General features: G+C 70.4%; 50 protein-coding genes. 33 read left to right on the forward strand and 17 right to left on the reverse strand.

Annotated features, from left to right (window positions below; all coding sequences use genetic code 11):
• The first annotated feature begins 212 nt into the window (after positions 1-212).
• From ACYVGQ_RS11920 to ACYVGQ_RS11940, 5 genes are all read left to right on the forward strand, one after another.
• Entirely contained in the window at positions 213-1049 is an 837-nt protein-coding gene (locus tag ACYVGQ_RS11920) for an aldo/keto reductase (RefSeq protein ID WP_460784858.1), read from the forward strand.
• 95 nt (positions 1050-1144) lie between these two features.
• Positions 1145-2659: an L-serine ammonia-lyase, iron-sulfur-dependent, subunit alpha gene (locus tag ACYVGQ_RS11925; RefSeq protein ID WP_460784859.1), complete on the forward strand. Its 1515-nt coding sequence runs from the start codon at positions 1145-1147 to the stop codon at positions 2657-2659.
• Entirely contained in the window at positions 2659-3411 is a 753-nt protein-coding gene (locus tag ACYVGQ_RS11930; protein WP_460784860.1) for an AAA family ATPase, read from the forward strand. Before ACYVGQ_RS11925 ends, ACYVGQ_RS11930 begins: the two co-directional genes overlap by 1 nt.
• Positions 3412-3442: 31 nt before the next feature.
• Entirely contained in the window at positions 3443-4165 is a 723-nt protein-coding gene (locus ACYVGQ_RS11935; RefSeq protein ID WP_460784861.1) for an ABC transporter ATP-binding protein, read from the forward strand.
• Positions 4162-4890 carry an ABC transporter permease gene (locus ACYVGQ_RS11940; RefSeq protein ID WP_460784862.1) on the forward strand — a complete coding sequence of 243 codons (729 nt, stop codon included), beginning with the start codon at positions 4162-4164 and terminating at the stop codon, positions 4888-4890. Before ACYVGQ_RS11935 ends, ACYVGQ_RS11940 begins: the two co-directional genes overlap by 4 nt.
• On the opposite strand, the gene hrpB is transcribed toward ACYVGQ_RS11940, so the two are convergent.
• The 4 genes from hrpB to ACYVGQ_RS11960 form a co-directional block, all read right to left on the reverse strand.
• Positions 4887-7439: an ATP-dependent helicase HrpB gene (hrpB, locus tag ACYVGQ_RS11945; protein ID WP_460784863.1), complete on the reverse strand. Its 2553-nt coding sequence runs from the start codon at positions 7437-7439 to the stop codon at positions 4887-4889. The genes ACYVGQ_RS11940 and hrpB overlap by 4 nt on opposite strands.
• Before the next feature lie 7 nt (positions 7440-7446).
• Positions 7447-9030: an SPFH domain-containing protein gene (locus tag ACYVGQ_RS11950; RefSeq protein WP_460784864.1), complete on the reverse strand. Its 1584-nt coding sequence runs from the start codon at positions 9028-9030 to the stop codon at positions 7447-7449.
• A 103-nt stretch (positions 9031-9133) separates the two neighbouring features.
• Complete coding sequence (locus tag ACYVGQ_RS11955; RefSeq protein WP_460784865.1) at positions 9134-10480, reverse strand: HNH endonuclease; 1347 nt, start codon at positions 10478-10480, stop codon at positions 9134-9136.
• Between the two features lie 71 nt (positions 10481-10551).
• On the reverse strand, positions 10552-10986 hold the full coding sequence (locus ACYVGQ_RS11960; protein WP_460784866.1) for a MarR family winged helix-turn-helix transcriptional regulator: 435 nt from the start codon (positions 10984-10986) through the stop codon (positions 10552-10554).
• A gap of 286 nt (positions 10987-11272) precedes the next feature.
• Between ACYVGQ_RS11960 and ACYVGQ_RS11965 the strand changes: the two genes are divergently transcribed.
• The 9 genes from ACYVGQ_RS11965 (at position 11273) to ACYVGQ_RS12005 (ending at position 20153) form a co-directional block, all read left to right on the forward strand.
• On the forward strand, positions 11273-12304 hold the full coding sequence (locus ACYVGQ_RS11965) for an NADPH:quinone reductase (RefSeq protein WP_460784867.1): 1032 nt from the start codon (positions 11273-11275) through the stop codon (positions 12302-12304).
• 394 nt (positions 12305-12698) lie between these two features.
• A complete protein-coding gene (locus ACYVGQ_RS11970) occupies positions 12699-13433 on the forward strand; it encodes an isochorismatase family protein (protein ID WP_460784868.1) in 735 nt (244 codons plus the stop codon).
• A gap of 3 nt (positions 13434-13436) precedes the next feature.
• Positions 13437-14255, forward strand: a complete 819-nt coding sequence (locus tag ACYVGQ_RS11975) for a dienelactone hydrolase family protein (RefSeq protein WP_460784869.1) — start codon at positions 13437-13439, stop codon at positions 14253-14255.
• Between the two features lie 42 nt (positions 14256-14297).
• A complete protein-coding gene (locus ACYVGQ_RS11980) occupies positions 14298-15173 on the forward strand; it encodes an ABC transporter permease (RefSeq protein WP_460784870.1) in 876 nt (291 codons plus the stop codon).
• A 43-nt stretch (positions 15174-15216) separates the two neighbouring features.
• Complete coding sequence (locus ACYVGQ_RS11985; RefSeq protein WP_460784871.1) at positions 15217-16032, forward strand: ABC transporter ATP-binding protein; 816 nt, start codon at positions 15217-15219, stop codon at positions 16030-16032.
• On the forward strand, positions 16029-17240 hold the full coding sequence (locus ACYVGQ_RS11990) for an MFS transporter (RefSeq protein ID WP_460784872.1): 1212 nt from the start codon (positions 16029-16031) through the stop codon (positions 17238-17240). Before ACYVGQ_RS11985 ends, ACYVGQ_RS11990 begins: the two co-directional genes overlap by 4 nt.
• A complete protein-coding gene (locus tag ACYVGQ_RS11995; RefSeq protein ID WP_460784873.1) occupies positions 17237-18112 on the forward strand; it encodes a GntR family transcriptional regulator in 876 nt (291 codons plus the stop codon). Before ACYVGQ_RS11990 ends, ACYVGQ_RS11995 begins: the two co-directional genes overlap by 4 nt.
• Positions 18109-19152 (forward strand): ABC transporter substrate-binding protein, encoded by a 1044-nt coding sequence (locus ACYVGQ_RS12000; RefSeq protein ID WP_460784874.1) that lies wholly within the window; start codon positions 18109-18111, stop codon positions 19150-19152. Before ACYVGQ_RS11995 ends, ACYVGQ_RS12000 begins: the two co-directional genes overlap by 4 nt.
• Positions 19149-20153, forward strand: coding sequence for a formylglycine-generating enzyme family protein (locus ACYVGQ_RS12005; RefSeq protein WP_460784875.1), 1005 nt, complete (start codon positions 19149-19151; stop codon positions 20151-20153). Before ACYVGQ_RS12000 ends, ACYVGQ_RS12005 begins: the two co-directional genes overlap by 4 nt.
• Positions 20154-20214: 61 nt before the next feature.
• Here the strand turns inward: ACYVGQ_RS12005 and ACYVGQ_RS12010 are convergent, their stop codons facing one another.
• Positions 20215-21207, reverse strand: coding sequence for a LacI family DNA-binding transcriptional regulator (locus tag ACYVGQ_RS12010; RefSeq protein WP_460784876.1), 993 nt, complete (start codon positions 21205-21207; stop codon positions 20215-20217).
• 127 nt (positions 21208-21334) lie between these two features.
• Between ACYVGQ_RS12010 and ACYVGQ_RS12015 the strand changes: the two genes are divergently transcribed.
• The 5 genes from ACYVGQ_RS12015 (at position 21335) to ACYVGQ_RS12035 (ending at position 27013) form a co-directional block, all read left to right on the forward strand.
• Positions 21335-23185, forward strand: a complete 1851-nt coding sequence (locus ACYVGQ_RS12015; protein WP_460784877.1) for a glycoside hydrolase family 2 protein — start codon at positions 21335-21337, stop codon at positions 23183-23185.
• Between the two features lie 78 nt (positions 23186-23263).
• Positions 23264-24562 carry an ABC transporter substrate-binding protein gene (locus ACYVGQ_RS12020; protein WP_460784878.1) on the forward strand — a complete coding sequence of 433 codons (1299 nt, stop codon included), beginning with the start codon at positions 23264-23266 and terminating at the stop codon, positions 24560-24562.
• Complete coding sequence (locus ACYVGQ_RS12025) at positions 24562-25497, forward strand: carbohydrate ABC transporter permease (protein ID WP_460784879.1); 936 nt, start codon at positions 24562-24564, stop codon at positions 25495-25497. The genes ACYVGQ_RS12020 and ACYVGQ_RS12025 overlap by 1 nt, the downstream gene beginning before the upstream one ends.
• Positions 25494-26408 (forward strand): carbohydrate ABC transporter permease, encoded by a 915-nt coding sequence (locus tag ACYVGQ_RS12030; protein WP_460784880.1) that lies wholly within the window; start codon positions 25494-25496, stop codon positions 26406-26408. Before ACYVGQ_RS12025 ends, ACYVGQ_RS12030 begins: the two co-directional genes overlap by 4 nt.
• Complete coding sequence (locus ACYVGQ_RS12035; RefSeq protein ID WP_460784881.1) at positions 26405-27013, forward strand: hypothetical protein; 609 nt, start codon at positions 26405-26407, stop codon at positions 27011-27013. Before ACYVGQ_RS12030 ends, ACYVGQ_RS12035 begins: the two co-directional genes overlap by 4 nt.
• A gap of 26 nt (positions 27014-27039) precedes the next feature.
• Here the strand turns inward: ACYVGQ_RS12035 and ACYVGQ_RS12040 are convergent, their stop codons facing one another.
• Complete coding sequence (locus ACYVGQ_RS12040; RefSeq protein WP_460784882.1) at positions 27040-27981, reverse strand: SDR family oxidoreductase; 942 nt, start codon at positions 27979-27981, stop codon at positions 27040-27042.
• Between the two features lie 107 nt (positions 27982-28088).
• On the opposite strand from ACYVGQ_RS12040, the gene ACYVGQ_RS12045 reads away from it, so the two are divergent.
• The 4 genes from ACYVGQ_RS12045 to ACYVGQ_RS12060 all read left to right on the forward strand — a co-directional run bounded on the left by ACYVGQ_RS12045 (position 28089) and on the right by ACYVGQ_RS12060 (position 31498).
• Positions 28089-28925, forward strand: a complete 837-nt coding sequence (locus ACYVGQ_RS12045) for a helix-turn-helix transcriptional regulator (RefSeq protein WP_460784883.1) — start codon at positions 28089-28091, stop codon at positions 28923-28925.
• 43 nt (positions 28926-28968) lie between these two features.
• Entirely contained in the window at positions 28969-29457 is a 489-nt protein-coding gene (locus tag ACYVGQ_RS12050) for a methylated-DNA--[protein]-cysteine S-methyltransferase (protein ID WP_460784884.1), read from the forward strand.
• 153 nt (positions 29458-29610) lie between these two features.
• Entirely contained in the window at positions 29611-31014 is a 1404-nt protein-coding gene (gene thrC, locus ACYVGQ_RS12055; RefSeq protein ID WP_460784885.1) for a threonine synthase, read from the forward strand.
• Between the two features lie 97 nt (positions 31015-31111).
• Positions 31112-31498 (forward strand): hypothetical protein, encoded by a 387-nt coding sequence (locus ACYVGQ_RS12060; RefSeq protein WP_460784886.1) that lies wholly within the window; start codon positions 31112-31114, stop codon positions 31496-31498.
• A 166-nt stretch (positions 31499-31664) separates the two neighbouring features.
• Here the strand turns inward: ACYVGQ_RS12060 and ACYVGQ_RS12065 are convergent, their stop codons facing one another.
• On the reverse strand, positions 31665-33395 hold the full coding sequence (locus ACYVGQ_RS12065; protein WP_460784887.1) for an L-aspartate oxidase: 1731 nt from the start codon (positions 33393-33395) through the stop codon (positions 31665-31667).
• Positions 33396-33466: 71 nt separating this feature from the next.
• Here ACYVGQ_RS12065 and ACYVGQ_RS12070 point away from each other — a divergent pair, with 71 nt between their 5' ends.
• Positions 33467-34396 (forward strand): LysR family transcriptional regulator, encoded by a 930-nt coding sequence (locus tag ACYVGQ_RS12070; RefSeq protein ID WP_460784888.1) that lies wholly within the window; start codon positions 33467-33469, stop codon positions 34394-34396.
• A gap of 7 nt (positions 34397-34403) precedes the next feature.
• On the opposite strand, the gene ACYVGQ_RS12075 is transcribed toward ACYVGQ_RS12070, so the two are convergent.
• Together ACYVGQ_RS12075 and erm are read right to left on the reverse strand one after the other, a co-directional pair.
• Complete coding sequence (locus tag ACYVGQ_RS12075; protein WP_460784889.1) at positions 34404-34691, reverse strand: glutaredoxin family protein; 288 nt, start codon at positions 34689-34691, stop codon at positions 34404-34406.
• Between the two features lie 198 nt (positions 34692-34889).
• Positions 34890-35663 (reverse strand): 23S ribosomal RNA methyltransferase Erm, encoded by a 774-nt coding sequence (gene erm / locus ACYVGQ_RS12080; protein ID WP_460784890.1) that lies wholly within the window; start codon positions 35661-35663, stop codon positions 34890-34892.
• A gap of 303 nt (positions 35664-35966) precedes the next feature.
• Between erm and ACYVGQ_RS12085 the strand changes: the two genes are divergently transcribed.
• Together ACYVGQ_RS12085 and ACYVGQ_RS12090 are read left to right on the forward strand one after the other, a co-directional pair.
• Positions 35967-37307: a M20/M25/M40 family metallo-hydrolase gene (locus ACYVGQ_RS12085; protein ID WP_460784891.1), complete on the forward strand. Its 1341-nt coding sequence runs from the start codon at positions 35967-35969 to the stop codon at positions 37305-37307.
• A complete protein-coding gene (locus ACYVGQ_RS12090) occupies positions 37307-38758 on the forward strand; it encodes an MFS transporter (RefSeq protein WP_460784892.1) in 1452 nt (483 codons plus the stop codon). Before ACYVGQ_RS12085 ends, ACYVGQ_RS12090 begins: the two co-directional genes overlap by 1 nt.
• Before the next feature lies 1 nt (position 38759).
• Here ACYVGQ_RS12090 and ACYVGQ_RS12095 read toward each other — a convergent pair whose 3' ends face one another.
• From ACYVGQ_RS12095 to ACYVGQ_RS12120, 6 genes are all read right to left on the reverse strand, one after another.
• A complete protein-coding gene (locus ACYVGQ_RS12095; RefSeq protein WP_460784893.1) occupies positions 38760-39563 on the reverse strand; it encodes an acyl-CoA thioester hydrolase/BAAT C-terminal domain-containing protein in 804 nt (267 codons plus the stop codon).
• 46 nt (positions 39564-39609) lie between these two features.
• Complete coding sequence (locus ACYVGQ_RS12100; RefSeq protein ID WP_460784894.1) at positions 39610-39888, reverse strand: hypothetical protein; 279 nt, start codon at positions 39886-39888, stop codon at positions 39610-39612.
• Positions 39889-40143: 255 nt separating this feature from the next.
• Entirely contained in the window at positions 40144-41313 is a 1170-nt protein-coding gene (locus ACYVGQ_RS12105) for an RtcB family protein (protein ID WP_460784895.1), read from the reverse strand.
• 320 nt (positions 41314-41633) lie between these two features.
• Positions 41634-41843 carry a hypothetical protein gene (locus tag ACYVGQ_RS12110; RefSeq protein ID WP_460784896.1) on the reverse strand — a complete coding sequence of 70 codons (210 nt, stop codon included), beginning with the start codon at positions 41841-41843 and terminating at the stop codon, positions 41634-41636.
• An 18-nt stretch (positions 41844-41861) separates the two neighbouring features.
• A complete protein-coding gene (locus tag ACYVGQ_RS12115; RefSeq protein WP_460784897.1) occupies positions 41862-42806 on the reverse strand; it encodes a DNA-3-methyladenine glycosylase family protein in 945 nt (314 codons plus the stop codon).
• Positions 42807-42871: 65 nt separating this feature from the next.
• Complete coding sequence (locus ACYVGQ_RS12120) at positions 42872-43555, reverse strand: winged helix-turn-helix domain-containing protein (RefSeq protein WP_460784898.1); 684 nt, start codon at positions 43553-43555, stop codon at positions 42872-42874.
• A gap of 324 nt (positions 43556-43879) precedes the next feature.
• On the opposite strand from ACYVGQ_RS12120, the gene ACYVGQ_RS12125 reads away from it, so the two are divergent.
• From ACYVGQ_RS12125 to ACYVGQ_RS12140, 4 genes are all read left to right on the forward strand, one after another.
• Positions 43880-44188 (forward strand): GNAT family N-acetyltransferase, encoded by a 309-nt coding sequence (locus ACYVGQ_RS12125; RefSeq protein ID WP_460784899.1) that lies wholly within the window; start codon positions 43880-43882, stop codon positions 44186-44188.
• Positions 44189-44257: 69 nt separating this feature from the next.
• A complete protein-coding gene (locus tag ACYVGQ_RS12130; protein ID WP_460784900.1) occupies positions 44258-44737 on the forward strand; it encodes a DIP1984 family protein in 480 nt (159 codons plus the stop codon).
• Positions 44738-45002: 265 nt separating this feature from the next.
• Positions 45003-46157, forward strand: a complete 1155-nt coding sequence (locus ACYVGQ_RS12135; RefSeq protein ID WP_460784901.1) for an exonuclease SbcCD subunit D — start codon at positions 45003-45005, stop codon at positions 46155-46157.
• Positions 46157-49165 carry an AAA family ATPase gene (locus ACYVGQ_RS12140; RefSeq protein ID WP_460784902.1) on the forward strand — a complete coding sequence of 1003 codons (3009 nt, stop codon included), beginning with the start codon at positions 46157-46159 and terminating at the stop codon, positions 49163-49165. The genes ACYVGQ_RS12135 and ACYVGQ_RS12140 overlap by 1 nt, the downstream gene beginning before the upstream one ends.
• A gap of 61 nt (positions 49166-49226) precedes the next feature.
• Here ACYVGQ_RS12140 and ACYVGQ_RS12145 read toward each other — a convergent pair whose 3' ends face one another.
• On the reverse strand, positions 49227-50180 hold the full coding sequence (locus ACYVGQ_RS12145; protein ID WP_460784903.1) for an aldo/keto reductase: 954 nt from the start codon (positions 50178-50180) through the stop codon (positions 49227-49229).
• A gap of 120 nt (positions 50181-50300) precedes the next feature.
• On the opposite strand from ACYVGQ_RS12145, the gene nadE reads away from it, so the two are divergent.
• Together nadE and ACYVGQ_RS12155 are read left to right on the forward strand one after the other, a co-directional pair.
• Positions 50301-51119: an ammonia-dependent NAD(+) synthetase gene (gene nadE / locus ACYVGQ_RS12150; protein ID WP_460784904.1), complete on the forward strand. Its 819-nt coding sequence runs from the start codon at positions 50301-50303 to the stop codon at positions 51117-51119.
• 115 nt (positions 51120-51234) lie between these two features.
• Positions 51235-54690, forward strand: a complete 3456-nt coding sequence (locus ACYVGQ_RS12155; RefSeq protein WP_460784905.1) for a TM0106 family RecB-like putative nuclease — start codon at positions 51235-51237, stop codon at positions 54688-54690.
• Between the two features lie 532 nt (positions 54691-55222).
• Here the strand turns inward: ACYVGQ_RS12155 and upp are convergent.
• The gene (upp, locus tag ACYVGQ_RS12160; protein WP_460784906.1) at positions 55223-55855 is read right to left on the reverse strand and encodes a uracil phosphoribosyltransferase; all 633 of its coding nucleotides are present in this window, start codon (positions 55853-55855) and stop codon (positions 55223-55225) included.
• 63 nt (positions 55856-55918) lie between these two features.
• Between upp and tadA the strand changes: the two genes are divergently transcribed.
• Entirely contained in the window at positions 55919-56374 is a 456-nt protein-coding gene (tadA, locus tag ACYVGQ_RS12165) for a tRNA adenosine(34) deaminase TadA (protein WP_460784907.1), read from the forward strand.
• Positions 56375-56598: the final 224 nt, after the last annotated feature.

Consider the following 56598-nt stretch of genomic DNA (forward strand, 5'->3'; position numbering starts at 1 on the left):
ACCAGACACGTCGTCGAGTTCGGGGGAAGGTCCACGAGTAAGCCTCGCAGACCATAACCATCCCCATTTCACCGCGAGATCCCGCGGCTAGATCAAGAACCCATCCACACGTTCTTGCCTATAACCCGTCCGAGGCGCTCATCGCTCCTGCTTCTGATTCCCAGAGCTTTCACCTGTTGGATTCGGGACAGGGGGATTCCTAGGCTGGGGGTATGACAATTCCCACCATCACCCTGAACTCCGGGTTCTCCATCCCGCAGCTGGGCTTCGGCGTGTTCCTCGTGCCCGCTGACGAGGCCGAGAAGGCCGTCTCCGAGGCGCTCGAGGTCGGCTACCGCCACATCGACACCGCCGCGATCTACCGCAACGAGGAAGGTGTCGGCGCCGCGATCGCGAAGAGCGGCATCCCGCGCGACGAGCTCTTCATCACCACCAAGCTCTGGAACGACCGTCAGTCCGGCGAGCAGCCGCACGACGCGATCCGCGAGAGCCTCGACAAGCTCGGTCTCGACTTCGTTGACCTGTATCTGACGCACTGGCCGACTCCCGAGAAGAACACCTACGTCAACGCCTGGACCAAGCTCCTCGAGATCCGCGACGCGGGGCTCTCGCGCTCGGTCGGCGTCTCGAACCACCTGCCGGAGCATCTCGACCGCCTCGTGGCCGAGACCGGCGTCGTCCCCGCGGTCGACCAGATCGAGCTCCACCCGGCGTACCAGCAGCGCGACGTGCTCGCGTGGGCCGCCGGCAACGGGATGAAGATCGAGTCCTGGGGCCCGCTCGGGCAGGGGAAGTACCCGCTCTTCGAGAATCCGGCCGTCGCCTCGGCGGCCGAGGCGCACGGCGTCACTCCTGCGCAGGCGGTGATCCGGTGGCACCTGCAGAAGGGGTTCATCGTGTTCCCGAAGTCGACGCGCAAGGAGCGCATGGTCGAGAACTTCGACGTCTTCGGCTTCGAGCTGAGCGACGCCGAGGTCGCGGCCATCGACGGCATCGATCCGCTCGACGGATCCGGCCGGGTGGGCACGCACCCGCTCGAGTTCAACTGACGCGCCGCGACGACGCCGGAGCCGACGTGCTCCGGCGTCGTCGCACGCGCCGCACGGGTGCGGTCCTCCTGCTCCTGCGGGCGTAGCCTGGAACGGTGACTGCGTACGTCTCGGCCTTCGACCTCTTCTCCATCGGAGTCGGACCGTCCAGCTCGCACACGGTCGGCCCGATGCGCGCCGCACGGGACTTCGCCGAGCTGCTGCGCGCCGAGCGGCTGCTCGATCGCGTCGTGCGCGTGACCGGCACGCTGTACGGCTCCCTCGGCGCCACGGGCATCGGACACGGGACGCCCGATGCGGTCTTGGCCGGGCTGCGCGGGCTGGCTCCCGAGACGTGCGATCCCGCCGAGGTGCGGCAGGCGTGGAGCTCGTACCCTGTGGGCGCGCCCCTGATGCTGGCGGGGGAGCGTGCGATCGGCTTCGCCAAGGACGACATCGTCCTCGCCGCGCACACGAGGCTGCCTGCTCATCCGAACGCGATGACGCTCACGGCGGCGGACGCCGGTGGTGCGACGATCCTCGAGGAGACCTACTACTCGGTCGGCGGCGGCTTCATCCGCCGGGACGGCGACAGGGCGAGCACGACCGGCGATGCCGAGCGGCCCTACCCCTATGCCGATGCGGAGTCGCTGCTGACGCTCTGCGACGCGCACGGGCTCACGATCGCCGAGCTGGCCAGGCGCAACGAGACCGGCGCGCGCTCGGAGGAGGACGTCGCCGCCGGCCTCGACGCGATCTGGGACGCGATGTCCGGATGCGTGGACGCCGGGCTGCACGCCGAGGGGGTGCTCCCCGGCGTCCTGAAGGTGAAGCGTCGCGCAGCGACGATCCGTGCGCAGCTGGAGACCGCGGAGGCGGAGGGCGGCAGGGAGATGCCCGGCGAGTGGCTGGGCGCCTTCGCCCTCGCCGTCAACGAGGAGAACGCCGCGGGCGGGCGGGTCGTCACCGCGCCGACGAACGGCGCGGCCGGCATCCTCCCCGCCGTCGCGATGTACTGGTGGCGGTTCCTGGCGGACTCGGGCCTCGGATCCGGCGACGCCGTCACTCCCTACGGCGAGCTCGTCGGCAGTGCGCTGCGGGGCTTCGGGGGAGGCGAGTCCGCGGCGGGCGTGCGCGGGTCCGAGCGCGGGGGAGAGTCCGACACCGCACTGCTGGCCGAGGCGAACCGGCGCCGCGGCATCCGCCGGTTCCTGCTCACCGCGACCGCGCTGGGCTCGCTGTTCAAGGCGAATGCGTCGATCTCGGGGGCGGAGGGCGGATGCCAGGCCGAGGTGGGATCCGCCTGTGCGATGGCGGCGGGCGGGCTCACCGCGGTCATGGGCGGCACGAACCGGCAGATCGAGAACGCCGCAGAGATCGCCATGGAGCATCACCTCGGGCTGACCTGCGATCCGATCGGCGGGCTCGTGCAGATCCCGTGCATCGAGCGCAACGCGATCGCCGCGTCGACGGCGGTGACCGCCGCGCGGCTCGCACTGAGAGGGGACGGGCATCATTACGTCTCGCTGGATGCCGTCGTCGAGACGATGCGCCAGACCGGTGCCGACATGTCCACGAAGTACAAGGAGACCAGCGAGGGCGGGCTCGCGGTCAATGTGATCGAGTGCTGATGGCATCGATCTGGGAGCCGGGGAGCACGCGGCGTCGGGAGCAGCCCGTCGTGTCGGTGCGGGCGGCTGTGGACGCGCCGCAGCCGGGGGCGCAGTGGCCTGCGAGCATCCCCGCCGTCGCTCAGATGCTTCGCGAGGGGATCGATCTCGCCCCCGGCGTGACCTTCCTGGTGGGGGAGAACGGCAGCGGGAAGTCGACCATCGTCGAGGGGATCGCCATCGCGTACGGCCTCTCGCCGGAGGGCGGATCGAGACAGGCGCGGCACCGCACGCGTCCCAGCGAGTCGCCGCTGTCCGGCTGGCTGCGACTGCAGCGAGGCGTCGGGGCGAGTCGCTGGGGCTTCTTCCTGCGCGCCGAGACGATGCACTCGTTCTACACCTATCTCGAGGAGAACCCCTCGCTGAGCGCGCCCGACGTGCCCTTCCACGAGATGAGCCACGGAGAGTCGTTCCTCGCGCTCCTGGAGAGCCGCTTCCGCGAGCCCGGCTTCTACTGCCTCGACGAGCCGGAGGCCGCGCTGTCCTTCTCGTCCACGCTGGCGCTCATCGCCGTGCTGCAGGGGATCGTCGAGGACGGCGGCCAGGTGCTCTGCGCGACGCACTCGCCCGTGCTCGCCGCGCTGCCGGGCGCGAGGATCCTGGAGGTCGGGGAGTGGGGGATGCGGGAGGCCGCGTGGGAGGACCTCGACCTCGTGAGCCACTGGCGGTCCTTCCTCGACGCGCCGGAGCGCTATCTGCGGCATCTGCTGTGATCGAGCCGCGGACGCGCGCATAATTCATCACATGGCGGACGATGCTGTCGCGATCTCGGGTCTGCGGGTGCGCAGAGGGCGCACGCGTGTGTTCGACGGGGTCGGTCTGACGATCCCCCGCGGCCAGATCACCGGTCTGCTCGGCCCGTCGGGGTGCGGCAAGACGACGCTCCTGCGATCGATCGTCGGCGTGCAGCGGATCGAGTCCGGCGACGTGACGGTGCTGGGGGAGCCCGGCGGCTCCCCCTCGCTGCGCCGCCGCGTCGCCTACGGCACGCAGGGTGCAGCGGTCTACGGCGACCTCAGCGTCCGTCAGAACATCGCCTATGCCGCGCGCCTTCTGACGGCGCCGAGGGGCGACGTCGATCGGGTCATCGCCGAGGTGGGGCTGCGCGCTCAGGCCAGCCGGGTCTCGCTCGCCATGGCGCTGGTCGGATCCCCCGAGCTCATCGTGCTGGACGAGCCGACGGTGGGCCTCGATCCCGTGCTGCGCGCCGAGCTGTGGACCCTGTTCCGCGGGCTCGCCGACCGGGGCGTCACGATGATCGTGTCCAGTCACGTGATGGACGAGGCGCTGCGCTGCGACCGGCTTCTGCTGCTGCGAGCAGGGCGGATCATCGCGGACACGACGCCGGAGCAGCTTCTGCAGAGCACCGGCGCGAACGATCCCGAGACGGCGTTCCTCGCGCTGATCGCGCGGGACTCCGCGGCGCAGGCGCCGACGCGTCGGCGGCTGCGGAAGGAAGCGGGATGAACGGCGTCCGGATGCTGGCCACCGCCGGCCGCGTCCTCGGGCAGCTGCGGCACGACCCGCGATCGATCGTGCTCATGCTCGTGGCCCCGAGCCTGCTCGTCGGCCTGTTCGCGTGGCTCTTCAGCGATCAGGAGGGCGTCTTCGATCGTTTCGGCGGTGCGATCCTCGCCCTCTTCCCCTTCATCGTGATGTTCCTCATCACCTCGATCACGACGTTGCGCGAGCGGCGATCCGGAACGCTGGAGCGGCTCATGACGACGCCGCTGGGGAAGGCGGACTTCATCCTCGGGTACGCGACCGCGTTCGGGTCGATGGCGCTCCTCCAGGCCGTGGTGACGGTGTCGTTCGCGGTCGGCGTCTGCGGCCTCGACGTGAGCGGACCGCTCTGGCAGCTCGGCCTGGTCGCGATCGTCGACGCGATGCTCGGAACGGCGCTCGGGCTGCTCGCGAGCGCCTTCGCCGCCACGGAGTTCCAGGCGGTGCAGTTCATGCCGGTGCTCGTGTTCCCGCAGATCATCCTCGGCGGCCTGTTCATGCCGCGGGACGCGATGCCCGACGTGCTGCACGCGATCTCCGACTGGCTGCCGCTGAGCTACGCCGTCGACGCGGTGAACGCGGTCACGGCGGGGGACGAGGACATCGCCGGTCCGCTGCTCGTCATCGCGGCCTTCGCCGCCGGCGCCCTGATCCTCGCCTCTCTCACGCTGCGACGACGGACCGCCTAGCCCCGTTCCGCGCGGTTCTTGGTGTGCCGCGTGGGCGCAGCGGCCCACGGATCCTCCGGCCATGGATGCTTCGGGTACCGCCCGCGCATCTCGGCTCGCACCTGGTGATACGGCCCGGACCAGAACGAGGCGAGATCGGAGGTGACCGCCAGCGGCCTTCCTGCCGGGGAGAGCAGGTGGAAGAGCACGGGTACGCGCCCGTCCACGAGGAGGGGCGTCTCGGCCCAGCCGAAGCACTCCTGCAGCTTCACCGCCACGACGGGCAGCGCCCCTTCCTCATCCGGGTCCGGGTAGGCGATCCGCACGCGCGACCCGCTGGGCACTTCGAGCCGCTCGGGCGTCAGGGCGTCGAGCCGGGTCGCCTCCGGCCATGGGAGCAGCCGTCGCAGGGAGGGGACGAGGTCAAGGCGAGCCGCGGACCCGCCGTCGGCGAGCGCGTCGAGCTCCGGCGCGAGCCAGGTGTCCAGGCCGTCGAGCAGCGCGGCATCGGACACGTCCGGCCACGGCGCTCCCCGCTCGCGATGCAGCAGTGCGAGTCGCCGGCGCAGCTGGATCGCGGCCTCGGACCAGGCGAACACCGCGAGGCCGTCGCGTCCGATCGCGCGGCGTACGGCCTCCCGCGCTCCGGCGTCGGCCTGTGCGCGCATCGGCGTCGAGGAGCGGACGATGGCCCCGATCCTCCGCTCCCGTCGGGCGACGACTCTGCCGCCGGAGAATCCGGCCTCGATCCGGTCCGTCGCGAGATGCGTCGCGGCGCGCTCGGCCTGCCCCTCGGTGAGCATCGCCGCGGCGCGGATGACCGCTCCCGTGCCGCCCGTCGCCCGCCCCTGGGCGCGCGCGACATCGGCGACGGCGAGCCATTCGGCGTCCGCGAGCGTGCCGGCGATGCCGGCTCGGGTGCCGGAGGCCAGCAGGAAGGTCGCGCCGTGCGTGGAACGCTCCATCCGGCGTGCGATCCTCTCGGGGAAGGCGAGGGCGACGACGAGTCCCGCCTCGCCGGTCTCCGTCGGCGTCGTGCCCGCCGCCGGGACGAAGCGCAGCATCCGCTTCGTCTCCCGGGCCCAGCGCTGGGCTTCGGGGGTGCGGCTGCGCCGCAGCTCCCGAAGAGCGGCGGCGATGTCGGCGTCCGGGAGGCGGACATCGCCGCCGAGCAGGGCGACGACCTCGGCTGCCAGACGTGCGCCGGCCACGGCGCCTCCCTCGCGCAGCGCACGCGCGAGCCGTGGGTCCGTCGGGATGCGGGCGAGGGCGCGCCCTTCGGCGGTCGCCCGCCCCGTCTCGTCGATCGCACCGAGGCCGCGCAGCACGTCGAGCGCATCGTGCAGGGCGGCGGCGGGCAGCGGATCGAGCAGACGCAGCCCCGCACCGCCCGGTGCGCCCCAGCAGGCGAGCAGGAGCGCGGCCTCCGTGAGATCGGCAGCGGCGATCTCGGGGGCGGGACGAGCGGGAGCAGCGGCGAAGGCGCGCTCATCCATGCAGCGGATGACGATCCCCGGGCCTTGACGGGTGGCACGACCCGCGCGCTGAACGGCCGCCGCCCGCGACGTCGGGACGGTGACCAGACCGCTCATCCCGCGCGCGGCGTCGCGCTGGGGTGCACGGGAGAGGCCCGTGTCGACGACGAGCCGGACGCCCGGTACGGTCAGCGACGACTCGGCGAGCGAGGTCGTGACGATGATGCGAGGCGGATCGTCGCCGGCCCGGCCGCGGATGACGGCGTCCTGCTCGGCGGCGGGGATCCGCCCGTGCAGCTCGCGGACGTCGGTCAGGGGCGCACGTTCACGGAGTCGCCGGGCGATCTCGGACACCTCGCGGACGCCGGGCGCGAAGACGAGCACGTCGGCAGCTGGGTCTGCGAGCTCGCGCGCGGCGGATGCCGTGACCTCCGCCACGTGGTCGAGGAAGGTGCCGGTCACGCCGCGCTCGTCGAGCCGCGGCGCGGCGGCGGGAGCCCAGCGCTCCTCGAGGGGGAACGCGGGGACGTCCTGGTCCACGATGGGCGCCGGCGTCGCCTCCGTGCCGATGACGCCCGCGACGGCATCGGCGTCGAGGGTCGCGGACATGGCGACGAGGAGGAGGCCGTCACGCAGCTCCCGGACCTCGCCGAGGAGGCCGAGGAGCAGGTCGGTCTCCAGCGCCCTCTCATGCACCTCGTCGATGACGACGGCGTCCACCCCGTCAAGGCCGGGGTTGGCGAGCATCCGACGCAGCAGCACGCCCGCCGTGACGAACTCGATGCGCGTCGACGCGGAGACCCGGCTTTCGCCGCGCACGGTGAATCCGACGCGATCGCCGACGACCGTCCCGTCGAGCTGAGCGAGGCGACGGGCGGCGGCGCGGGCGGCGACTCTGCGGGGCTGGGTGACGATCACCCGCCCGGCAGACCGGTTCGCGAGCACCGGTGGCACGAGCGTCGTCTTCCCCGTCCCCGGCGGGGAGCTGATGACGACCGAGCGGTCCGCGGCGAGAGCGGCGTCGAGGCCGTCGATGGCGTGGGCGAAGGCCAGCCCGGCGCCGATGCGGCGGACATCGAACGGCCGAACGCTCACCCCTCGGTCACGCTGATGCGGGCGGCGGCGGGGGAGCGGTCTGCTTCTTCCCCGGCTTCGCGTCGGTCTGCGCCCTCGCGATGCCGGCGCCGATGCCCTGGCCGACGGCCTGGCCCTGGATGATCGCGGCGAGGTCGAGTCCGGTCGCGGAGCTCACGCTGTCGAACACCGATTTGAGGGCCTTGGCGCTGTCGGCGCCGACGAGGTTCGATGCGCCCTCCTCGCCGGAGCCGCCGATGATGGACACGTTGCCGATGGCGGCGTATCCCTTGGAGAACTCGCCCATGATCGTGGGCAGAACCTCGAGGACGCGCTGCGAGAGGAAGGCGTCCTGGTTGGATGCGATGGCCTTGGCCTCCGCCTCGACGGCGGCGGCGCGCGCCTCGCCCTCGGCGCGGATCGCGTCGGCCTCGGCGTTGGCCCGCAGGCGCCGCGCCTCGGACTCCGCCTCCGCCTGGGCGCGGAGGGCATCGGCCTCACCGGTGGCGCGGGCGATCGCGGCCGCGGCCTCACCGTCGGCCTTGGCCTTGTCGGCCTGCGCCTGCTGCTCGGCGATGCGGGTGCGCGCCTCGGCCTGCTTGACCTGCTCGATGGCGGCGGCCTCGGCGGCTCGCTCGCGCGTGTAGAGCTCTGCCTGGGCGCGGGTCTCGGCCTCGTAGCGCTGGGCGTCGGCGACGCGCTTGACATCCGCGTCGAGCTGGGCCTGCTTGTTCTCGGCCTGCTGCTGGAGCACGGCCTGCTCTGCTTGCGCCCTGGCGAGGTGCTCGGCCTGCTCGGCTTCGGCGCGGGCCCGGCCAATCCCGGCGTTGGCGTTGGCCGTGTTCGTGTCGAGTGCCGTCTGCTCGACCAGGTTCGCCTCCTGGTTGGCGATGTTCTTCTGGTTGATCGCGCGGTCGGCGTTGGTCTGCGAGATCTCCGCCTGCTGACGCTTCGCCTGGATCTCTGGCGCTCCGAGGGACTGGATGTAGCCGACCTTGTCGGTGATCCCCTTGATCTGGAAGGAGTCCAGGATGAGTCCCTGCTCGGCGAGCTCCTGCGAGACGTCGGCGGCGATCTGGTCGGAGAACTTCTTGCGCTCGCGCATGAGCTCCACGACCGAGAGCGTCGCGACGATGCCGCGCAGCGCGCCCTCGAGCTGCTCGGTAGTGAACTGCTCGATGGCCTTGTCCTGCGAGGCGAAGCGCTCGGCAGCCCTGCGGACGTAGAGCGGATCGGAGCCGATCTTGACGATCGCGACGCCGTCGACGTTCAGGGTCACGCTGTCGAGCGACTGGGCCTCGGCGTTGAGGGACACCTGGCGCGAGCGCAGCGAGATGATCTCGTGGCGCTGGGTGATCGGGTTGACGAGCGACTTGCCGTTCACGATGACCGTGACCGGCGACTCCTCCGTCTCCCCACGGGTCGTGCCGTCGAGGGCGACGACGGTCCGCTGCACCTTCTGCTTGCGTCCCGAGATGACGAGCGCCTCGTCCGCGCGTGCGACCTTGATCCAGCTGCGCGCGAACAGAAGGACGATGAGTCCGACGACGATCAGGACGACGACGACCACGCCGACGAGGACCAGGATGCCGACGATGCCAGCGATCTCCATGTATGCACCTCCCTGTCAATCCGCGAACATCGCGGAGACTACACAGCTTCGACTATGCCAGATGGCGGCGTGGGCGTGTTCGCCCCCGGAAAACGACGGTCCCTCATGCTGCCAGCGTGTAACGGGCGATTCCGCCGAGTCGCGGCGTGCGGAGCGGATCCACATACGGCGGTGGGAGGAACCAGACCTTCGCCGCGGTGCCGGTGCCGTCGATGCGGATCTCCCAGCCGTTGTCGTGGACCCGATGATGGCAGCTCTCGCAGAGCAGCACACCCCGGCCGAGGCCGGTTCTGCCGTTGTCACGATTCCACCAGTCGAGGTGATGCGCGCGCGTCATCGACGGCGGGAGGCTGCACATCGCGCATCCGCCATCCCGTTCGACGAGGGCGAGGCGCTGCGCGCGCGTGAAGAACCGCTTCTCGCGACCCCAGTCGAGGATCTCGCTGCCGGAGCCGAGAACAGCGGGGATCACTCCGCCGCCGGCCGCCATCCGGCGGATGGCACCGGCACTGACGGGCTGGTCGATGCCGTCGATGGCACCGTGACCGGTTCCCGCGACCAGGTCGTCCAATCCGATCCGGACGACGACCGTCGCGCCGGCGAGGGCCGGAGCCCCCTGGTCGCAGCCGAGTCCGTGCGCGCAGAGCGCGGAGAGCGCATCGGCCTGGAGCTGCGCGATCGTGCGGTGATCGGCGTCCGGCGCCTCCGGATCGATCGCGTTCCGGCGTGCGGCGAACACCGCGGTCACATATCCCTCGATCGCGGCCTTGACCGGTGCGCCCGACTCCGTGTCGAACTCCGCGTCGAGATGCAGGCGGCCGTTCCGCTCGTACATCCGAACCGCACGTTGTGCGCGATTCTCCTCCTCCCGAGGCGCGACGCAGTCGGGGTCGAGATGCGCTTCAGCGCGGGCGATGAGCTTGCGCACCTCATCGAGAGACAGTCCGACGGACTTCTCGATCAGGAGCGCCTCGGCCTGGGCGAGGCGCTCGGTGTCGACCTTGAGCCGCACGCGGTCGAGGAGGGCGATGATGAGCCCGGCTGCGGGTGCGCCCAGAGTGCCCGCGGCAAGCGCCCGCTGTGCCAGCGGATATCTCGCAGGCCGGCGTGCGCCCAGGAGATCGCTCCGGGGCGCGGTGGCTTCGCCGAGCGCCACCAGCCGTGACGCCTCTCCGGTGGACGTGCCCGTCGTCGCCGCGATGAGCTGCACGGCGGTGCGATATCCCTGCTGCTTCGCCAGCGACTCCGGCCTGAGCTCTCGTCGGGATTCGACGGCGATTCCGGCCGCCACCTCGACACGCAGCCCGTCGATCACGTGCTGCAGGGCGGCCAAGCTCTCGTTCGCCGACATCAGGCGAGCTCGGCCGAGGCCGGTCGCATCCTCAGCATCCGCCCACACCGCAACGAGACGCGAGACCGCCTCATGCAGGGTGTCGAGATGCTTCGTCATGTCTCCAGAGTAGCCCTGCCGGACACGGATGTCAAACATATGTTCGAATCTTCTCGCGAAGATATTCGTGGCTATGTTCGAGTCTCTCGGAGCTTCTCCGTCAGCGACTGGAGGGCTCGGAGCTCCGAGTCATCCAGCCGCGACATGCGCTCCGCGATGGAGCGGCCGTGCACGGTGGCGACCTTCCGGAACGCCCGCGCCCCGGCATCCGTGGCTCGGATCAGAGCACCGCGGCCGTCCTGCGGGTCAGGGCACTTCGTGACGAGCCCGCGCGTCACCATGCGGTCGACGAGGCGGGAGACGCTCGGCTGGCTGATGAGCATGTTGACGGTGATGTCGCGCAGGCGGGCGGTCATGTCCGGACTGCGCGTGACGGTGAGGAGGACGTCGTACTCGCCCTGCCCGAGACCGGAGTCGTCGAAGTCGGCGAGCATCTCGGTGAACAGCTCGTGCTGAGCGCGGAACAGGCTCTCCCAGGCCTCGAGTGCGAGCTTCCGATCGGTCATCGCTCCAGCGTACCCGGCATGCAGTAAGGGCCGGTCGGAGAGGCTTCCGGCCGGCCCTTGTCCCTTGCACCAAGAGTGTCCTGCAATCACATGCGGTGGATGCCACAGCAAACATTCACCGTGTGATCACTGTATAACGGCGCGGTAACGAATGCAACGGTTTGGTCACGGAATTCTCTGCGGATTTCGTGCGTCGCGCCTCACGCCGATCCTGACGGTCTCCGAACATAGACGGCCGCGACCGGCGGGGTGGAATGCGATCCCGCTCCGCCCGGTTGGAGCAGCCATGCGCGCGATCATCTACTCCGAGAACGGCCCTTCCGATGTGCTCCGCCTCGTCGATCGTCCGATCCCGGAGCTGGGCGATGGGGAGGTGCGGGTCCGGATCGTCGTCTCCGGGGTCAACCCGACCGACTGGAAGAGCCGTGCGGGCTCGGGATCCAGCCCGCGCGATGGTGGTGAGCAGGTCCCCGATCAGGACGGGGCCGGGGTCGTCGACGCCGTCGGGCGAGGGGTCGCTCACCTCTCCGCCGGGGACCGTGTCTGGGTGTTCAAGGCGGCGTATCGACGGCCCACCGGTACGGCGCAGGAATATGCGGTGCTTCCTGCCGAACGCGTGGTGGCTCTGCCCGATGAGGCGTCCTTCGACGTGGGCGCTGCTCTCGGCGTGCCCGCCCTCACCGCCCACCGCGCACTGACCGTCCACGACGACGGACCCACGCGGCTCGCTCCCGGAGCCCTCGTGGGGCGCACCGTGCTGGTCGCCGGCGGCGCCGGCGCCGTCGGTCACGCCGCCATCCAGCTCAGTCGCTGGGCGGGTGCCACTGTCGTCACGACCGTCTCATCGCCGGAGAAGGGCGCCCTCGCGGCCGCGGCCGGAGCGCACACCGTCATCGACTACCGGCGTGAGGATGCGGCAGCGCGAATCCGCGAGGTCGCCCCGCAGGGTGTGGACCTGATCGTCGAGGTGTCGCCCGGGCGCAACGCCGAGCTGGACGCCGCCGTGCTGGCAGACCGCGGTGCGGTGGCCGTCTACGCCACGGACGGAGACGCAGACCTCTCGCTGGACGTGTCGCAGCTCTTCGCCAGGAACATCCGCTATCAGTTCATCCTCGTGTACACCATGGGCGACCGCGCGTCGCAGGACGGTGTCGCCGCTGTGACGGCGGCCCTCCGCGATGGTGCGCTGCCCGTGGGAGAGGGCTCGGGGCTGCCGCTGACCCGCTTCCCGCTCGAAGCCACGGCGGCAGCGCACGACGCCGTCGCCGGCGGTTTCGTCGGCAAAGTGCTGATCGACGTCGCTGACGCCTCGAGCTGACATCCGAGAGGTCTGCGCTGCCCTTCTCGCGACGGAGCGCGAGGGACTCGCCGTGAACTCGGGATCGAGCGCCCGCTGTGAGCTTTCGGCTCGGCGGCTTTCTGGAAGACGCGACGGCGGCGCTACGTGGGCGCTCGTCACACCAGGGGATGCCTGTGCTCAGGACGTCGCGCGAAAGGGGACGTCATGGCGCGCATCCCCGCGAGGGCCCGCCCCAGAGGTGGCCGATCGGCGCCATCCGCCTGCGGATAACCGGCGAATCCTCCGTTTCTCCCGCGTGAACAGCACGTTATAAGTGGCGAAACAATCCGTAGCGACGGCGAAATCGCCGTGATACAGGCACCCGGCAATCTGATGGTCGTACCCACTGCGACCGATATCGAGGAGCCTCGCCATGACCCGTGTATGGGATCCATTCCTGACCGACCGCGACAAGGAGCACGTCGCGATCGCCAACAAGCGCAAGCCGGTCGGCTGGGGCTCGAAGCCCGCGCTGCTGATGATCGACAACTATCAAGGCGTCTTCAGCGAGCCCGGCGTCCCCCTGCTCGAGGCGATCAAGGCCAACCCCTCCGCCATGGGAGAGGATGCCTGGACGGCGCTCGCGCACGTCAAGACGCTGCTCGAGCACGCTCGAGCCGCCGAGATCCCCGTGATCCACATCACGGCCATGCACGGCAACAACATGATGGGCTGGTCTGCGATGGTGCACGCGGGCGACAGCCGCGGAACGCTCGTCCCCTCGAAGCCGGCCGACACGGCCCGCTCGCAGATCATGCCCGATGCAGCACCGCTGCCGACCGAGGTCGTCCTGCAGAAGACCGCGCCGAGCGCGTTCTGGGGCACTCCGCTCGCCGCGCTGCTGAACTGGCTGGGCGTCGACACCCTGATCGTCGGGGGAGAGAGCGCCTCCGGCTGCGTCCGCGCGAGCGTCGTGGAGGCCGCCTCCTACCGGTACCGCGTCATCGTCGCCGAGGAGTGCACCTACGACCGCCACGAGGCCAGCCGTGCGATCAACCTCTTCGACATGCATGAGAAGTACGCCGACGTGCTGCCTCTCGCCGAGGTCCTCGAATGGGTGGACGCCTACCGCGTCGGGAGCCGGGAGCTCGCCGGGGCGGCGGTCTGAGGCATGGACACCTCCGCACTGGCACCCGGCGGGATGAGGCCGATCGCCGATGAGACCGACGCCTTCGTCTCGATCGCGCCCGGTGACTCCCTCAAGCCGATCATCATCCTGTGCCATGAACGGTACGGCCTGGTGAAGCACACCTGCGATCTGACCCAGCAGTTCGCGAGCGCCGGCTATCTCGGCATCGCTCCCGACCTGTACTCGGACTGGGACGGGGACAAGGAGGCGCTCGCCCGCGGCGATGTCAGCGCCGATGCGCCGGACCCCACCATCCAGCGGCACATCACCGCTTCGATCGACTACGCGAAGGAGAACGGGGGAGACCCGGAGAGGGTCGCGGTCGTCGGCATCTGCGCCTCCGGCGCCTATCCGATCCTCGCGAACTCCGTGAACCAGGAGATCACCGCCAACGTCATCATGTACGGCGGATGCCAGGAGCGCGAGTGGTCGGCGCCTGCGGACATGCGCCCGGTGCCATACGAGGACATGATCGAGGCCTGCACCGCACCCTTCCTGGGAGTGTGGGCCGAGGCGGACTGGGTGTGCAGCGTGCCCGATGTGCTGCGACTGCGCGACAGCCTCGAGAGGCACCGGAAGAGCTACAGCTTCCGGATCTGGCGGGACATGCCGCACGGCTGGCTGAACGACACGATGCCGGGACGATACCGGCACAGGGAGTCCAACGAGGCTTTCCTCTCGATCCTCACCTGGCTGGACGGCGTCTGGGCGGGCGCCTACCCGCCGGACAAGGTGCTGTGGGAGTTCCGCAGCGACATGCGCCCCGACTACGACCCCGCCCTGTTCACCCGCCTCGCCTGACCTCCACATCCTCCGCACGAGCGACCACACGGGAGTAAGCACATGACGAACGCCACCATCGAGGCGACACCGGTCGGGATCCCTGCCGGCGTGGCCGTCGCCGTCACCGAGAAGAAGCAGAAGCCGGGTCCGCGGCCGAGACAGGGCGTGCGAAGGCGGCGGTTCGCGATCCAGGGGCTGGGCTGGATCTCCGTCGCCTCCGTCGTGCTCGGGCTCACCGCGTGGGAGCTCATCTCGCGCTTCATCGTGGACAACAAGCTCTTCCTGGTCGGCCCCATCGACATCGTGCAGCGCATCGGCACGATGTTCACGGACGAGGACCTGATGCACGACATCGGCGTCAGCGGTCAGGAGTTCGGGGGCGGCATGCTCCTCTCGATCGTCATCGGCATCCCCGTCGGACTGATGATCGCGCTGTCGCCGGGGATCAAGGCGGTGCTCCAGCCCTGGATCTCCGCCCTCTACGCGACACCGACGATCGCGCTGTCCCCGCTGTTCATCCTCTGGTTCGGACTGGACCCCGTCGGCAAGGTCATCGTGATCGCGCTGGTCGGCGTGTTCGCCGTCATCGTGAACACGGAGACGGGCGTCCGCGAGACTCCGCCCGACCTCGTCGAGATGGCGCGGATCATGGGTCTCAAGCGCTTCGGACTGTTCACCAAGGTGTACATCCGCTCCGCCTTCCCGTTCATCCTCACCGGCATCCGTCTCGCGATCGGCAAGTGCATCATCGGGGTCGTGGTCGCCGAGCTCTTCGGCGCCCAGGCCGGCCTCGGGCTGCGCATCCAGGAGGCCCAGCTCGCCTTCGACATGTCTGGTCTGTTCGTCTGCGTCATCGTGCTCGCCGTGGCGGGGGTCGTGCTCACCGCGATCGCCCAGGCCATCGAGAACAAGCTCGCCCCGTGGCGACAGGTCTGACCCCCTGCGTCCCCTCACCCACCACGACCAGCCGAGGACTGTCATGACTGCAACCACGACCTCCGTGCGGGAGCGCCCCGTACTCACGATCGAAGGGGTCTCGCACGCCTTCGCACGCAAACAGGCGGAGCCTCTGCAGGTGCTCCAGAACATCGACGTCACCGTCCTGCCGGGGCAGGTGGTGGCGCTGGTCGGACCCTCCGGCTGCGGCAAGAGCACCCTCTTCAAGATCCTGTCGGGCCTCATCCGGCCGGATGAGGGCGTCGTCGTCGTCGGGGACAGCACGATCGTCGGCCCGAACGCCGAGATGGGATTCGTCTTCCAGAACGACCGGCTCCTGCCGTGGAAGACGGTCCGCGAGAACGTCGCCTTCGGCCTGCTCTCCCGCGGCGTCGCCAAGCGGACGGCCATGGCGAAGGCCGATGAGATGATCGACCTCGTCGGGCTCTCCGGCTTCGGGGACGCGCACCCGCATCAGCTGTCCGGCGGCATGCGGCAGCGCGTCAACATCGCGCGCTCGCTCGCGCTCGAGCCCAAGGTGCTGCTGATGGACGAGCCCTTCTCCGCCCTCGACGCCCAGACGCGCGAAGTGATGCAGGAGGAGCTGCTGGACATCTGGGCGAGGGCCGGCTCCACCGTCCTGTTCATCACCCATCAGATCGACGAGGCGGTCTTCCTCGCCGACAACGTGGTCGTGATGAGGGCGAGGCCGGGCCGGATCGCGACGACGCTCGACATCGACCTTCCCCGGCCGCGGACGCTCGACGTGAAGCACGACCCGAGGTTCACGTCGTACGTCGATCGCATCTGGGGCGAGATCGAGTCGCAGGTGAGGGAGTCGGCAAGGCTCGAAGCATGAGCGGCCGCTCGACCGCCTCTCCCCGTGCCGCCCTGATCATCGTCTGCGGGCTCGTCGCTCTCACGCAGGCGTCGTGGGGCCTGATCATCCCCGTCCTCCCGGTCTACGCCGAGGAGTTCGGCGCCTCCGCCTTCCAGCTCGGACTGGTGGTGGCGGCCTTCAGCATCTCCCGGCTGCTCGTCAACATCCCGGCGGGCATCATCGCGGACCGGGGCAACCGCCGGGTCATCATCATCACGGCCACCGCCGGGGTGGCGGTCGTCCTCGCCGTCACGGCCGGCGCGCAGAGCCTGGAGATGCTCTTCGTCCTGCGAGCGGTGCTCGGACTGTTCGGAGGAGTCGTCATCACCGTCGGGCAGGCCCTGCTCGCCGACATGACCGAGGTGGAGAGCAGGGGCCGGTCGATGGCCACCCTGCAGGCGTTCCAGCTCGCCGGCGGAGCGCTCGGCCCGGCCCTCGGCGGCATCACGGCGACGCTCTGGGGCCCTCGAGGCGCCTACTTCATCGCGGCGGGCATCTGCCTGGCGATGACGATCGTCGCCCTGGTGCGGCTCCCGGGGCAGCCGGCGAAGGCCCGTGAGGCGGCGGAGCGCGGCGGCGCGAAGCCGATCGATCTCTTCCGCGATCCCAGCTTCGACTCGGCCGCCCTCGTCGGCTTCAGCGTCTTCTTCCTTCGCTTCGGCGGGATGCAGACGCTCGTCCCGCTGATCGCCTACTCCTGGGCGGGCATCTCGGCCATGACCCTGGGGATCGCCCTCAGTGCGATGACCGTGGTGAACCTCCTGCAGGTGCGCATGGTCGGTCGCATCTCGGACAGGACCCGCAAGATCCCCATCGTGATCTCGCTCGTGGTCACCGCGGCCGGCTACACCCTCTTCTCCTTCTCGCATCACTGGCTGCTGTTCTTCGTGGCGTTCGCGGTCGTCGGCCTCGCCAATGGCTTCTCGGGCTCGACCCCTGCGGCATATCTGGCGGACGTGGTGCCGCCGACGATGCGCGGCATGGGCGTCGGCGTCTACCGCACGTTCGGGGACTTCGGAGGACTCATCGGCCCCATCGTGATCGGTGCGCTGGTGGATCTGAGCGGCAACGGGCTGGCGGCGTGGGTGACGGCCGCGCTGGCGCTGGCCATGGCGATGCTCTTCCTGCTCCTGGCGAAGGAGACGGTGGGGCCGCGCGCCACCTGGAAGCCGATGGCGAGCCGATGAGCCGTTCCGCCGATTCACCGCGCTCGCGGCAGGGGCGCGCGACCCGCATCAGGGATCTGCTTCGCTCGCAGATCGTCTCCGAGCAGCCGCTGTTCCGGCTCCCCTCCGAAGAGGAGCTCGCCCGCGAGTACCACGTCTCCCGCAACACGATGCGCGAGGCGCTGGCGCTGCTGGTCGACGAAGGGGTGCTGCGCCGCAGCAAGGGGATCGGGACGACGCTCATCGTCGAGCGCCACGCCAGGGAGTACGACGGGGAGGCCGGCTTCGCCGCCGCCCTCCCCGAGCTGACGTCGCGCATCGAGAACGTGAACGTGGATCTGGAGATCGTGCCGACGACGCCGTATCTCCGAGCGCGCTTCGGGCCCGAGGAGGAGTTCTTCCTCTTCTGGGAGCGCGTCACGGTCGTGGCGGGATCGCCGCAGACCGTCTGGCGCTCGCACCTTCCGGCCAGGCGGTTCGCGATCCTCGTGGACAACCCTCCCGAGGCCGGCGAATCGATCTACGACGTCATCCACGAGATCTCGGGCGCCGCCGTGGCGCGCACGCGCAGGACGGTGGAGGCGCGGGCGTGCGACGCCATGACCGCCCGCCTTCTCGGGGTGCCTCCCGGCACTCCCGCGCTGCACATCGAGAGATCGATGTTCGCGGCGGACGGACGTCTCATGGAGCTCGGATACGCGTGGGTGCGGGGCGACCGATACGCCGTCAGCTACGACACGGAGCACCTCGAGCATCCGGCCTCCTCCGACGACGGGCGTCCCCGGGATGCCGAGACCGCCGGAGGCCCCGGGGATGCCGTCGCCGGCGCCCCGATCCTGCCTTTCCCGCCTTCGACATCCGAGGGCCCGACACAACAGAGGAGCAGTCGATGAGAAGAGTCCACGCACACGGCGGGCGATACGCCCGCAGCATCGCCGGCGTCTGCGCCGGAGCCGCGCTCGCGATCGCCGGCCTGGCCGGCTGCAGCAGCGGCGGCGGAGCGCAGGCGGACGACGACGGCACCATCACCGTGAAGTACGGCGTCACCTCGCAGTCCGTCGCGTCCCTGCCCACCATCATCGGCGAGGCCGAGGGGTTCTTCGCGGAGGAGGGCATCGAGCTGGAGACCGTCGTCACCGGCCAGTCGGGCAAGGTCTGCCAGCAGCTCATCGCCGGCGCCCTGGACCTCGGCGAGTGCTCCACCAACGACGTCGTCCGCACGGTGGCGGCCGGCGGGCCGATCAAGGTCCGCTTCTTCACCTCGGCGTCGGTGCTGCCGAACAAGGTGTACGCGAAGGAGGGCATCTCCAGCTGGGCCGACCTCGAGGGGAAGACCATCATGGTCGCCTCCCAGCAGGACAACACCTTCTACTTCACGACGCTGATGGCGGATCAGGGCGGCCTCGACTTCCCCGACGGCGTCACGGTGACCTACGCCGGATCGTCCACGGATCGCTTCGCCGCTCTCACGTCCGGGACGGTCGATGCGACCATCCTCACCGCGCCGTACGACTTCCAGGCCGAGAAGGCGGGCTTCGTCGAGCTGGACGACCTCGTGGAGCACCTCCCGCCGGAGAAGTACTACGGCAACGGGGTGTCGACCACGGACGCCTACGCCGAGGAGAACCCGGAGGTCATCGAGAAGATCTTCGCCGCGGAGCAGAAGGCGCTGGACTACATGCTCGATCCCGCCAACAAGGAGGACGTCATCGCGACGATCAAGGAGGTCGGCAAGCTCGACGCCGACGTGGCCGACGAGCTCGGGGAGTACATCTACGAGCGCCTCATCGGCAGCGGGTACTACCTGGCGGGCGGCGAGGCCGATCCGGACGGCATCCAGGGCGTCATCGACTCGACCGTCGCGCTCGGCTTCCTCGACGAGGGCGCGATCGCGCCCGACGACGTCTACGACACCTCCCTCGTCCTCCCGTGACGACCGCCACGATCGCCCTGGGCAGCCTGGGACTCCGCAGCGTCGCCGCGGGGTCCCAGGGCCCGGAGGTCCGCAAGGGCATGGTCTGGATCCCGGGCGGGACCTTCCGCATGGGCTCCGACTTCGAGGGATGCCCGGAGGAGGGGCCGGTGCACGATGCCGCCGTCAGCGGGTTCTGGATGGATGCGAGCACGGTGACGGTGGCGCAGTTCCGCCGCTTCGTCAAGGACACCGGCTACGTCACGGTCGCCGAGCGGCCGCTCGATCCCGCCCTCTATCCGGGGATCGACGCCTCCGCGCTCGTGCCCGGCTCGCTCGTCTTCACGCCGACCCGCGGGCCTGTCGATCTCACCCGATGGCAGGACTGGTGGCGATACGTCCCCGGGGCGGACTGGGCGCACCCGGAGGGGCCCGGCTCGACGGTCGAGGGCCGTCAGCTGCATCCCGTGACGCACGTGTGCGGGGAGGACGTCACGGCTTACGCCGCCTGGGTGGGGAAGGAGCTGCCGACGGAGGCGGAGTGGGAGTTCGCCGCCCGAGGGGGACTCGCGGGCGCGACGTACGTCTGGGGGGATGAGCTCGCCCCGCTCGGCCGGCCGATGGCCAACTACTGGATCGGGGAGTTCCCCTGGCAGAATCTCAAACCGCCCGCTCAGCGTCGCACCGTGCCGGTGCGGTCCTTCCCGCCCAACGGATACGGTCTGTACGACATGGCGGGCAACGTCTGGGAGTGGACGGCGGACTTCTATCGGGACGATCACGGGGAGACGGCGGGACCGAGCTGCTGCGGGTCGGCATCCGACCCGCGTGTGCTCGACGGCGCGGGCAGCGAGGACTCGACGCTCCCCGAGGAGGCGCGGACGCCGCGCCGGGTGCTCAAGGGCGGATCGCACCTCTGCGCCGAGAACTACTGCCAGCGCTACCGGCCGGCGGCCCGTCATGCGCAGCCGGTCGCCTCCGGCATGTCGCACATCGGCTTCCGCTGCATCGTCCGGCCCTGAGCGCGAAGCGGTGTCCTGGCGCGGCCGATCCCCGGCTCGACGCAGGACGGCGACGCGCGCCTCAGCGCACGGCGACGCGGTACGGCACGTCGTGATGGACGCCCTCCGTCGGCTCCGGCGCGGCGAGGATGTCGAGGATCGTGTCCGCGGCATCCTCGACGTTCGGATCGACGGTCGAGAACGTCGGGATGTGGAATCGTCCTTCCTCGATGCCGTCGAAGCCCATCACCTTGACCCGGTCGGGAACCGCGATCCCCGCCGTTCCGAGCGTGTAGAGAGCGCCCAGCGCGAGGCTGTCGCTGAAGCAGAACAGGGCGTCGAACCCGACTCCGGCGTCCAGCAGCCGCTGCACGGCGAGCGAGCCCTCCGCCCGGTTGAACTCCTTGACGGTCGCGAACAGCGCGGGGTCGATCTCGATGCCGGCAGCCGCGAGCGCTCTTCCGTAGCCGTCGAAGCGCAGCTGCGACGTCGCGTACGGCCCTGAGCCCTGCACGCCGACGACGGCGATCCGCCGGCAGCCCTGCGCGATGAGCTGGGCGGTCGCCGCCGCGGCGGCGGAGACGTTGTCGATCCCCACGTGGTGAACGCTCGGACCCACGAGCGCCTCCGCCTGCTCGCCGATGACGATGAGGGGAGGCGCGGCGTTGCGCGACGTCAGGTCCTCGGGGACGAGGCGCAGCGGGCTCATCACGATGCCGTCGAGCGCCGGGAGGCCCTCGCCGGCCATCATCTCCAGCTCGGCGGCGCGCTCGCCGCCGGTCAGGGCGATGAGCACGGTGAGGGAGCGCTGCTGCGCGCGGGATACGAAGCGCGAGGCGAACTCGGCGAAGTACGGCTCCTGCAGGCCGGGGAGGACGAGGGCTATCAGTCCACTGCGGCCGTTGCGCAGCTGGCGTGCGGCGAGGTTCGGGCGATAGCCCAGTTCGTCGATCGCCGCGAGGATGCGACCGCGGACCTCGTCGCCGACCCACCCCGTGCCGTTGACGACGTTCGACACGGACTTCGCACTCACGCCGACCCGCGCCGCCACGTCGGCGAGTGTGACCCGTGCCATGCTGCGTCCTCTCCGCGTCCCTGGACTCGCCGTCCATCCTCCAGGAGACTTCCTGGTTGACTCTAGTTCATCGTGGAACTATCGTGGGTGATTCAACGTGGAACTACGCATCGAGGGAGCCGCACGAGTGTCACTGAGCAATGCCGGAACAGGAACCGCGGGCCTGCGGGCGAGCAGTCTGGAGCAGGCGCGTCCGCGCCCCCAGCTGGTGCGCTCCTCGTTCCTGGAGATCGACGGCGAGTGGGGCTTCGCCCATGACGACGAGAACATCGGCCTGGCCGAGGGATGGTTCGACGGACGCGCGCTGCCGCGCACGATCCGCGTGCCCTTCCCGCCGGAGTCCGAGGCATCCGGCATCGCGGAGCCCGGCTACCACGCCGTGGTCTGGTACCGGCGCGAGATCACCGCCGAGGAGCTCGCGCACATCGCGCATGAGGACGGCCGGCGACTGCTGCTCCGCTTCGGCGCGGTGGACTACCGGGCGACCGTCTGGTGCGACGGGCGGCAGGTGGGAGGCCATGAGGGCGGGCACACCCCGTTCTCCGTCGATCTGACCGACGCGCTCGGCGATGGCCCGCACGTGATCGTGGTCCGTGCGGAGGACGACCCGCACGACGTCGAGCAGCCGCGCGGCAAGCAGGACTGGGAGGAGTCGCCGCACGCGATCTGGTATCAGCGCACGACCGGCATCTGGCAGCCGGTCTGGCTGGAGTCCGTTCATCCGCTGCACGTCACGGCGCTGACCTGGGGGAGCGATCTCGCCGCGGGCACCGTCACCGTTCAGATCGAGCTGAACGTGCGCGCCCGCGCCACGGCGCGCGTCGTGGTCGCGCACGAGGACCGCGTCCTCGCCTCGGTCCAGGTCGCCGTCGACGGGCGGACCGCCTCCGTCACGTTCCCCCTCGCAGGACAGGGGAACGGGCAGGTCTACGAACGCCTGCTCTGGCGGCCGGGGTCGCCGACGCTGCTGGACGCCTGGGTGCGCCTCGACGTCGACGGCGAGGAGCAGGACGTCGTCGCGAGCTATCTCGGCCTGCGCTCCGTGCGGTGCGAGGACGGCGCCTTCCTGCTCAACGACCGTCCTCTCGTCCTGCGCTCCGTGCTCAGCCAGGGGTACTGGCCCGAGTCCCATCTCGCCGCCCCTTCCGGCGAGGCCCTGCGCCGGGAGGCCGAGCTCGTCCTGGAGCTGGGGTTCAACGCCGCTCGCGTGCATCAGAAGATCGAGGACGACCGGTTCCTCTACTGGGCCGATCGCCTCGGACTGCTCGTCTGGGGCGAGACGGCGGCGACCTACGCCTTCAGCCCGCTCTCGGCCGCCCGCACCGCCGCGGAATGGACCGAGGCCGTGCTCCGTGATCGCAGCCATCCCTCCATCGTGACGTGGGTGCCGCTGAACGAGAGCTGGGGCGTGCAGCACATCAGCGCGCGCGCGGACCAGCGCGCGTTCGCAGAGGCGATGTACCAGCTGACGAAGGCGCTGGACCCGAGCCGTCCCGTGATCTCGAACGACGGATGGGAGCTCGGCACGTCCGACCTCTGGACGCTGCACGACTACGAGGCGGACGGCGACGTTCTCCGCGGACGCTACGACGTCGAGGACGCCCGGCTGCGGGAGTACCTCTCGGGCCTCGGCCCCGCGGGCCGGCAGCTGCGGCTCCCGGGGACGATCGACGGCGGCGAACCGGTGATGGTCACCGAGTTCGGCGGCGTGAAGTGGTCCATCGACGCCGAGCCCGACGACGCGTGGGGGTATTCGGAGGCGTCCGATGCCGAGGACTTCGCCGACCGCGTCGGCGTCATCCTCTCCGCCGTCCAGGCCGGCACCCGCGGTCATCGCGGACGACCGGACGGACTGGCCGGCTGGTGCTGGACCCAGCTCACCGACACGCTCCAGGAGCGCAACGGCCTGCTCACCGAACGCCGCGAGCCGAAGCTCCCCCTCGCACAGCTGCGCGCGCTCATCGCGGGCGCGGATTGACCGAACCCACCAATGACAGCGGATGCGAGGCATCCGCCAGGCACCGGGTCGAAGACCCGACTCAATGAGGAGAATCACATGTCCAAGAGAATCCCCGCCGCCCTCGCCCTCGGGAGCGTCGCCGCCCTCGTCCTCGCCGGATGCTCCGGCGGCGGCGACGAGCCGGTCGACGTCGCCTTCGACAAGGACTCCACCGCAGAGATCAGCTTCTCGTGGTGGGGCAACGAGGACAGGGCCGATCGCTTCGAGCAGGCGATCGCCCTGTTCAACGAGGACTACCCGAACGTCGAGGTGGTGCGGAACTTCAACGCCTGGGGCGACTACTGGACGGCCCGCAACACCGAGGCCGCGGGTCGCGCCCTCCCCGACGTCGTGATGATGGATGCCGGCTACCTCGGCGAGTACGCGGACAAGGGGCTGCTGCAGGACCTCACGCCCTATCGCGACACCCTGCTGCCGCTGGAAGGCATCCCCGACACCGTGCTGGGATCCGGGACCGTGGACGATCAGCTCGTCGCCGTCCCGCTGGGCACCAACGCCTGGTCGATGATGTACAACAAGGACCTGCTGGACGAGCTCGGCATCGACTACCCCGCGGACGACCTGACCTGGGACGAGCTGAACGACTTCATCCTCGAGGTGAACGAGGCGGGCTCCGCCTCCGACCCGAAGATCTACGGCGCCGAGGACTACACCGGCGGCTTCCCGAACTTCATCTACCACCTGATGCAGGACGGCAGCGCCGTCTTCGAGGACGACGGCACGCCGGCCTTCGACGAGGACGACGTGATCGACTATCTCGACAGCGCGGCCGATCTCCGCGACGACGGCGACTTCTACCCGATCGAGCGCAGCGTCGCCCTCGCGCCGAGCGGCGGCTTCCTCGCCGGCGAGACCGCGGTCTGGTTCAACTTCTCCACGACCGTGCTGCAGGCCATGACCGACACCGGCACGGAGAACATCGGCATGGTCCAGCCTCCGCTCGAGGACGGCCAGTCGGCGCATGTGCTGGCGCCGAAGCCGAGCATGCTCCTCAGCGTCGCGGCCAACTCGGAGGAGCAGCAGGCCGCCGCGGCCTTCGTCGAGTTCCTCACCACCGACCCCAGGGTCGCAGGCATCTTCGGCACCTCGCTCGGCACGCCGCCGACCGAGGAGGGACGCGCCGCGATCGACCAGATCCCGGCGGACACGGTGAACCTCGACTACCTGACGTCCGTCGAGGACGAGATGACCGCGAGCTACCCGATCCTGCCCGCCGGCTACGGCACCATCGAGGCCAAGTGGGGCGAGCTGCACGAGCAGATGCGCTACGGCGAGCTGACCAGTGAGCAGTTCGCGCAGGAGCTCTTCTCGGAGATCGCGCTGGTCCTGGGCTGATGACCACCACCGCAGCACCCGTCTCCCGCCGCGCCGATGCACGCGCGCGGCGGGAGACACGGGCGGGCTACGCGTTCCTGAGTCCGTGGCTGATCGGATTCTTCGCGCTCACGGCGGGGCCGATGGTGGCATCGCTGTACCTGTCGTTCACCGACTACAACCTCTTCAACGCCCCCGAGTTCATCGGCGTCGACAACTACACGCGGATGCTGAGCGACCCGAACTTCCTCCAGGCGGTGAAGGTCACGGGCCTCTACGTGCTGATCGGGACGCCCCTCAAGCTCGTGTCAGCGCTCGCGGTCGCGATGCTCCTGAACGCTCCGCGGCGGGGGCAGGGTTTCTACCGCTCGGCGTTCTACCTGCCCTCGCTCATCGGCGGGAGCGTGTCGATCGCGATCGTGTGGAAGGCGATGTTCATCGACAACGGCATCGTCGCCCAGATCGGGTCGTTCTTCGGAGGCCCGCCGGCGTCCGAGGGCGGCTGGGTGGGGGATCCCGCCCGGACGCTGCCGCTGCTGATCCTGCTGACGGTGTGGCAGTTCGGCGCGCCGATGGTGATCTTCCTCGCGGGGCTCAAGCAGGTGCCGAACGAGCTCTACGAAGCGGCGTCCGTCGACGGGGCTGGACCTGTGCGCCGGTTCTTCTCCATCACCGTCCCGATGCTGTCGCCCGTGCTGTTCTTCAATCTGCTGCTGGAGACGATCCACGCCTTCCAGGTGTTCAACTCGGCGTACATCATCTCCAACGGCAGCGGAGGGCCGGCTGGGTCCACGCTGTTCTACACGCTCTACCTGTACCTGCGCGGCTTCCGGGACTTCCAGATGGGGTACGCGTCGGCGATGGCGTGGGTGCTGGTGATCGTGGTCGGGATCGTCACGCTCATGCTGTTCCGCACATCCAGGGCATGGGTGCACTACGCAGGAGACGAGCGATGAGCAGAACGATCACCGAGACCGAGCTGATCACGGCGGGCGACCGCCCGAGGCGGCGTCGCAGCGCGGGCGCCCGATGGCGGGGCGGGGTCAAGACCACGGTCTTCCACGTCTTCTCCGTCGCCGTCCTCGTCGTCATCCTGTACCCCGCCGTCTGGATGCTGACCTCCTCCTTCAAGCCGGGCAACGAGATCATCGGCTCCGTGGGGCTGTGGCCGGAGAACGGCGGCCTGCAGAACTACGTCACGGCCCTGCAGGGCATCGGCGGCGTCTCGTTCTGGACCTTCGTGGTCAACTCGCTCGTGCTCGCGGTTGCCTCGGTGGTGGGCGTCGTGCTCTCCTGCTCGATCACCGCGTACGCGTTCGCGAGGATCCGGTTCCGGGGCAGCAGGGTGTTCTTCGTCTGCATGATCGCGACGATGCTCCTGCCGTTCCACGTCGTGATCATCCCGCAGTACATCGTGTTCAACCAGCTCGACCTCATCAACACGTACTGGCCGCTGCTGCTGGGCAAGTTCCTGGCCGCCGACGCCTTCTTCGTGTTCCTGATGATCCAGTTCATCCGCGGGCTCCCGCGCGAGCTGGACGAGGCGGCGCGCATCGACGGCGCAGGCCACGTGCGCATCTTCGCGTCCGTGATCCTGCCGCTCATGAAGCCCGCGCTCGTGACGAGCTCGATCTTCGCGTTCATCTGGTCCTGGAACGACTTCTTCGGCCCCCTGCTGTACCTCAAGGAGCCCGGCATGTACACGATGCCGCTCGCGCTGCGGCTGTACGTCGATCAGACCTCGACGAGCGACTACGGCGCCCAGATGGCGATGGCCATCCTCGCCCTGCTGCCCGTCGTGCTGTTCTTCATGGCGTTCCAGCGCTACCTCGTCTCCGGGGTCGCGACCGAGGGGCTGAAGGGATGAGCCCGCAGCGCGCGCCGCGCCGCGTGGAGTCCCTGCGGCGGTTCGGCGGGGGAGGCGTCGCGGTCTTCGGAGAGATGCTCGTGGTCGGCCTCGGCATCACCGCGCTCGCCCTGCCGCTGGTGACCTTCGCCCCGGCGCTCGCCGCCGGCGTCCGGCACCTCGACGAGCATCTCGCCGACCGGCGCGACTCGCTCGGCGCGCTGATGTCCAGCGGATGGCGGGCGATCCGCTCGGGATGGCTGTTCGGCCTCGCGTCCTCGACGGTCATCGCCCTGCTGCTGGTCAACGTCGCCCTCGGGGCGCAGGGCCTCGTGCCCGGCGGCGGCGCGTTCGGAGCGGCCAGCGGCGTCCTCGCCTTCCTCGCGCTGCTGGTCGTGTGCCGCGTCGCCGCGCTGTGGACGCCGGACGCGCGCTGGACGGAGCTCTGGCGGGAAGGGCGGATGCTGGCCTTCGAGGATCCGGTCGGCAGCCTCTTCATCGGCGCGGGCATCGCGGTGGGCGTCACGATCGTGTGGATGCTCCCGCCGCTGATCGTGATCGCGCCGGGGCTGCTCGCCGTCGCCGCGGTCGCCGCGGAGCGCCGGCGGCGGCGCACGGAGGGCTGAGCGCGGGCGGCGGCGCGGGTGGTCGCTCAGTCGGGGAAGACCACGCCGGTGAGCTCCTCCGACACGGCCCAGACGCGTCCGGCCTCGCCCGCATCGCGCAGTCGCGAGTATACGTTCTGCTCGCCGGGCGCGCCGCCGAGGTGGCCGATCCCGCTCGGCCCGTAGAGGCGGCCGCTCCGCGCCTCCGGGGACGTCGCGGCGTACACGGCGGGCAGGGCCGCCGACTCGGGCGTGCCGAAGAGGAACCCGCGCGCGGACCCCCATCGGATGAATCGCACTCCGAGGGTGTCCTGCGCCCGGCCGAGCTCCGGTCGCGCGGCGAGCAGGCTCGTCGGGGCGACCCCCGGGTGCGACAGATTGCTCGTGATCCCCCAGCCGGATGCCGCGCTGCGCCGGTCGAGCTCCAGCCCGAACAGCCCGAGGGCGATCTTGGACTGGCTGTAGGCGGTCATGTCGTTGTACGAGCGCTCCCAGCCGAGGTCGTCCCAGTTGATCCGCCGCTCGTTGGCGGCGACGCTGATCTGCGAGGTGACGCGCGCCCGCCCCTCCTGGAGCAGGGGCAGCAGCCGGCCCACGAGGGCGAAGTGGCCGAGATGGTTCGTGCCGAACTGCAGCTCGAAGCCGTCCGTCGTCGTCCGTCGTGCGGGTGGAGTCATGATCCCGGCGTTGTTGATCAGGAGATGGATCGGCCGCCCTTCGACGCGCATCGTCGCGGCGAAGGCCGCGACGGAGTCGAGCGAGGACAGGTCGAGCGGAGTCGTCGTGATCTTCGCGGTCGGCGCCTGCTCCCGGATGACGGCGGCCGCGGCATCCCCCTTCACGGCGTTGCGCACGGGCAGGACGACGTCGGCGCCCGCCCGTGCGAGCCGTGCGGCGATGCGCAGGCCGATGCCGTCGCTGCCGCCGGTGACGACGGCATGGCGTCCGGTCAGATCGGGGATGGCGATCTCGATGCTGCGTCTCGGCATGGATGTCCTCCTTCGTGGTCCCCTTCACTCTGCGATGCGACGCGGACGCTCATCCAGGACCTGTCGATCAGTGGTTGCCGCACGGACGCCGGTGGGAGGATCGATCCATGGCGATCGACAGGACGGCCCTGGCGGAGTTCCTCCGCCATCGCCGTCATGCCCTTCAGCCCGAGGACGTCGGTCTGCCCCGGGGCCGCCGCCGGCGGACCGAGGGGCTGCGTCGTGAGGAGGTCGCGGCGCTCTGCCACATGTCGCCGGACTACTATGCCCGCCTCGAGCGCGGTCAGGGCCCCGTGCCCTCCGCGCAGATGATCGCGGCGATCGCCCAGGGTCTGCGCCTCTCTCCCGACGAGCGCGATCACCTCTACCGGCTCGCCGGGCATCCGCCGCCTCACGGCGGGGCGGGGAGCGAGCACGTCAGCCCGGGGATGCTCAGGATCCTCGACCGCCTGCAGGACACCCCGGCCGAGATCGTGTCCGAGCTCGGGGAGACCCTCCGCCAGACGCCGCTCGGCGTCGCGCTCGTCGGGGATGCCGGGCAGTGGAGCGGACCGGAGCGCAGCATCGGGTTCCGCTGGTTCAGCGATCCGCGGACCCGGAGCCTGTATGCGCCCGCCGATCATGAGATGCTCTCCCGCGTCTGGGTCTCCGGCCTTCGCGAGGTGATCGCCCGGCGCGGACCGGACTCGCGCGCGCGGAGGTACGCCGATCTGCTCCTGGAGCGCAGCGAGGAGTTCCGGAGGATCTGGGACCGGCAGGAGGTCGGCGTCCGCCCGCAGGAGACGAAGCGCTTCGTCCATCCGGAGCTCGGGCCCCTGGAACTGCACTGCCAGACGCTGGTCGATCCGGTGCAGGGGCATGCTCTGCTGGTCTACACCGCAGCTCCGGGCACGGCGAGCCACGAGAAGGTGCGGCTGCTCTCCGTGCTGGCGCCGAGTCGCTGATCCTCGCGGGCCCGGTGTCGGAGGAGTGCAATAGTCTCGGCGGGTGCTCTCCTTCGGAACCCTCGTCACACCGGTCGGCGTGCTCGGCGTCGTGGGAGACGGCGCGGCGATCGCACAGGTCGGCTGGCGCCTCGTCGCTCCCGCAGATGCGGCGTCCGATGCGCTCACGGACGAGGCCGTCGCCCAGCTCCGCGCGTATTTCGGCGGCACGCTGACGCGATTCGACCTCCCCGTCGATCTCGGTCCGCAGACCGAGGCGACCGGCGCCGTGCTGAGGGCGCTCCACGAGACGGTCGAACACGGCGAGACGATCACCTACGGCGGCCTCGCGGCACGCAGCGGCACCGCTGTGCCAGCGCGAGGCATCGGGGCCATCATGGGCGCCAACCCGGTTCCGATCATCGTGCCCTGCCACCGGGTGGTGGCCGGCGACGGTCTCGGCGGCTATTCGGGCGGTCCGCCCGGCCGGGGCCTCGAGACCAAGCGCTGGCTCCTCGAGCACGAGGGGGCGCTGCCCTCGGCGCTGTTCTGAGCGTCTTCCCGGGTCTCGGTGCGGGATCGTTCCGAGCGCGGCGTGTCCGAGCATCCGCGCGGTCGGCCGCGGCCGCCGGCTCCCGGCGTGTCATCCGGCCTTCCGCACCTGCGAGAATGGAGGTCCGCGCCGAGCAGATCCGAGGAGCACCCCGTGCAGTACATCTCGACCCGAGGCGGCATGCAGCCGCTGCCGTACTGCGAGACGCTGCTGGAAGGCCTCGCGCCGGACGGCGGACTCGCCGTGCCCGAGACGATGCCGACCGTCGACGGCGAGACGCTCGAGCGCTGGCGGGCGCTGACCTACCCGCAGCTCGCCACCGAGGTGCTCGGCCTCTTCGCCACGGACATCCCGCGTGCGGATCTCGCGCGCATGACCGCCGCGGCCTACGCGGACTTCCCCGAGGAGGTCGTGCCGCTGCGCGGGATCGGCGGAGGGATCACGCTGGTGGGGCTCTCCGAGGGGCCGACGCTCGCCTTCAAGGACATGGCGATGCAGTTCCTCGGCCAGGTCGTGGAATACGCGCTGGAGCGCAAGGGCTCGGTGCTGAACATCCTGGGAGCGACCTCGGGCGATACGGGCTCGGCCGCCGAGCACGCGCTGCGGGGCAAGGACCGCATCTCGGTGTTCATGCTCTCGCCGCAGGGACGCATGAGCACTTTCCAGCGGGCGCAGATGTTCTCGCTGGCGGACGAGAACGTGCACAACATCGCGGTCGACGGCGTCTTCGACGACTGCCAGAACCTCGTCAAGGATCTCGCCGGCGACCTCGACTTCAAGCGCGCCCAGCACCTGGGCGCCGTCAACTCGATCAATCTCGCCCGCATCACCGCGCAGGTCGTCTACTACTTCTGGGCCTGGCTGCGTGCGACGGACGCCGGCGGGTGGACAGAGCTCAGCTTCACCGTGCCGTCTGGCAACTTCGGCAACATCCTCTCCGGCTTCTACGCCAAGGAGATGGGTCTGCCGATCCGGCGCCTCGTGCTCGCCGCGAACGAGAACAACGTGCTCGACGAGTTCTTCCGCACCGGGATCTACCGTCCGCGCAGCGCCGCTCAGACGCTCGCGACCTCGAGCCCCTCGATGGACATCTCCAAGGCCTCCAACCTGGAGCGCTTCCTCTTCGAGCTGGTCGATCGGGATCCTGCGCGACTGGTCGACGCCTGGCAGGACCTCGACAGGCAGGGCTTCGTCGACTTCAGCGCCGATCTCTCGCGCTTCGCGGACGAGTTCGGCATCGTCAGCGGCACGTCCACGCACGCCGACCGGCTCGCGACGATCCGTTCCGTGCACGAGGCGTTCGACGACATCATCGATCCGCACACCGCCGACGGAGTCAAGGTCGCGCGGGAGCATGTCGAGTCCGGCGTGCCGATGCTGGTGCTGGAGACCGCGAAGCCCCAGAAGTTCGCGGGGACGATCCGCGAGGCCATCGGCGTCGAGCTGGAGTACTCGCCGGAGCTGCAGGAGATGCTCGCAGCTCCCCAGCGCGTCGTCGAGATGCCCGATGACGCGGCGGCGCTCCGCGCCTTCATCGAGGCGAACGCCCTGCACTGATCCGGGGGATTCCGCCGCATTCGCGTAATGCCGCGGCGTCTTCTGCATCTCTTCCGGCAGGGGGATGCTCCACGCCCCTGGATCGGAGGGGTGCGACGTGTACACGGAAGCCGTCATCAACGACCTGTCGGCGCTGTTCCAGCCGATCGGGATCGCAGGGCTCGCCGTCGCGGTGATCTGCGGCGTGCTCGGACTCGTCGCCGTGCTGCGCGATGCCGGCGGGATGCTGGCCGCGGCCGGCGGCGGCTGGTTCACCGGCGTCCTGCTGAGCCTGGCCTTCCTCTTCTCGGAGTCCTGGCTGCCCGTGCTCGCCGCGGTGGCCGTGCTGCCGGTGCTCGTCGGGCTCGGTTTCCTCGTGCGCGGTGTGGTCGTACGCGTCGACCTTGCACTCCGGGCGCTCCAGGGCCGTCCTGCTCCGCTCTCGCCCGCCGCCAAGGCCGCGCCGTGGGCCTCCGCGGAGGGCGTTCTCTCCGCGGCCTCCTGATCCTCGCCGCGCTCATCGCGCGTCCCGGTCGCGATCGTCGGGGTCCAGGTCGCGAATTCGGTCGCTCTGCGCGCAGAATGACCGCGGATTCTGCGACCTGGACGGTGACAGATGCCGCAGGAGAGCGGAATCTGCGACCTGGAGGGCGCGGTGGCGTCCGCGCGACCTACTCCACGAGCTTGCCCGCGGTGTCGACGTCGCGCATGAGAGCCGCGATCTCCGCGGGGACGGGCGGGATCTCCTCGCGCGTGACGCCGGTCGCCGGAGACCAGACGAGGTTCATCTGCAGCGTCGGATCCGTGTCGGGGAAGTCGCTGCGGTTGTGGCAGCCGCGCGTCTCCCGACGTTCGAGGGCGGCCTCCATCGTCGCCCTCGCGGCCAGCGCTGACGCCTTCAGATCGAAGGCATGCGCGAGGTCCTGGAAGCCGGCGATGTCCGGGTGGATGCCGATGTCCTCCATGCGCCCCTCGATCATGTCGAGCTCGGCGAGCCCGGCTTTCAGCCCCTCCTCGGAGCGGACGACGCCGGCGTGCTCGGTCATGGTGTTGCGGATCGCCCGCTGCAGGGCGCGGACGTTCTCGCGTCCGTCGGCGGCGAGCAGATCGTCGATCTCCGCGCGCGCGACGGCGACGGCATCCGCGGATCGGCGCTGCGCGTCGAGCCCGGCGGCGTGCGCGATCGCGGCCTGCCCGACGAGCCGTCCGTAGACGAGCAGCTCGATGAGGGAGTTGCCGCCGAGCCGGTTCGCGCCGTGCAGGCCGCTGGAGGCCTCCCCGATCGCGTACAGACCGTCCACATCGGTGCCGTGGTCCTCCGGACGCACCCACACGCCGCCCATCGAGTAGTGCGCGGTGGGGGCGATCTCGATCGGGTCCGTGGTGATGTCCAGCATCTGCAGCTCGAGCATCGTCTGATAGACGCGGGGGAGACGCGTCATGATCGTCTCCCTCGGCAGGTGGGAGACGTCCAGCCAGACGCCGCCGTTCTCCGTGCCGCGCCCCTCCTTGATCTCCGTGTAGGCGGCAAGGGCGACACGGTCGCGGGTGGACAGCTCCATCCGCTCGGGGTCGTATTCCGACATGAAGCGCTCGCCGAGGGCGTTGCGGAGGATCCCGCCCTCGCCGCGCGCCGCTTCGGAGACGAGCGTTCCCGCGGCGTTCTCCGGCTCGATGATGCCGGAGGGATGGAACTGCACGAGCTCCGGATCGCGCAGACGCGCGCCGGCGTCGACGGCGAGCCGGAAGGAGTCCCCGGTGTTCTCGTCGCGCCGGGAGGATGTGCGCCGCCAGATGCGGTTGTGGCCGCCTGCGGCGAGGACCACGGCATCCGCGTGGATGAGGTACCGCGTGCCGTCCGCCTGGTCGAAGCCGTAGGCGCCGAAGGCGACGCCGTCCTTCACGAGGATGCGGGTGATGTACACGCCGTCCAGGATCGGGACCTCGAGATGCTCCGCTCGTCGGACGAGCGTGCGCTGGATCTCCAGTCCGGTGTAGTCGCCGGCGAAAGCCGTGCGGCGGAAGGTGTGCGCACCGAAGAAGCGCTGCGAGATCCGGCCGTCGTCCTCGCGCGCGAAGTCCATGCCCCAGCGCTCCAGATCGCGGATGCCGCGCTCGGCTCCTCGCGTGACGACCTCGACCGTGTGAGGATGGGCGAGCAGGTAGCTCTCCTTGATGGTGTCGGCGGCGTGCTGCTGCCAGGTGTCGTCGGCGTCCATCGTGCCGAGCGCCGCGTTGATGCCGCCGGCCGCCAGGGACGTGTGCGCATCGGAGCGGGGACGCTTGCCGACGGCGAGGACGTCGACGCCGTGCTCGGCGACCTCGATGGCGGCGCGGAGGCCGGAGCCGCCGGTGCCGATGACGAGGACGGTGGTCGAGATCTGACGTTCGCGAGTGGTCATGACCTCCACGCTAGGAAATCGCTGATCATTACTCCAATGAATTATGAGTCTCTTCACGATAGGCTGACGACATGAACCTGGAACAGCTCCGCGGTTTCGTGGAGGTCGCGGACATCGCCCACTTCACCCGTGCGGCGGAGCGCCTCCACCTCGCCCAGCCTTCGTTGAGCAGGCAGATCTCGACCTTGGAGAAGGAGCTGGGCGCCGAGCTCTTCCACCGGGCGCGCGGACGCATCGCCCTCACCCCGGCCGGGCGCACCCTGCTTCCCCGAGCCCGCCGGATGATCGCCGACGCCGACGCGATCCGCGGGGAGATGGCCGAGCTCGCAGGGCTGAGGCGGGGACGCGTGTCGCTGGGCGCCACGCCCACCCTCTGCGTGAGTCTGGTGGCGGAGGCGATGGGCGCCTTCCATGCAGCGCATCCCGGCATCGAGATGCAGCTCGTCGAGGGCGGTTCGCATCTGCTCATCGAGCAGCTCTCGGCCGGCGCCCTCGACCTGGCGCTGATCACCGTGTCCGAAGGGCTCCCGGAGGCGGGGCCGGCGCTCGTCCGAACGCCGCTGCTGCTCGAGGAGCTCGTGGTGGCCTTCTCCGCCGTCGGGCCGGGGATCCCCGCCGCCGCGATCGGACTGGAGCAGCTCGCCGAGCTGCCGCTCATCTCCTTCGCGGAGAGCTACGATCTGCGCGCGGCGACGGATGCGGCCTTCCGCTCGGCCGGGCTGCGGCCCGATCCTGTCGTGGAGGGAGCCGAGATGGATGCCGTGCTTCGCTTCGTCGAGCGCGGCCTGGGCGTCGCGGTCGTCCCGGCGACGGTGCTGGTCGATCGGCCGGCACTGCGCGCCGTGCGTCTGGATGCTCCGCAGCTGCACCGCACCATCAGCATCGCGCATCGCTCGGACGTCAATCCCACCAGAGCGGCGTCCGCGATGCGCGAGGTGCTCCTCTCGAGCGCGGCCGATCTCGCCGCCGCATCCCCCGAGACGCTCCGCCTCGCCGGATAGCCCGCGGTCACGCCTCTGGGGGGAGCGCCTTCACCGCCGCGGCGAGCACCTGCGGAACCGTGGGGACCCCCTCGGCACGGAACACCTGCGCGCCGGCGGCATCGCGGATGATCACCGTCGGCGTGTAGGTGATGTCGAGGGCCTCGGCGGCATCCGGATCCTGCGCGACGTCGATCTCGGTGATGCGCGCGCCGGGCAGGAACCGCACGGCGTCGGCGAGCGTCGCCCGCGTGCGTGCGCAGGCGCCGCAGAAGGCCGAGGTCACCAGGGTCAGCTCCATGCCTGATGCAACCATGCTCCGCGTCGCGCTGTTCCCGGGGCGGTGCTGACGGGAATCCCAGAGCCCGCGCCTTCGGCACGGCGTGTCGGCGGGGCGACGCGCCGTGGGTGAAGCGGATGCTCTGGGTTTTCCGGACGTGTTCTGGCGCACAGGCTCACGAGCAGGCCGATCAAGCCGATGCCCGCCGGGCAGCGGGATCGGCGAGCTCGGCCGTCAGCGCAGGGCGGTCCAGAGCCTCGCCCACTGCTCCGGCGACAGATCCCGCGGCAGGGCCGTGCGGCGGACGGCGGCCATGCCGAGTGCGCGTTCGACCGATGACGGCGGATGCTGTGCGTTGCGCAGGATCTGCCGGAGGCCGCCGCCGCGTCCGCGGAAAACCGCAGCCACGAAGCGCTCGAATCGCCGCCGCTCCCGCGGATCGAGCAGCGGCTCCCGCCGGCGTTCGACGGTGAGGATGCCGCCGTCGACGGCGGGGACGGGACGGAAGCAGCGGGCGGGCACCCTGTCGTGCAGGCGGAAGACGAACCAGGGCGCCGCCTGCGCCGTCATCATGGTCGACCCGCCGACGCCGGCCCGTTTGCGCGCCACCTCCCACTGGGTGAGCAGGATCGCATGGCGCCAGCCTTCGGCGTCCAGCAGCCGACGCAGCAACGGCGTCGTCAGGTGGAACGGGATGTTGCCGACGATCACCGGCCGGTCGAGAGGTTCTCGCATCGCGTCGGCGCGCTGCACGCTCGCTCCGCGGATCCGAGCCTGGAGACGGCGCACGCGGCGCTCGTCGATGTCTATCGCTCGGAGGTCGCGGCCGAGGGCCGCCAGCTGCTCGGTGAGAGCGCCGTCACCGGCGCCGATCTCGAGGATCGCGCCCGTGGTCGACGCGGTCAGCGCGGTGATGCGCAGCAGCGTCGGTCGATGGATGAGGAAGTTCTGGCCGAGCTCGTGTCGGCCTCCGCCGTGGGCGTGCGGAGAGGGGAGGGAAGTGGGCATTGGTGCGCTCCAGTCGAAGGAAGGAGCACCCGGCTGCGGGCGTGCGAGAGCACGACGAACGCGCCTCCGGGTGCGATGGCATCCGGAACGACGACGCGCAGCGGCGTTATGCGACCGTCAACGCGCCGTCAGGCGCGGCGGTCGCGGAACACGAGGCAGCGCGCATCGTTCAGCGCGCCGGTGATCAAAGAGCCCATGCCGGCCAGTGTAGCCGTGCGCGCGGCGTCTCCTGTCATCGAGCTCCTGCCGCCACGCGTCGATGAGCCCACGACGCCGAAGGGCGCCGGTGGATACGATGACGACGTGACCCACACGATCGCGCGCCCCGGCATCGCCGAGCGCCTCTCCCGGATGATCCAGCTGCCGACGGTGTCCGCGGAGCTCGACGCTCGTGGCTCCGGGCCCTTCGAGGCATTCGTCGCGCTGATCGCGGAGCTGTATCCGCTCACGCATGCCGCGCTCGAGCTCGAGCGGCACACCGATCTCGGGCTGCTGCTGCACTGGAAGGGCGCTACGTCCGCGGATCCGGTCGTCCTGATGGCGCACTACGACGTGGTCCCCGTCGACGAGAGCGACCCGTGGACGTACCCGCCGTTCGAGGGACGCATCGCCGACGGATGGGTGTACGGGCGCGGCACGCTCGACGACAAGGGGCCGCTGATCGTCGTCATCGAGGCCGTCGAGAACCTGCTCGCGACCGGATTCGCCCCCGCCAGGGACGTCTATCTCTCCTTCGGGGGCAATGAGGAGACCTACGGCGACGCCGCGCGGGTCATCGCGCGAACGCTGCACGAGCGCGGCATCCGTCCCTGGCTCGTCCTCGACGAGGGGGGAGCGGTCGTCGACGCGCCGCTGTCGTTCGCGAAGGGGGATGCGGCGATGATCGGGCTCGCCGAGAAGGGCATCGTCAGCCTGTCGCTGTCGGTGCGCGACGAGCCAGGACATGCCTCGGCACCGCCGGAGTACACGGCCGTCCGCCGTATCGCGCGTGCCGTGGACCGTCTCGGGCCGTCGACGTTCCGGCCCAGGGCGCCGAAGGCCGTCACAGGAATGCTGTCGACGCTCGCGCTGCAGGCATCCGGAGCCGCGCGGCTGCTGCTGCGCGTGCTCGGCGCCGTGCCGCCGCTGACCGCGCGGGTGTTCGCCGCGATGGGCGGGGAGCCGGCCGCGATGGTGCGCACCACGGTCGCCGCGACGATGCAGGCGGGCGGCACGGCGGCCAATGTCATCCCGTCGCAGGCATCCGCCACGCTGAACCTGCGCATCGCGCTGGGGGAGACGGTCGAGAGCGTCACGGAGCGGGTCCGCCGCAGGGTGAACGATCCGAAGGTGACGGTCGAGGTCATCGAGGGCAGCGATCCCTCCCCGGAATCTCATGCGGACAACGCGCAGTTCGCGCTCCTCGGCGAGGCGCTCGCCGCCGCCTATCCCGGCGTCCCCGCCGTGCCGTATGTGATGATGGCGGCCTCGGACGCCCGCTGGTTCCACCGGCATTCGCCCGAGGTGTACCGCTTCGCCCCGCTCAGGATGTCGGCGGCGCAGCGGGCGAGCATCCACGGCGTCGACGAGCGGGTGGAGATCGCATCCCTCGAGCGGGGCGAGGTCTTCCACCGCACGCTCATCGAGCGCTTGGGAGGTGCGTGATGACGCGGGCGGCCTCCATCGGCGCGCTCGCCTCCGTCGTCGGCTTCCTCGCCTTCGTCGAGTTCACGAGCGGCGTGCTTCAGGGCTACTACACTCCGATGCTCACCGACATCGCCCGCCATCTCGGCATCCACGACGCGGACGTGAACTGGCTCGAGGGTGCGCAGCTGATGCTCTCGGCTCTCGTGGTCCCCGCCTTCGCGAAGCTCGGCGACATGGTCGGGCACAAGCGGATGCTGCTGATCTCCACCGCTCTGACGGCGCTCGCAGGGCTCGTGCTCCCGTTCACGGACTCGTTCGCCGTGTTCCTCGCCGCCTGGGCGCTGATGGGCTTCTACGTCGTCTGGCTGCCGCTGGAGATCGCCCTGATCTGGTCGCGGTCGCGGCGGATGGATGGTCGTTCCGTCATCACGGCGAAGGCGGCGGGCATTCTCGTCGCGGCCCTCGAGATCGGCGCGATCGGCGGCGCGCTCCTGGGCGGTGCGCTCATCGACGCCCTCCCGCTGACGGTGGTCCTGCTGATCCCCGCGCTGCTCGTCGTCGTATGCTTCTTCGTGATCCTCTTCGGGGTGAAGGAGTCTCCGGAGCAGACCGGAGGGGTCTTCGACACCGTCGGGCTGGTGCTCATCTCGCTCGCGCTGCTCTGCTTCACCGGCGGGCTGAGCCTGCTGCGGCTGGAGGGCGGACTCGTCAGCCCGTGGTCCTGGGCGGTCGTGGTGCTCGGCCTGCTGCTCGTCATCCCGTTCGTGCGGTGGGAGCTACGGTGCGATGATCCCCTCATCGATGTGCGGATGTTCCGCTCGCCGGCGCTCGGCCCGGTGTTCCTCACCGCCGGGCTCTTCGGCGTGAGCGTGCTGGGCGCGCAGGCGCCGCTGTCCACGTTCGCGCGCACGGATCCGGACGTCTACGGCTACGGCCTCGGCACAGCGGGCTTCATGACGTCGCTGCTCATCGGGGTCTATCTCATCGGGATGATCGCGGGGGCTCTCGCCTACCCGCGGATCGCGCGCCTGACGACGCCCCGCCTCACGCTCATGGGGGCATCGCTGCTCGTGGGGATCGGTTATCTGCTGTTCCTGCCGTTCCACGACACCTACCTCCAGGTCGTCACGAACATGGTGATCGCGGGGCTCGGCTCGGGTGCTCTCGTGGCTGCTCTGCCTGCGGCTGCGGCGGCGGCGGCGCCCGCCACGCAGACCGGCGTCGCGACCGGGCTCACGAACTCGGTGAAGACGGTCGGCGGGGCGATCGCCTCATGCGTGTTCGGCATCGCGCTGCTGAACGGCGTCGCTTCGGCGGCGACCGGTGCCGAGGGCACCGCCGGCTCGCTGGCGGGCTATTTCACGGTGTGGATAGTCTGCGGGGTGACGGCGCTCGTCGCGGCCGCCCTGCTCGTGCTCGTGCCGAAGGAGGCCTTCACCGACCGGGCGGAGGCGACTCCCGTTCCCTGAGTCATCGGAGGCGGAGCAGGCGGGACAGCTCGGCCCAGGCCCGAGCGCCGAGCTCGGCGTCCGCCGCAGGAGTCCCGCCGCGTGCCATCCGCACGCCCCCGCCGGCCGGTCGCTCGCCGGGCAGGAGCACCCTGTGCCCGGCGGCAGGATGATGGACGACGATCGTCTCCAGGCCGTGGCGCCGGCGTCGATCGGCGATCGCGGCGGCGAAGACCGAGCTCGGCCAGACGCGGTCATCGCCGCCGGCCGTGAGGAGCAGATCGCCGCCGACGCGCTCGACCGGGATCTCCGCGGCAGCGCTGCCTGCGGGCTCCAGGGCGAGGCTGGAGGCGTACAGCGAGAGGTACTCCGGAGGATCGGCGTCCGGCTCCCAACTCGGGTCGAAGGCGACGGCGGGCAGAGGAGCGCCATTCCAGGTCCAGTGCGAGGACCATTCCCCGTCCGACAGACCGGACCAGACGACGGAGGACGGCGAGAAGGCGACGGTCGCGTCCACTGCGGCGACGGATGCGGTGACGAGCGCGGCTTCGGCACCGAAGGACGTGCCGACGACGGCGATCCGGTCGCTGTCTCGCCGCAGTTCTTCGAGCTGCTCGACGAACAGCTCGATCGGCACCTCGTGGGGCGCCGGTCGCTGACCGCGTCCGCCGAACCAGCGGATCGCCCTCACCCGTGCGCCGTGTTCGGCGAGAAGCTCTGCGCGCTCGCTCTCGATCCGCCCGCTCGATCCGGCCAGCAGCAGCACCCCGGTTCCGCGAGGGGATGCCGGGAACGCGTCGTGTCGGTCTTCCGGTGCGAGCGGCATGATCCGAGCCTACGGGCAGACCGATCCTGCCGTGTCTCCGCCGGCGTCAGTCGCGGTCGAGGCCGAACGTGCGCTTCACGAGGGCTTGGACATCTCGATCCAGCCCCTCCATCCGCGTGTTCACGGCATCGAAGCGTGCGTTCATCTCGCCGCGCAGTCCATTCATCTCGCCGTGGAGACGATCGATCCGTCCATTGAGCTCGCCGCGGAGGCCGCCGATCTCGGCGCGCAGGACGCGGACGAAGAGAGTGGAGACGATGGTGAGCATGCCGAGCATCAGAGCGGTGAAGGCTCCGATCATCGCCCAGATCTGCGCGTCGTCCATGAATCCCACCTCCTCATCGTCGCACCGATTCGAGCAGTCTGCCAGGGCGCGGGCGGGCGAACCGACCGTATACACGTCGTCTGTGGAGAAGTTTTTCAAGAGCCGAGCGGTGCAGGGCGGGTCGCGCTCCCGTGATCGGATGCGTCGGTCTCCCCGTCCGCCACGGAGGACCCGGAACGGTCACGCACCACGGCGGCGCGCCCTCGTGGGACGCACCGCCACGGTGCGTGATGAACCGAGTGCTCCGCAGGCGGCTCAGTCGCCCTTCACATTGACGATCTGGCGGAGCGTGTGCCGGATCGACACCAGATCGGCGGCATCCGCCATCACCCGGTCGATCGGCTTGTACGCCTGCGGGATCTCGTCGATGAAGGCGTCGGTGTCGCGGAACTCGATGCCCGTCATCGCCGTCCTCAGCTGTTCGTGCGTGAACGTCCGACGGGCCGCGGACCGGGAGTACTCCCGTCCCGCGCCGTGCGGCGAGGAGTTCAGCGACAGCGGGTCGCCGAGCCCTTCCACGACGTAGGACGCCGTGCCCATCGATCCGGGGATGAGCCCCGGTCTGCCGGCATCCGCCTGGATCGCGCCCTTCCGCGACACCCACACCCGCTTGCCGAAGTGCATCTCCGACTCCGTGAAGTTGTGGTGGCAGTTGATCCGCTCCTGCTCGACGACCGGCGCTCCGAGGAATTCGGAGACCTGCCTGGCGACCCGGTCCATCATCTCCTCCCTGTTCAGGAGGGCGAAGTGCTGCGCCCACCGCAGCTCCCTGATGTAGCGGGTGAACTCCTCCGTCCCTTCCACGAGGTAGGCGAGATCCGGGTCGGGCAGATCGATCCACCAGCGCTTCGCCAGCCGCTGCGCGACGGCGATGTGGTGACCGGCGATCTTGTTGCCCACGCCCCGGGAACCCGAATGCAGGAACATCCACACCCGGTCCTGCTCGTCGAGCGATACCTCGATGAAGTGGTTGCCCGAGCCGAGCGTCCCCAGCTGCAGCCGCCAGTTCCTGGCGTAGCGCTCCGGGGCGAACTCGGCCTTCTCCGCCCGCTCCTCCAGCTCGGCGACCCGCGGCTGCGCGGTGGCGACGACCTTGTTGTTGTACCGCCCGGCCGACAGCGGGATGGCGCGCTCGATCTGCTCGCGCAGCTCGGCGAGGTCGCGCCCTTCGAAGTCCTCGCGCGTGAACGGCGTGCGGACGGCGATCATGCCGCAGCCGATGTCGACGCCAACGGCGGCGGGGATGATCGCCCCGAGCGTCGGGATCACCGAGCCGACGGTCGCCCCCTTGCCGAGGTGCGCGTCCGGCATGAGCGCCAGGTGCGGGTGGATGAACGGCATGCGGGCGGTGGTGTGCGCCTGATCGAGCGTCTTCTCGTCGATCAGGGACGCCCACGACAGCAGCCGTGCGGAGAGCCTCTCCATGGTTCCTTTCCTCTGTGCGATGTGTCAGCCACAGGTCGGGAACGCAGAGAAAAGGCCCCGGACCTGACGGTGCGGGGCCTGGTGAGAGCGGATGCTGTCACACGGCGCGCGCCGGAGGGTACGACTCGTAGCGGTCGTTGCGCTTCTGCTGAAGGGCCTCGACCGCGGCGATGGGGAGGTTCCGCAAGGCGGTCATCCGTCGTCTCCTCGGCTGCGTGCTGCGCCGGTCGGCACAGCTTTGCAACCATAGGCGAAGGATACGCGCGCCGTCAACCTTCCGGATCGCGGACGACTCCTCCCGGTTCCAGGAGGGCGGGCGGTCAGAGCTCGATGCCGTGGGACTCGTCGTTGACGCCGGCATTGTCGCCCTTGCGGGATTCGACGGCGATCAGCCATCCGATCGACACGATGGCCGCGAGCAGCAGCCCCAGCCAGACGTTCTGCAGGATGAGCCCGAACACCACGCCGAGGGCGAGGAGCACGACCGTGCCGCCGAGCCACGTCCATCGCTGCCTCTTCGTCGCCGCCATGGGGCCAGCCTAGCGGCGTCAGTGCCTGCGGTGATCCTGAGGAGCCAGCCGAGGGCCGCGGCGCCCTTCGCGGATCCCGCTCGCGAGAATCAGGCGGATTACCCGTTGGCGGTGCCCCGTCCAGGGGGCGAGCAGCTCTCGCATCCCCTCGTCGTCCACACGCTCGCCCGCGAGGGCGTAGCCGACCTCGTGGGCGAGATGGTAGTCGCCGAAGCTGACCGCGTCCGGATCTCCGAGGGCGCGGATGCGCGTCTCGGACGCCGTCCACACCCCGATCCCCGGAAGGCTGGTGAGCACCCGGGCGCGGTCGGCTCCCGTCTCGGCGGAGAGCGCCGCGGCCGAGACGCGCGCCCCGCGCTCCGCGGCCCGGACGATGGCACGGGACTGGGGCGGCTCCACGCCGGCGCGGTGCCAGGCCCAGGAGGGGATGCCTCGCCAGCTCTCGACGGACGGGGGAGCGTGCAGAGGGCGTGGTGCGGGACCCGGTGCACGCTCGCCGAAGCGCGTGACGAGCACGCGCCAGGCGCCGTAGGCCTGGAAGGAGGTGACCTTCTGCTCGATGACGGCACTTGCGAGCGCGTCGAAGACGAGGTCGGTGCGGGTGAGGCGCACGGCTGCGGTGCGCCGGGCGACCTCGGCGAGCATCGGATGGGCGGAGACGTCGAAGCCGGTGTCGTCGTCCGCGGCGCCGCACAGAGCGGGCAGCTGCGCCAGAGCCCAGGCGGCGCCGGGGCCCCATGCCGCCGCCCGCACCTCGCCGGCGAGCGGGCGCAGCGCGAGCGTGGCGATGCCCTCCGGAGTGCGGCTGGCGCGCCACAGCGTCGTCCCGTCGACGAGCATCGTCGGATCCTTCGGCCCGCGGATCAGCACGCGGACGGTGCCGAGCAGGTCGAGCGGTCGCGAGGGGTGGTAGACGGTCTCGAGCGGTGCGGCAGGGGCTGCGGCATCCGCGATCGAGGACATGCCCTCACCCTACGCGGAGGCGCGGACACGGCCGGCCCGCAGGACGAGCGGACCAGGACCGGGGATCAGAAGCGGTCGGGCGAGGGAGTGCCGTGACCGTAGCGGATGACGACATCGGCGTGCCGGTCGAAGCGATATCCCACGCCGCGCACCGTGCGGACGATGTCCTCGTAGCGGCCGAGCTTGGCGCGCAGGCGCCGCACGTGCACGTCGATGGTCCGCTCGCCGGGGGTCTCGTCGTCCGGCGACTGCCACAGCGCCGAGACGAGCTCGGTGCGCTCGATCGTGCGGCCCTCGCGGAGCACGAGGTACTGCAGCAGCTCGAACTCCTTGTAGGTGAATGCGGCGGACTCGCCGTCGATGAGGACGCGCTTGCGGGAGATGTCGACGACGACGCCCTCGTTCTCCTCGTTCTCCTCCTCCTCCGCGGCCTTGGTGCGGGCGATCGCACCCGGCTCCTGCAGGGCGAGGCGGACGACGTCGAGGTCGCGGCCGCCGGCGCCGTGCGGGGCGAGCGCCACGGTGGCGTGCGTCTCCGCGGCGGGGGCGAGCTCGGCGAGGGTGCGGCGCAGAGCGTCGACGAGGAGCGGAAGGCTGACGCCCGCCTCGGCGGCCTTGATCTCGTCGAGTCCGACGTAGAGCGCGAATCCGCGAGGGGAGCGCGTGGCGGGGAGATCGGCGGTGGCCGGCTCTTCGGAGCCGGTGGCGGTGCGAAGGGCGGGGCGGTCGAGGAGGACGGTGTTCGACATGATGATGGAGTCCTTGCGGGAGGGTGAGCCGATGCGGCTCGGATGCGTTGCGGAAGACCCTGAGGGCCGAGAGCGAGCACGCAGGTGGGTGCTCGGGAGCTCAGGCGTCGCAGATGGCGAAGGCCGAGCAGGGCGGGTGTGCGGGAGTCAGCTGCACATTCGGCAACACATGCCAACGCGACCGGGCATCATCATCCCGGCAGTCCTGTTCGCCTCCTGGGCGGACGAAGGGCGCGCGTTGGTGGTCATGGGGGGATTATGTCTGATCATGTCGCCGTGTGTCAAAACGGGGCCGGCGAGCCGGTGCGGGCGTAACGTGGTGGCGTGACCGATTCCGTGCTGATAGACGGCTTCCTCCTGACGGACGAGAGGGACGCATCGCGCTACACGCTGACCCGTGACGGACAGCTCGTGAGCGTCCTCGACTATCGTGACGACGGCCGGACGGTGGCGCTCACGCGAGCCTTCACGATCCCGGATTTCCGCGGATCGGGGCATGCTGCGAGGGTCGTGGCCGGTGCGGTCGCCGACCTGGAGGCGCGAGGGGATCGCGCCGTCGACGCGGTCTGCTGGTACGTCGCCGACTGGTTCGACGCGCACCCCGAGCACAAGGGGCTGCTGCGCCGCCGATAGGCCATAGCAGAGCTCGGCGATGTATGACGCTCTGTTACGCATCCGGCGGTGGGCTGGCAGGATGAGGACATGAGACTCGCCGAGGCCCTGACCGCTCGCGCCGATCTGCAGCGCCGCATCGAGCAGCTCCGCGCCCGCATCGTCGCGAACGCCCGATATCAGGAGGGCGAGGAGCCGGCGGAGGACGCCGGCTCCCTTCTCGTCGAGGTCGATGCCGCCCTCGGCGCGCTGCGGGATCTCATCCGGCGGATCAACGCCACCAACGCGCGGCTCGATCTGGGCGCGGACGGCACGATGACCGACGCCCTCGCCGCCAGGGACGTCCTGCGTCTGCGGCACTCGCTCCTCGCGGATGCGGCCGCTGCGGCGTCCGGGGCCGATCAGGGCTTCCGGCAGATGCGGTCGGAGCTCAGGCAGGTCTCGGCGCTGCCGGTGAGCCGGCTGCGCGCAGAGGCGGACGAGGTCGCGCGCGAGCTGCGCGAGCTGGACAACAGGATCCAGCAGGCGAACTGGAACAACGACCTGGAGGAGCAGAGCGGAAGTCGGTAGTCGCGGCGAAGCGGGCACATCCCCAGCCGGAGGGGCAATTCCGGCACTGTCGGGCGGAGGGCAGCCCGGATCCCGCATCGCGCAGCCCCGCACGCAGGACATGTGAAGGCGCACAGCGCATTCCGCATCACCACGTGCCGGTCGTCGCGACGAGGGCGGGTCAGGGGATCTTCCGCTCCTGCGGTCGCCGCCGCGGGCGTCCGGATGCCGGATGCCCGCGGCATGCCTGTCAGGCGATGTCGGTGGCGGTTCGTACCGTGTGAGTATGCGAATCCTGCACACCTCCGACTGGCACATCGGCCGCACCTTCCATGGCTCATCGACCATGACGGCGCTCGCCGAGGTGCTCGCCGCGCTGGTGCGGCAGGTGCGGGAGAACGACGTCGACGTCGTGATCGTCGCCGGCGACGTGTTCGACTCCGCGACTCCCGCCGGCTCGGCTTATACGCTTCTCGGCGACACGCTCGCCGCCCTGAACGACGCGGGCGCGAAGGTCGTCGTCACGAGCGGCAACCACGATTCCGCCGCGCGACTCGGCTTCCAGGCGCGGCTGCTCCGCGACGGCATCCACGTGCTGACCGATCCCACGGCGATCGGGGAGCCGGTCACGATCGACGACGTCCACGGCGTGGTGCACTTCTACGGCATCCCGTACCTCGAGCCGGCGATCGTCCGGAGGCACTGGCCCGATGCGGGCCTGCGCACGCAGGCCCAGACGATGGCCCACGCCATGGGGCTCGTGCGCGAGGGCATGGCGGCGCGTCAAGGCCGCTCGGTGGCGATCGCGCACTGCTTCGCCGCGGGGGTGGATGCCACGGCTGGACTGGAGCGCGAGGTACGCCAGGGCGGGCTGGACGTCGTGCCGCTGGACGTCTTCGACGGGCCCGACTACGTCGCGCTCGGCCACATCCACGGGCGTCAGCGGCTCAGCGAGCGGATCCGCTATGCGGGGGCTCCGCTGCACTACAGCTTCGGCGAGCAGCACAAGCCGCGGGGATCCTGGCTGGTCGAGCTCGACGCCGACGGCCTTTCCGAGGTCTCCTGGCTGGAGCTTCCCGTTCCGCGTCGGCTGGTCACTCTGACCGGCACGCTCGACGAGATCCTCGCGCCCGAGAACGTCGCCCGGCATGCCGACGACTGGGTGTGCGCGATCTACACGGACGCGCTCCCCCCGTCCGAGCCGATGCGTCGCCTCAAGGCGGGGTTCCCTTACTGTGCGATGGTGCAGCACCGGCCAGAGGGCGTGCGGGAGCAGACCGAGCGTTCCTACGCGGAGCGGCTCACCGCGGCGACGACGGATCCTGAGCGCATCGCGGCGTTCCTCGAGCATGTGCGCGAGGGTCAGGGCCCGAGCGAACGCGAGCGGGAGCTGATCCGCGAGATCCTCGACGAGCGCGCCGTCGCCGAGGCGCTGGTCTAGTGCGGCTGCATCGTCTCGAGGTCGAGGGCTTCGGCCCGTTCCGCGAGCGCCAGAGCGTCGACTTCGACGCCTTCGCCGACGATGGCATCTTCCTGATCGCGGGCCGGACGGGTGCGGGCAAGTCGAGCATCCTGGACGCCGTCTGCTTCGGCCTGTACGGCGGGGTGCCGCGCTACGAGGGCGGTGAGAAGCGGCTGCGCAGCGACCACTGCGAGCCGGACGACATCAGCGAGGTCGTCGTCGAGTTCTCGACGACCGCTGGACGGTTCCGTGTCTCGCGCTCGCCGGAGTACCTGCGGCCCGCCAGGCGCGGCGGGGGAATGACCAAGCAGGCCTCGTCGGTGTCGCTGGAGGAATGGGCGGGCGACTCGTGGATCGGCCGTGCGGCGCGGGCGGTGGATGTGGCCGGTGAGCTCGACGAGATCCTGCAGCTCACTCAGAGCCAGTTCCTGCAGGTCATCCTGCTCGCGCAGAACCGCTTCGCACGGTTCCTCCTCGCCGACAGCAAGGAGCGCCAGGCGCTGCTGCGGCGGCTCTTCGGCACCGAGCGCTTCGAGGACGTGCAGTCCCGCTTCGAGGATCGGCGCAAGGCATCCGAGAACGCCCTGGGCGCGCGACTCGCGACCGTCATCGCGCGAGTGGAGGAGGCGGAGGGCGTCATCACGACGTCCGATCCCCAGGGCGGGCGTTCCGACGACGATGCGGATGCGGGGGCAGATCTCGCGGCCCGGGGGACCGGGACGATCGATGAACGGCTGTCCGCCCTTCGCCAGGCGCTGGCCAGGGCCGAGTACCGTGCCGAGCGCGCGCGGGCCGAACGCGATACGGCCGAGCAGAGGGTGGCGGACGCTGACGCTGCCCTGAGCCGTGCGCGCGAGGAGCAGAAGGCGCAGCGCGAACGGGACAGAGCCCGCGCGGCCTTGCAGCTTCTGGACGAGGAGGCCCCCCGGATCACGGCCATCCGCGAGGAGCTCGAAAGGGCGCGCGCGGCGGAGGGCCTGCGCGCGACGCTGGCGGCGGTCGCCCGTGCCGAGGATGCGCTCGCCGTCGCCGCACGCGATGAGGAGATCGCCCGCCGGGAGGCGGGCGCGCTCGACGTCGATCTGTCCGCGCCCACCGTCCAGGAGCTGGAGGAGTGGGCGACCGAGCTGACCCGTCTCAGCGGAGCATGGAAGAGCGTCGCCGACGACGAGCGGGAGGCCCCGGCGCTCGCCGCTGCGCTCGAGTCGGCGCACGAGCGGGTGGCTGCCGCGACCGCGCGGATCGATGCCGATGAGGTCGAGCGCGCTGAACTGCCGGGACTGCTTCAGGAGGCGGTGGCCGAACGCGATGCCCTGCGCCGCATCGCAGATCGCAGGGACGAGCTGCAGCGCGATCGCGATCGCGCCGACGTTCGTCGTGCCGCAGTGGCGGAGCAGGCGCGGATCGATGCTCTCGTGAAGGACGCGGAACGCGTGCTGGCGGAGGAGAGCACGGGCCTCGCGACCGCTCAGGCGTCGTTGGCAGCCCTGCGTCGTCGCCGGCTGGACGGGATCGCCGGTGAGCTCGCCGCGTCGCTCGTGGCTCACGAAGCCTGCCCGGTGTGCGGGTCGACGGAGCATCCTTCGCCCGCCGTGCACGCCGATCCGGTCTCGGCGGACGATGTGGACGAGGCCGAGGCGGTGCGCGATGCCGCGATCGACGTCGAGCGCTCGGCGTCCGAACGGCTGTCGGTATTGCGAGCCGAGGCCGCCGCCGTCGCCGTCCGGACGGACGGGCGGTCGGAATCCTCCGCGGAGGCCGAATTCGTCGCAGCGGCCGAAGCGCTCGGCGAGGCCGGCGACGCGGCGGAGAGAGCGGCTGCGCTCGACATGCGGGTGTCGTCTCTCTCCGCACGCTCGGAAGAGCTCGAGGCGCAGCGGACCGCGTCCCTCACCGCGCTGGCCGACGCGCGCGAAGCCCTGGTCGTCGTCGAGCAGCGGACGCAGACGGCTCAGGTCCGGATCGAGGACGCCCGTGGAGGTTTCGGCAGCGTCGCGGAACGTCTCGCGGATGCATCCCTTCGCATCGAAGCCGCCCGTGCGCTGGCGGGAGCCATGGCCGAGCGCGCGCGTCGTTCGACCGCGCTCTCGGAGACCGCGCGCGAGCGCGATGCGGCACTCGGAGCATCCGCCTTCGATGATGCGAGCGCCGTCGAGCTGGCCCTCCGCTCCCCGGCGGAGCAGGAGGCGCTCGAGTCCCGGATCACCGCGCACGGCGTGCAGCGGGAGAAGGAGCGCGAGATCCTGTTCGAGCTCGAGCTGCGGACGCTCCCGGAGGAGAGCATCGATCTCGCCCCGGTCGAGCAGGCGTCGCGTGTCGCCCGCTCGGCGTGGCAGGCGGTGGTGGATGCGGCCGCGCGCGCCGAGGGCCTCGTCGAACGGCTGGCCGGACTGATCGATTCGGCGGCGCAGGCGCATGAGCGCAGCGCCGCCGAGGCGGCGGAGCACGAGGTGCTGAGGTCCCTCGCGGACACGATCGCAGGGCGCGGGGCGAACACGCACAAGATGACTCTGGAGACGTTCGTCCTGGCGGCGGAGCTCGAGGAGATCGTCGCGGCGGCGAACCGGCGGCTGATCCGGATGCAGGACGGGCGTTATCAGCTCCGGCATTCGGACGCGCTCGCCGCACGCGGCGCCGCGTCTGGCCTCGGAATCGTCGTCCACGACGCGTTCACCGGCCAGACGCGGCCCGCGCAGTCCCTCTCAGGCGGAGAGACCTTCCTGAGCTCGCTCGCGCTCGCGCTCGGGCTGGCAGAGGTCGTCACGGCCCGCGCGGGCGGGATCCAGCTCGACACGTTGTTCATCGACGAGGGGTTCGGATCCCTCGACGCCGACACCCTCGAGGTGGCGATGCGTGCGCTGGACGAACTCCGCGCCGGCGGCAGGACGGTCGGCGTGATCAGCCATGTCGAGGCCATGCAGGAGCAGATCCCCGCCCAGCTGCGGGTCGAGCAGACCGACGCCGGTCCGAGCCGGATCCTCGCGTAGCTCCGCGTTCTTCGCCCATCGATCGCACTGCATCAGCCCGGCGATGCAGTGCGACCGGAGTTCAGGCGTTCGCCGGCGTCCACGCCGAGACGGCGCTGAGCGAGGCGACCTCCTCGGCGCTGAGCTGCACGCGCGCGCTGGCGAGCAGATCCTCGACCTGCTCCACGCGCGACGCGCTCGCGATCGGTGCGATGACCGTCGGCTGCTCACGGAGCCAGGCCAGCGCCACGGAGGCGATCGAAGCGCTGTGCGCCGTGCCGATCCGGTCCAGTTCGCCGATGATGCGGAGACCGTGGTCGGTGGCGTACTTCGCCGCTCCGCCGGCGCGGGCGGAGGCCACCTTCGAGGCATCCGTCGACCGGTACTTGCCGGTCAGGAAGCCGCTGGCCAGGGCGTAGTACGGCACCAGGCCCAGGCCGAACTCCTCCGCGACGGGGATGATGCCCTCTTCGACGTCATTGCGATGCACGAGGTTGTAGTGCGGCTGCACCACGACCGGGACGGCGACGCCCGACTCCTGCGCGAGGGCGATCCACGAGCGGATGCGGTCGGCCGAGTAGTTCGAGACGGCGATATGCCGGACGAGGCCGTCGGCGACGAGCTGTCCGAACGCCGCCACCGTCTCCTCCAGCGGAGTCTCGGCGTCGTCGAAGTGGGCGTAGTAGAGGTCGATCGTCTCGACGCCGAGCCGCTTCAGCGACGCCTCCGCCGCCGCACGCACGTTCTTCGCCGACAGCCCCCTGAACTGCGGATGCTGGCTCACCTTTGTCGCCACGACGACATCGGCCGGCTTCCGGGACGCGAGCCATTCGCCGACGATCGTCTCGCTCTCCCCTCCGGAGTTGCCCGGCGCCCAGGCGCTGTAGGAGTCCGCGGTGTCGATGAAGTCGCCGCCGCCCTCGGTGAAGGCATCCAGGATGCGGAACGAGGCATCGCGGTCGGCCGTCCAGCCGAACACGTTGCCGCCGAGGGCGAGGGGGAACACATCGAGGTCGCTGCGGCCGAGAAGGGTCATCGGTTTCTCACTTTCGTCGTCTGAAGGGGACAAGTCGCCCGCACATCGCCGTATTCCGCCGATGTCATCGTGACGTAACAGTGTGGAGGGATACTGGAGGCAGAGAGAGTGGAGGAAGCCGTGTCGCTTCAGCAGGAGATCGCCCAGACGCTCGGAGTCCAGCCCGATATCGATCCGAAGGCCGAGATCGAGCGGCGTGTGCAGTTCCTCGTGGACTACCTCGTGAGGACGGGCGCGCACGGATTCGTCCTCGGCATCTCCGGCGGCCAGGACTCCACGCTCGCGGGACGTCTCGCCCAGCTCGCCGCGGAGAAGGCGCGTGCCGAGGGCGGTCAGGCGACGTTCATCGCGGTCCGTCTGCCGTACAAGGTGCAGCACGACGCCGAGGACGCGGCGGCGGCGCTCGCGTTCATCCGGGCCGATCGCTCCGTCGAGGTGAACATCCAGAACGGCGTCGACGGCGTCGAGAAGGACATCGAGCACGCCGCCGGTGCGGACATCTCGGACTTCAATCGCGGAAACATCAAGGCCCGCATCCGCGCGGTGACGCAGTACGCGCTCGCAGGTCACGACCGGATGCTGGTGATCGGGACCGACCACGCTGCCGAGGCCGTGACGGGATTCTTCACCAAGTTCGGTGACGGCGCCGCCGACATCCTGCCGCTCTCCGGTCTCACCAAGAGGCAGGGCAAGGCGCTGCTGCGCGAGCTCGGCGCTCCCGACCGGCTCTGGCTGAAGGTGCCGACCGCCGATCTGCTCGACGGCCAGCCGGGGCGCGCGGACGAGGACGAGCTCGGCATCGCCTACGAGCAGATCGACGACTACCTCGAAGGCCGTGAGGTCGCGGCGGAGGTCGCGGAGCGCATCGAGGGCAAGTACCTGGCCACGGAGCACAAGCGCCGTCTCCCCGTCACGCCGTTCGACGATTGGTGGCGCTGAGCGCTCGCAGCGTCGACGGATGCTCCGGCGGTCGCCATCCGCGCTCTCGCTCCAGGGAGACGGGCTCTCGGGTGACGGAGGGATGCGTGTCCGAGCCCGCAGCTAGTCTCGAAGCATGCGGATCGACACCGACGCCCAGCGCGTCATCTGGAGCGCCAGCGACCTGAAGCTCGCTGCGGAGTGCGAGTTCGCGTGGTGTCGCGCCATCGATGCGAAGCTCGGTCGGGTCCCCCCTGTCGCGGAGCCGGAAGATGCGACGCTCAAGCGGGCGGCCGAGCTCGGAGACGTGCACGAGCAGAAGGTCCTGCAGTCCTATCGCGACCGCTTCGGCGCTGCGGTCCACGAAGTGTCCAAGGTCTCCTCCGCCGATGCCTCCTCGCTCGCCGCGGTCGTCCAGGAGACGCGACAGGCGCTGCATTCCGATGCGAGGGTGCTCTTCCAGGCTGCCTTCTCCACCGAGGAGTTCGTGGGATTCGCCGACTTCCTGCTCCGCGACGATGACGGCCGCTGGCGTGTGCAGGACTCCAAGCTGGCGCGCAGGGCGAAGGTCACCGCTCTCATGCAGCTCGCGGCATATGTCGATCAGCTCGACGCTCTCGGCATCCCCCGTTCCGACGAGGTCGACCTCATCCTGGGCGACGGCAGCCTGAGTACGCACGCCGTCGACGACCTGCTGCCGCTCTTCGCCGTCCGCCGCGCCCGTCTGCGCGCCTTGATCGCAGACCGACGCATCTCCGAGGGCGCGGCAGGGGCCGCCCTGGCCTGGGGAGACGACCGCGGCGACCTCGAGGTCACTGCCTGCGGCCGATGCGCGACGTGCACAGAGCAGGTCGAGGCGCATCGTGATCTGCTGCTCGTCGCCCGGATGCGTCCGGTGCAGCGCACCCGGCTGCGTGGAGCCGGCATCCTGACCATCGATGACCTCGCCGCAGCCGAAGAGGCGCCGTCCGGCATGAATCTCGACACCTTCGCGACGCTGCGCGCTCAGGCACGGGTCCAGCTCGCGACGCGTGGGGACGTCCCCACGGTCGAGGTCTACCATCCGCAGGCGATCCACACACTGCCGCGTCCCTCGGCCGGCGACATCTACTTCGACTTCGAGGGGGATCCGCTCTACACCGAGCCCTCGGGTGCGGAGAAGCCGTGGTGGGGGATCGACTACCTGTTCGGCTGGGTCGACGATGCGGAGCAGTACAGCGCTCTGTGGGCGCACACCTTCGCCGAGGAGCGGCTGGCGCTCGAGAGATTCCTCGACTTCGTGAACATTCGTCGCGCCGCCCATCCGGACATGCACATCTACCACTACGCGCCCTACGAGACCGCGCACCTCATCGCCATGGCGGCCAGGCACGGAGTCCGTGAGGGAGAGGTCGACCGGCTGCTGCGCGAGGGGGTGTTCGTCGACCTCTACCCGCTCGTGCTGAGAACGGTCAGAGTCGGATCGCACTCGTACTCCATCAAGAAGCTCGAGCCGCTGTACATGGGCGCCGAGGTGCGGACCGCCGACGTGCAGAAGGGCGATGAGTCGATCGTGCAATACGTCGCCGCGCGCGAGCTCGCCGAGGCGGGGGAGCAGGCCGAGGCCGAGCGGCTGCTCGCCGATCTCGCCGACTACAACCGTTACGACTGCGTCTCCACGCGCCGCCTGCGCAACTGGCTGATCGACATCGCCCGCGCGGAGGGCGTCGTCCCCGCGCCGGCCGACGAGCCGGACGAGGTGATGTACGAACCGTCTCCGCGCTCGGTCGCGCTGCTGGCGGACGCCTCCGAGGACGTCGCGCGAGGCGGGGACGGCGAGGTCCATCGCGTCGCCGCGGCCGCCATCGACTACTTCCCCCGTGAGGCGAAGAGCTTCTGGGTCGCGCACTTCCAACGCCTGCGCGAGCCGGCGTCGATGTGGGAGCAGACCCGCGACGTCGTGCGGGTCGATCCCGCGCTGTCACGCATCGTGCGCGACTGGGGCGTTCCCGAGGGCCGGCGCGTGCCGTCCCGCGAGATCGAGCTGCGCGGCGAGGTGGCGCCGGGGACGACGCTGGGGGAGCGGTCCAGTCCGTTCGCGCTCTATCCGGTGCCGGCGCCCTTCGACGTCGAGGTGACGACGAGGGCGATCCACGTGCCGCGCGCCGTAACGGTGGTCGACGTCACCGACGGCGGCTACGTCGTCGAGGAGTCGGCGGTGGGCGGTGCCACCTGGGATGAGCTCCCTCTCGCTCTCACGCCGCCTGCGCCTCCCCGCGTCGTCTCGCTGCAGGGCGCGATAGACGAGTGGGCCGACGCCGTGCACGCGGCTGCGCCCGGATTCCCGGAGGACGCCGCGACCGACATCCTCCGTCGGCGCCCGCCGCGTACGAGCTCCGGCGCCGGGCTGCCTGAGGCGGCCGGAGATTCGGTCGATGCGATCGTGCGCGGGATCCTCGACCTCGACGACAGCTATCTGGCCGTGCAGGGCCCTCCCGGGACCGGCAAGACGTACACCGGGTCGCGCGTCATCGCACGGCTCGTGAACGAGCACGGCTTCCGCGTCGGCGTCGTCGCGCAGTCGCACACCATCATCGAGACCCTGCTGGAGCGGGTCGTCGCAGACGGGGTGCCACCGGGGCAGGTGGCCAAGTCGCCGAAGGACCCAGGCGCCGATCCCTCATACACGGCCATTCCGAAGCCCGGCATGGCGGCGTTCCTCGCCGAGCGGACCGGCCAGGGCGTCGTCGTCGGCGGCACCGCGTGGGACTTCAGCCACACCGGGCGTGTGGCGCGCCACGAGCTGGATCTGCTGGTGATCGATGAAGCGGGGCAGTTCTCGCTCGCCTCCACCATCGCGGTCGCCGCCGGGGCGAAGCGGCTGCTCCTTCTCGGCGATCCGCAGCAGCTGCCGCAGGTGAGTCAGGGTGCGCATCCCGAGCCCGTCGACGCCTCGGCATTGGGCTGGGTCATGAACGGGGACGCCGTTGTGCGTCCGGAGTTCGGGTACTTCCTGGCGCAGAGCTGGCGGATGCATCCGGCCGTCGCCGAGCCGGTCTCGCAGCTGTCCTACGCGGGCCGGCTCGCGTCGGCGCCCGGCGCCGAACGGCGAGAGATCGGCGGAGTGGAGCCCGGCCTGCACGTCGTCGCCCTGCGCCATCGCGGCAATGCGACGGAGTCTCCGGAGGAGGCCGCCGAGGTCGTGCGGATCGTCCGGGATCTCCTCGGGCGTCCTTTCACGGACGTCGACGGCGTCTCGCGTCCGCTCGAGCAGTCCGACGTCATCGTGGTCGCGCCGTACAACGCGCAGCGCCAGCGCGTGCACGGGGAGCTCGCCGCCGCCGGATTCGGGGCCGTGCCCGTGGGCACCGTCGACAACTTCCAGGGCAAGGAGGCGGTCGTCTCGATCACCACGCTCGCAGCGTCCAGCGGTCGTGACGCTCCGCGCGGGCCGGAGTTCCTCCTGCTGCAGAACCGCCTGAACGTGGCGATCTCGCGCGCCCAGGTCGCAGCGTACCTGATCCATTCGCCCGCTCTGCTCGACGATCTGCCGCACACTCCGGAGGGGGTCGCGCGGCTCAGCGCCTTCGCCCGCCTGGTCGGCGCGGCCTGAGCCGCACGCCCGCCTCCGGGCTTCCCTCGCGGATGCTCGGCTGTGTGTTCCTCCGGTGCGCGTTCTCGGTGGGGTTCCCTTGGGTGCGCTGCTTATCTCGTCTCGCGCTGCGTGGTTATCGGCAGCGCGGGTTGATTAGAGCAGCGTGACTCGGGAAACAGTAGCGCGGGTTGGGGATGAGCAGCGCGGGTCGGGAAGAGCCGCGCGGATCCCGGGGCAGATCCTGATCTGCGTTCCTTCCGTGCGTTCTCAGCCTTCGGGTGCGCTGCTTATCTCGTCTCGCGCTGCGTGGTTATCGGCAGCGCGGGTTGATTAGAGCAGCGTGACTCGGGAAACAGCAGCGCGGGTCGGGGATGAGCAGCGCGGGTCAGCAGCGGGAGCGCAGGCCGAGATGAACAGCGCAGGCCGGGATGAACAGCGCAGGCCGGGATGAACAGCGCGGGTCGGGATGAACAGCGCGGGGGCGGGGAGAGCCTCGCGGGCTCGTGGCGGCGGCGCAGAAGACCGGAGACGCTCGCCGTTCTCCCGAGGCTCAGACGGTGCCGTAGAGGCGGTCGCCCGCATCGCCGAGGCCGGGCACGATGTACCCCTTCTTATTGAGGCGCTCGTCGAGCGCGCCGAGCACGAGCGTCACATCGCGGTCGCCGACGAGCCTCTCGATCGCAGCGACGCCCTCCGGCGTCCCGAGCAGGCAGATCGCCGTGACGTCCTTCGCGCCGCGGTCGAAGAGGAACTGGATCGCCGCGGCGAGCGAGCCGCCGGTGGCGAGCATCGGGTCGATCGCGAAGCACTGGCGATCGCTCAGGTCGTCGGGAAGGCGCTCGGCGTAGGTGGTCGGCTCGAAGGTCTCCTCGTCACGGACCATCCCGAGGAAGCCGACCTCCGCCGTCGGCAGCAGCTTGACGAGGCCCTCGAGCATGCCGAGACCCGCGCGGAGGATCGGGACGACGATCGGGCGCGGCTCCGAGAGCTTCACCCCCGTGGTGGTCGTCACCGGCGTGGTGATCTCGACCGGCGAGACATGCACGTTCCTGGTGGCTTCGTAGGCGAGCAGCGTCACGAGCTCCTCGGTCAGCTGACGGAACACCGGTGAGGGGGTGCGCTCGTCGCGCAGAACCGTGAGCTTGTGGGTGACGAGGGGGTGATCGGCGACGTGAACACGCATGGATCAAGGGTAATGCGCCGGATGCGCCCGGCACGACCCCGCCGCGATGGATAGTCTCGGAGCATGACCGACGCCGACGAGCAGGGGATGCTGCGCGCCCTCGCGCTCGCGGCGGACGCCTCCGCTGCGGGTGAGGTCCCGGTGGGCGCCGTCGTGCTCGACGCCGCCGGCCGAATCATCGCCGAGGGCAGGAACGCCCGCGAGGAGACGCACGACCCGACGGGGCACGCGGAGGTGGTGGCGCTGCGCGCCGCTGCGGCGTCCCTCGGCACCTGGAACCTCGAGGGCTGCACGCTGGTGGTGACGCTGGAACCGTGCCTCATGTGCGCGGGGACGATCCTCCAGGCGCGCATCGGCCGTGTCGTCTTCGGCGCCTGGGACGAGAAGGCGGGCGCCGCCGGATCCATGTACGACGTGCTGCGCGATCGGCGGCTGCCCTATCGTGCCGAAGTGGTCGGCGGAGTGGCGGAGGACGCGGCGACCGCCCTGCTGCGGGACTTCTTCGAGACCCGGCGCTGACCGACGAACTCCGCGCCGAGCCGAGCTCGCTGCCGGATCACCGTGCCGGACCGCACACCGGACGACGTACCGGACACCCTGCATGAGGATCGGCCGAATGCCGGTGGATTCGTGCTGCTTCCGCCCTGCATCCGGGAATCCGCCCTGCATCCGGGAATCCGCCCTGCATCCGGGAATCCGCCCTGCATCCGGGAATCCGCCGTGCATCCGGGAATCCTCGCGAC

It is taken from the genome of Microbacterium tumbae (assembly GCF_054780175.1).

Bases quoted from the DNA above. Each gene is read 5' to 3' on its own strand.
- ACYVGQ_RS12045 (WP_460784883.1), top strand. From the start codon at position 28,089: ATGGCGATCGACAGGACGGCCCTGGCGGAGTTCCTCCGCCATCGCCGT.
- ACYVGQ_RS12065 (WP_460784887.1), bottom strand. From the start codon at position 33,395: ATGACCACTCGCGAACGTCAGATCTCGACCACCGTCCTCGTCATCGGC.
- ACYVGQ_RS11920 (WP_460784858.1), top strand. From the start codon at position 213: ATGACAATTCCCACCATCACCCTGAACTCCGGGTTCTCCATCCCGCAG.
- ACYVGQ_RS12000 (WP_460784874.1), top strand. From the start codon at position 18,109: ATGAGAAGAGTCCACGCACACGGCGGGCGATACGCCCGCAGCATCGCC.
- ACYVGQ_RS11965 (WP_460784867.1), top strand. From the start codon at position 11,273: ATGCGCGCGATCATCTACTCCGAGAACGGCCCTTCCGATGTGCTCCGC.
- ACYVGQ_RS11970 (WP_460784868.1), top strand. From the start codon at position 12,699: ATGACCCGTGTATGGGATCCATTCCTGACCGACCGCGACAAGGAGCAC.
- upp (WP_460784906.1), bottom strand. From the start codon at position 55,855: ATGCGTGTTCACGTCGCCGATCACCCCCTCGTCACCCACAAGCTCACG.
- ACYVGQ_RS11935 (WP_460784861.1), top strand. From the start codon at position 3,443: ATGGCGGACGATGCTGTCGCGATCTCGGGTCTGCGGGTGCGCAGAGGG.
- ACYVGQ_RS11980 (WP_460784870.1), top strand. From the start codon at position 14,298: ATGACGAACGCCACCATCGAGGCGACACCGGTCGGGATCCCTGCCGGC.
- ACYVGQ_RS12100 (WP_460784894.1), bottom strand. From the start codon at position 39,888: ATGGACGACGCGCAGATCTGGGCGATGATCGGAGCCTTCACCGCTCTG.
- ACYVGQ_RS11995 (WP_460784873.1), top strand. From the start codon at position 17,237: ATGAGCCGTTCCGCCGATTCACCGCGCTCGCGGCAGGGGCGCGCGACC.
- ACYVGQ_RS12020 (WP_460784878.1), top strand. From the start codon at position 23,264: ATGTCCAAGAGAATCCCCGCCGCCCTCGCCCTCGGGAGCGTCGCCGCC.
- ACYVGQ_RS12090 (WP_460784892.1), top strand. From the start codon at position 37,307: ATGACGCGGGCGGCCTCCATCGGCGCGCTCGCCTCCGTCGTCGGCTTC.
- ACYVGQ_RS12025 (WP_460784879.1), top strand. From the start codon at position 24,562: ATGACCACCACCGCAGCACCCGTCTCCCGCCGCGCCGATGCACGCGCG.
- ACYVGQ_RS11950 (WP_460784864.1), bottom strand. From the start codon at position 9,030: ATGGAGATCGCTGGCATCGTCGGCATCCTGGTCCTCGTCGGCGTGGTC.
- ACYVGQ_RS11960 (WP_460784866.1), bottom strand. From the start codon at position 10,986: ATGACCGATCGGAAGCTCGCACTCGAGGCCTGGGAGAGCCTGTTCCGC.
- ACYVGQ_RS11955 (WP_460784865.1), bottom strand. From the start codon at position 10,480: ATGACGAAGCATCTCGACACCCTGCATGAGGCGGTCTCGCGTCTCGTT.
- ACYVGQ_RS12010 (WP_460784876.1), bottom strand. From the start codon at position 21,207: ATGGCACGGGTCACACTCGCCGACGTGGCGGCGCGGGTCGGCGTGAGT.
- ACYVGQ_RS12135 (WP_460784901.1), top strand. From the start codon at position 45,003: ATGCGAATCCTGCACACCTCCGACTGGCACATCGGCCGCACCTTCCAT.
- ACYVGQ_RS12070 (WP_460784888.1), top strand. From the start codon at position 33,467: ATGAACCTGGAACAGCTCCGCGGTTTCGTGGAGGTCGCGGACATCGCC.
- ACYVGQ_RS11985 (WP_460784871.1), top strand. From the start codon at position 15,217: ATGACTGCAACCACGACCTCCGTGCGGGAGCGCCCCGTACTCACGATC.
- tadA (WP_460784907.1), top strand. From the start codon at position 55,919: ATGACCGACGCCGACGAGCAGGGGATGCTGCGCGCCCTCGCGCTCGCG.
- ACYVGQ_RS12095 (WP_460784893.1), bottom strand. From the start codon at position 39,563: ATGCCGCTCGCACCGGAAGACCGACACGACGCGTTCCCGGCATCCCCT.
- ACYVGQ_RS11940 (WP_460784862.1), top strand. From the start codon at position 4,162: ATGAACGGCGTCCGGATGCTGGCCACCGCCGGCCGCGTCCTCGGGCAG.
- ACYVGQ_RS12110 (WP_460784896.1), bottom strand. From the start codon at position 41,843: ATGGCGGCGACGAAGAGGCAGCGATGGACGTGGCTCGGCGGCACGGTC.
- ACYVGQ_RS12155 (WP_460784905.1), top strand. From the start codon at position 51,235: ATGCGGATCGACACCGACGCCCAGCGCGTCATCTGGAGCGCCAGCGAC.
- ACYVGQ_RS12035 (WP_460784881.1), top strand. From the start codon at position 26,405: ATGAGCCCGCAGCGCGCGCCGCGCCGCGTGGAGTCCCTGCGGCGGTTC.
- ACYVGQ_RS12120 (WP_460784898.1), bottom strand. From the start codon at position 43,555: ATGTCGAACACCGTCCTCCTCGACCGCCCCGCCCTTCGCACCGCCACC.
- ACYVGQ_RS11975 (WP_460784869.1), top strand. From the start codon at position 13,437: ATGGACACCTCCGCACTGGCACCCGGCGGGATGAGGCCGATCGCCGAT.
- ACYVGQ_RS11990 (WP_460784872.1), top strand. From the start codon at position 16,029: ATGAGCGGCCGCTCGACCGCCTCTCCCCGTGCCGCCCTGATCATCGTC.
- erm (WP_460784890.1), bottom strand. From the start codon at position 35,663: ATGCCCACTTCCCTCCCCTCTCCGCACGCCCACGGCGGAGGCCGACAC.
- ACYVGQ_RS12075 (WP_460784889.1), bottom strand. From the start codon at position 34,691: ATGGTTGCATCAGGCATGGAGCTGACCCTGGTGACCTCGGCCTTCTGC.
- ACYVGQ_RS12105 (WP_460784895.1), bottom strand. From the start codon at position 41,313: ATGGAGAGGCTCTCCGCACGGCTGCTGTCGTGGGCGTCCCTGATCGAC.
- ACYVGQ_RS12115 (WP_460784897.1), bottom strand. From the start codon at position 42,806: ATGTCCTCGATCGCGGATGCCGCAGCCCCTGCCGCACCGCTCGAGACC.
- ACYVGQ_RS12030 (WP_460784880.1), top strand. From the start codon at position 25,494: ATGAGCAGAACGATCACCGAGACCGAGCTGATCACGGCGGGCGACCGC.
- ACYVGQ_RS12145 (WP_460784903.1), bottom strand. From the start codon at position 50,180: ATGACCCTTCTCGGCCGCAGCGACCTCGATGTGTTCCCCCTCGCCCTC.
- ACYVGQ_RS11930 (WP_460784860.1), top strand. From the start codon at position 2,659: ATGGCATCGATCTGGGAGCCGGGGAGCACGCGGCGTCGGGAGCAGCCC.
- ACYVGQ_RS12130 (WP_460784900.1), top strand. From the start codon at position 44,258: ATGAGACTCGCCGAGGCCCTGACCGCTCGCGCCGATCTGCAGCGCCGC.
- ACYVGQ_RS12040 (WP_460784882.1), bottom strand. From the start codon at position 27,981: ATGCCGAGACGCAGCATCGAGATCGCCATCCCCGATCTGACCGGACGC.